Here is a 57,671-nt window from a genome sequence, read left to right on the forward strand (position 1 = left end):
AGTCCCGTCCGTTCCGCCACCCTAATTAGGGGCGTAGTTCAATTGGTAGAGCACCGGTCTCCAAAACCGGGTGTTGGGAGTTCGAGTCTCTCCGCCCCTGCCAGAAATCATCCTTAGCGAAAGCTAAGGATTTTTTTTATCTAAAATAACCCTCTCCGAAGTAAATCCTTCCACCGGCGTCCTTGCCAGCCATTCAGATTAATACACTTCATCTAGTACGTTAATTTTCAATAGATCTCGAATCAGCGCGTGTTTGTCGCTATTTTGCAGCCATATGGCATAGAGCGGCCGTGAAAGTGTTGTACTGTCGACAACAGTATGCAAACCGCCTTTTTTGCGCGCCCAACTTACCGGTAGCCAGGTGCAGCCATTAAGCATTTCAATCTGTTGTTGTGCCAGTTCAGCAGAACTGGTTGTCAGGATTGGAACTTCATCAGCACCGATCAAACCTGTCTCATGCTGTTGAAAATCCGGCCCCCATTCCAGACGCAGATAGTTAAGATCACCCTTTAACTTAGAGGGGGCGCTGGCATAGAGCGCTAAAGTGAAATGTCCCAACAACTGGCTACTAAATTCGTCCATTTTGGGCGCTTCAGTGGTAATAAGAAGATCAAGTTGACGTTCATGTAGCTGTTTTACCAGAGACTGTCGTTGGGCAATCCGCGCTTCAAATTGCAGGCCTGTGTGGGCATCCTGATTCTGATACAAGCGCCCCAGCCACTGATTAAGCATACACTCCCACAGCGAGGCGCTGGCACCGATAGAAAACTCATTATGTCGTGAGGTATGCGCCACCTCCTTGCGGGCGGCTTGCCAGGTGCTCATGAGCGTTTCTGCATAAGGCAGAAGCTTTTCTCCGGCAGCGGTTAAACGGATATTGTTTCTATGGCGGGTGAAAAGATTCACACCCAGTTGATTTTCCAGTTGTCTGATTCGAAAGCTCACGGCTGATTGGGTCAGATAGAGCGATTCAGCCGCTCGACCAAAGTGACGCGTTCGGCTAACTTCCAGGAAAGTTTTTAACAATTCCGTATCCACAGTGCTCTCCGCAAAATTATTTGTCGTTATGATTTAAATGTTTTGTTTTACACTCTGTCAAGCGTAACTAATACTCCGCGCCATAACTAGCTCGGTCAAAGAATTAGGAGCGTGCAGGATGGCGGAAAGCTTTACGACGACTAATCGATATTTCGACAATAAACATTATCCACGTGGATTCTCTCGTCATGGTGATTTCACCATCAAAGAGGCACAACTGCTTGAGCGTCATGGTTATGCCTTCAATGAGCTGGATCTCGGCAAGCGCGAGCCGGTTACCGAGGAAGAGAAACTCTTCGTAGCAGTATGCCGTGGCGAACGTGAGCCAGTGACAGAAGCAGAACGCGTGTGGTCCAAGTATATGACGCGTATTAAACGTCCAAAACGTTTTCATACCCTTTCCGGCGGTAAACCGCAGGTCGAAGGTGCTGAAGACTACACCGATTCCGACGATTAATAAAAAGGGCGAAATGCCCTTTTTTTATGTCAGCAGTTTTTGCAAATGGATGAGCAAGCGGTCAATCGCACGATAGCTAACCGCCTCCTGCAAATGCTGGCGTGTGATGATGTCAGACTGATCAATATCAGCAATGGTTCGTGCTACTTTCAGTAATCGCTGCCAGGCACGAATCGATAACCCCAGATGGATCAGCGTTTCTTCCAGCCACTGCGCATCTGCGCTCTCAAGCTTGCAGAATTGCCGTATTTCCGGGCTATCCAGCCAGGCATTCAGTTTATTCTGCCGCTTAAATTGGCGCTCTCTGGCGGCCATTACACGTTGTTTAACGGTGGCGCTGCTTTCTCCTGGCACTACCGCTTTACTCAAAATGCCGGGGGGCGGTAATGGGATCTCCAGTGAAAGGTCAAAGCGGTCAAGAAAGGGACCAGAGAGTCGGTTGAGATAACGTAATGTTTGTTCTGGTGTGCAGCGGTTATGGTTTCCCTGATAATGTCCGGTAGGGCTGGGGTTCATCGCAGCAACAAGCTGGAAACGGGCTGGATAGGTTATTTTTGCTCGCGTGCGTGAAAGATGGATCTGCCCGGATTCAATCGGCTCTCGCAAGGCATCCAGTGTACGCCGTTCAAATTCAGGTAGCTCATCAAGAAAAAGCACGCCGTTATGCGCCAGCGAAATTTCACCTGGACCTGGAATTGCACCACCGCCCACCATCGCAGTTAACGACGCACTGTGATGCGGTGAGCGGAACGGGCGCTGCCGCCATTGTTTTTGCACTGACTCGGCATTCACCAGGCTTAATATTGCGGCACTCTCCAGAGCTTCTTCATTACTTAAATCTGGCAATAAGCCATTAATACGGCTGGCGAGCATTGTTTTACCTGTTCCTGGTGGTCCAATCAGTAAAAGGTTGTGGCCCCCTGCGGCGGTAATTTCCAGCCCTCGCTTTCCTTGCTCCTGACCGACAACATCACTGAGATCATGTTGTAATATCCGGGATACAACATCAGTTGGTGACGGGCGTTCGAGAGCATGCTTACCTTCGAGAAACGCACAGACAGCCTGCAGATGATCGGCTATCAGGCATCCTTCACCGTTAATTAGCCCCACTTCATCTTCGTTATCTTTCGCGACGATAATTTTTCTGCCTGACTTAATGGCTTCAGTTGCACTGGAGATTGCGCCAGGAACGCCGCGCAGAGCGCCTGTAAGCGCCAGTTCCCCGACTAATTCATATTCATGCAACTTATTGGCTGTAAGCTGTTCAGAAGCTGCCAGCAAAGCAATAGCGATAGGTAAATCATATCGCCCTCCTTCTTTCGGCAGGTCGGCTGGTGCAAGGTTAATGGTGATTTTTTTCGCCGGATATTCATATCCGCTATTGATAATGGCGCTGCGCACGCGATCGCGTGCTTCTTTTACCGTTGTTTCTGGTAAGCCCACCATCGTTAATCCTGGTAGACCTTTACTGATATGAACCTCAACAGTGATCGGGGGTGCGTTTACTCCCAGAGCTGCACGAGTATGAACAATTGACAGTGACATAAGCCCTCCTTGAGCCACTATTATGAGCATAAGAGATCGCTGCTGTAGTCTGCCAGATTGCGTTAATTAGCGGCTGATTCCCGTTTATTTATGCAACGTGAACTGAGTTGTATGAGTGATGGAATAACTCTCGCAAAAATGAGAAGTAAAAAAATTAGCCTCTGGGCGAGGGTAAGAAACATACGGAAATTGAATTTTTTTTCACTCACCTTTTTTTATATAAAAAACAATGATTTTTATCGAAATGATTGGGAATACAACAAAACGTGATTAAAAAATATCTTGTGCCATTCGCAAAATCTATGGTAACTCTTTAGGTATTCCTTCGAACAAGATGCAAGAAAAGACAAAATGACAGCCCTTCTACGAGTGATTAGCCTGGTCGTGATTAGCGTGGTGGTGATTATTATCCCACCGTGCGGGGCTGCACTTGGACGAGGAAAGGCTTAGAGATCAAGCCTTAACGAACTAAGACCCCCGCACCGAAAGGTCCGGGGGTTTTTTTTGACCTTAAAAACATAACCGAGGAGCAGACAATGAATAACAGCACAAAATTCTGTTTCTCAAGATTCAGGACGGGGAACTAACTATGAATGGCGCACAGTGGGTGGTACATGCGTTGCGGGCACAGGGTGTGAACACCGTTTTCGGTTATCCGGGTGGCGCAATTATGCCGGTTTACGATGCATTGTATGACGGCGGCGTGGAGCACTTGCTGTGCCGACATGAGCAGGGAGCGGCAATGGCGGCTATCGGCTATGCCCGTGCTACTGGCAAAACTGGCGTATGTATCGCCACGTCTGGTCCGGGCGCAACCAACCTGATAACCGGGCTTGCGGACGCGCTGTTAGATTCCATCCCTGTTGTTGCCATCACCGGTCAGGTGTCTGCACCGTTCATCGGCACCGATGCATTTCAGGAAGTGGATGTACTGGGATTGTCATTAGCCTGTACCAAGCACAGCTTTCTGGTGCAGTCGCTGGAAGAGTTGCCGCGCATCATGGCTGAAGCATTCGACGTTGCCAGCTCAGGTCGTCCAGGTCCAGTTCTGGTCGATATCCCAAAAGATATCCAGTTAGCCAGCGGCGATCTGGAACCGTGGTTCACCACCGTTGAAAACGAAGTGTCTTTTCCCCATGCCGAAGTCGAGCAAGCGCGCCAGATGCTGGCAAAAGCGCAAAAACCGATGCTGTACGTTGGCGGTGGCGTGGGCATGGCGCAGGCTGTTCCCGCTTTGCGTGAATTTCTCTCTGCCACAAAAATGCCTGCCACCTGCACGTTGAAAGGACTGGGCGCAGTTGAAGCAGATTATCCGTACTATCTGGGAATGCTGGGAATGCACGGCACCAAAGCGGCGAACTTCGCGGTGCAGGAATGTGATTTACTGATCGCCGTGGGTGCACGTTTTGATGACCGGGTGACCGGCAAGCTGAACACTTTCGCGCCACACGCCAGCGTTATCCATATGGATATCGACCCGGCAGAAATGAACAAGCTGCGTCAGGCACATGTGGCATTACAGGGTGATTTAAATGCTCTGTTACCAGCATTACAGCACACGTTAAATATCAATGACTGGCAGCAATACTGCGCGCAGCTGCATGATGAACATGCCTGGCGTTACGACCATCCCGGTGATGCTATCTACGCGCCGTTGTTGTTAAAACAACTGTCGGATCGTAAACCTGCGGATTGCGTCGTGACCACAGATGTGGGGCAGCACCAGATGTGGGCTGCGCAGCACATCGCCCATACTCGCCCGGAAAATTTCATCACCTCCAGCGGATTAGGCACTATGGGATTCGGTTTACCGGCAGCGGTTGGCGCGCAAGTCGCACGACCGAACGATACCGTTGTCTGTATCTCCGGTGACGGCTCTTTCATGATGAATGTGCAAGAGCTGGGCACCGTAAAACGCAAGCAGTTACCGTTGAAAATCGTCTTACTCGATAACCAACGGTTAGGGATGGTTCGACAATGGCAGCAACTGTTTTTCCAGGAACGATACAGCGAAACCACCCTTACCGATAACCCCGATTTCCTCATGTTAGCCAGCGCCTTCGGCATCCCTGGCCAACACATCACCCGTAAAGACCAGGTTGAAGCGGCACTCGACACCATGCTGAACAGTGATGGGCCATACCTGCTTCATGTCTCAATCGACGAACTTGAGAACGTCTGGCCGCTGGTGCCGCCTGGTGCCAGTAATTCAGAAATGTTGGAGAAATTATCATGATGCAACATCAGGTCAATGTATCGGCTCGCTTCAATCCGGAAACCTTAGAACGTGTTTTACGCGTGGTGCGTCATCGTGGTTTCCACGTCTGCTCAATGAATATGGCCGCCGCCAGCGATGCACAAAATATAAATATCGAATTGACCGTTGCCAGCCCACGGTCGGTCGACTTACTGTTTAGTCAGTTAAATAAACTGGTGGACGTCGCACACGTTGCCATCTGCCAGAGCACAACCACATCACAACAAATCCGCGCCTGAGCGCAAAAGGAATATAAAAATGACCACGAAGAAAGCTGATTACATTTGGTTCAATGGGGAGATGGTTCGCTGGGAAGACGCGAAGGTGCATGTGATGTCGCACGCGCTGCACTATGGCACCTCGGTTTTTGAAGGCATCCGTTGCTACGACTCGCACAAAGGACCGGTTGTATTCCGCCATCGTGAGCATATGCAGCGTCTGCATGACTCCGCCAAAATCTATCGCTTCCCGGTTTCGCAGAGCATTGATGAGCTGATGGAAGCTTGTCGTGACGTGATCCGCAAAAACAATCTCACCAGCGCCTATATCCGTCCGCTGATCTTCGTCGGTGATGTTGGCATGGGCGTAAACCCGCCTGCGGGATACTCAACCGACGTGATTATCGCCGCTTTCCCGTGGGGAGCGTATCTGGGGGCAGAAGCGCTGGAGCAGGGGATCGATGCGATGGTTTCCTCCTGGAACCGCGCAGCACCAAACACCATCCCAACCGCGGCAAAAGCCGGCGGTAACTACCTCTCTTCCCTGCTGGTGGGTAGCGAAGCGCGCCGCCACGGTTATCAGGAAGGTATCGCGCTGGATGTGAACGGTTACATCTCTGAAGGCGCAGGCGAAAACCTGTTTGAAGTGAAAGACGGTGTGCTGTTCACCCCACCGTTTACCTCTTCCGCGCTGCCGGGTATCACCCGTGACGCCATCATCAAACTGGCGAAAGAGCTGGGAATTGAAGTGCGTGAGCAGGTGCTGTCGCGCGAATCACTGTACCTGGCGGATGAAGTGTTTATGTCCGGTACGGCGGCAGAAATCACGCCAGTGCGCAGCGTAGACGGGATTCAGGTTGGCGAAGGCCGTTGCGGCCCGGTTACCAAACGCATTCAGCAAGCCTTCTTCGGCCTCTTCACTGGCGAAACCGAAGATAAATGGGGCTGGTTGGATCAAGTTAATCAATAAATACAAAAAATGGGACGGCACGCACCGTCCCATTTACGAGACAGACACTGGGAGTAAATAAAGTATGCCTAAGTACCGTTCCGCCACCACCACTCATGGTCGTAATATGGCGGGTGCTCGTGCGCTGTGGCGCGCCACCGGAATGACCGATGCCGATTTCGGTAAGCCGATTATCGCGGTTGTGAACTCGTTCACCCAATTTGTACCGGGTCACGTCCATCTGCGCGATCTCGGTAAACTGGTCGCCGAACAAATTGAAGCGACTGGCGGTGTTGCCAAAGAGTTCAACACCATTGCGGTGGATGATGGGATTGCCATGGGCCACGGGGGGATGCTTTATTCACTGCCATCTCGCGAACTGATCGCTGATTCCGTTGAGTATATGGTCAACGCCCATTGCGCCGACGCCATGGTCTGCATATCTAACTGCGACAAAATCACCCCGGGGATGCTGATGGCTTCCCTGCGATTAAACATTCCGGTGATCTTCGTTTCCGGCGGCCCGATGGAGGCCGGGAAAACCAAACTTTCCGATCAGATAATCAAACTCGATCTTGTTGATGCGATGATCCAGGGTGCAGACCCGAAAGTATCTGACTCCCAGAGCGATCAGGTTGAACGTTCCGCTTGCCCAACCTGCGGTTCCTGCTCCGGGATGTTCACCGCTAACTCGATGAATTGCCTGACCGAAGCGCTGGGCCTGTCGCAGCCGGGTAATGGCTCGCTGCTGGCAACTCACGCCGACCGTAAGCAGCTGTTCCTCAATGCAGGTAAACGCATTGTTGAATTGACCAAACGTTACTACGAGCAAAACGACGAAAGTGCACTGCCGCGTAATATCGCCAGTAAGGCGGCGTTTGAAAACGCCATGACGCTGGATATCGCAATGGGCGGTTCTACCAACACGGTACTTCACCTGCTGGCGGCGGCGCAGGAAGCGGAAATCGACTTCACCATGAGTGATATCGATAAACTTTCCCGAAAGGTTCCGCAGCTGTGTAAAGTTGCGCCGAGCACCCAGAAATACCATATGGAAGATGTTCACCGGGCTGGTGGTGTTATCGGTATTCTCGGTGAACTGGATCGCGCGGGATTACTGAACCATGATGTAAAAAACGTACTTGGCCTGACGTTGCCGCAAACGCTGGAACAATACGACGTTATGCTGACCCAGGATGACGCGGTAAAAAATATGTTCCGCGCAGGCCCTGCTGGCATTCGTACTACACAGGCATTCTCGCAGGATTGCCGTTGGGATTCTCTCGATGACGATCGCGCAAACGGCTGTATCCGCTCGCTGGAACACGCCTACAGCAAAGACGGTGGTCTGGCGGTGCTCTACGGTAATTTCGCAGAAAACGGCTGCATCGTTAAAACTGCGGGCGTCGATGACAGCATCCTCAAATTCACCGGCCCGGCGAAAGTGTACGAAAGCCAGGACGATGCGGTAGAAGCTATCCTCGGCGGTAAAGTCGTCGCGGGTGATGTCGTGGTGATCCGCTACGAAGGTCCGAAAGGCGGCCCTGGCATGCAGGAAATGCTCTATCCGACCACCTTCCTGAAATCGATGGGCCTCGGCAAAGCCTGCGCGCTGATCACCGATGGCCGTTTCTCCGGCGGGACTTCCGGCCTCTCCATCGGCCACGTTTCACCGGAAGCGGCAAGCGGGGGCAATATCGCGATCATTGAAGATGGCGACCTGATCGAAATCGACATTCCGAATCGCGGCATTCAGTTGCAACTGAGCGACCAGGAAATTGCCGCGCGTCGTGAAGCGCAGGAAGCCCGTGGCGACCAGGCCTGGACACCGAAAAACCGTGAACGCCAGGTTTCCTTTGCCCTGCGCGCCTACGCCAGCCTGGCAACCAGCGCCGACAAAGGTGCGGTGCGCGATAAATCGAAACTGGGGGGTTAATGATGGCTGACTCACAACCTCTCTCCGGTGCTCCGGAAGGTGCCGAATATTTAAGAGCGGTGCTACGCGCACCGGTTTACGAAGCGGCGCAGGTCACGCCGCTACAAAAAATGGAAAAACTGTCGTCGCGTCTTGATAACGTGATTCTGGTGAAGCGCGAAGACCGCCAGCCAGTGCACAGCTTCAAGCTGCGCGGCGCATACGCCATGATGGCGGGCCTGACGGAAGAACAGAAAGCGCATGGCGTGATCACCGCCTCGGCGGGTAACCACGCGCAGGGCGTGGCGTTTTCTTCCGCACGGTTAGGCGTGAAGGCGCTGATCGTCATGCCAACCGCCACCGCTGACATCAAAGTTGATGCGGTGCGCGGCTTCGGTGGCGAAGTGCTGCTTCACGGCGCAAACTTCGATGAAGCGAAAGCCAAAGCAATTGAACTGTCGCAGCAGCAGGGCTTCACCTGGGTACCGCCGTTCGATCATCCGATGGTGATCGCCGGGCAAGGCACGCTGGCGCTGGAACTGCTCCAGCAGGATGCCCATCTTGATCGCGTATTTGTACCGGTCGGCGGCGGCGGCCTGGCGGCGGGTGTGGCAGTGCTGATCAAACAGCTGATGCCGCAAATCAAAGTGATCGCCGTAGAAGCGGAAGACTCCGCCTGCCTGAAAGCGGCGCTGGATGCAGGTCATCCCGTTGATTTGCCGCGCGTAGGGCTATTTGCTGAAGGCGTTGCGGTAAAACGCATCGGCGACGAAACCTTCCGTTTATGCCAGGAGTATCTCGACGACATCATCACCGTCGACAGCGATGCTATCTGTGCGGCGATGAAAGACCTGTTCGAAGATGTGCGCGCGGTGGCGGAGCCGTCTGGCGCGCTGGCGCTGGCGGGAATGAAAAAATACATCGCCCAGCACAACATTCGCGGAGAACGACTGGCGCATGTACTTTCGGGGGCAAACGTCAATTTCCACGGCCTACGCTACGTCTCGGAACGCTGCGAATTGGGCGAACAGCGTGAAGCGTTGCTGGCGGTGACTATCCCGGAAGAAAAAGGCAGTTTCCTCAAATTCTGCCAGCTGCTTGGCGGGCGCTCGGTCACCGAGTTCAACTACCGTTTTGCTGATGCCAAAAACGCCTGCATCTTTGTCGGCGTGCGCTTAAGCCGCGGCCTCGAAGAGCGCAAAGAAATTTTGCAGATGCTCAACGATGGCGGCTACAGCGTGGTTGATCTCTCCGACGACGAAATGGCGAAGCTTCACGTGCGCTATATGGTTGGCGGGCGTCCATCGCATCCGTTGCAGGAACGCCTCTACAGCTTCGAATTCCCGGAATCACCGGGCGCGCTGCTGCGTTTCCTCAACACGCTGGGTACGCACTGGAACATTTCGTTGTTCCATTATCGCAGTCATGGTACTGACTACGGACGCGTGCTGGCGGCGTTTGAGCTTGGCGACCATGAACCGGATTTTGAAACCCGGCTAAATGAGCTGGGCTACGATTGCCACGACGAAACCAATAACCCGGCGTTCAGGTTCTTTTTGGCGGGTTAGGGAAAAATGCCTGATGGCGCTTCGCTTATCAGGTCTACCCACGCGACAACGTTATTTGTGGTTTGGCAAAATCTTCCAGAACGCTTCAATCAGCGGCTCATGCAGCCGCTTTTTCTGCGCACACACACCCAGTTCAAACGGCGTTTTCTCATCGCTGCGCTCTAAAATCATTACGCGGTTACGCACCGGTTCCGGGCTGTTTTCCAGCACCACTTCCGGCAACAAGGCCACGCCGCAGCCGAGCGCCACCATCGATACCATCGCTTCATGTCCGCCAACCGTGGCGTAAATCATCGGGTTGCTGATTTTATTGCGTCGAAACCACAGTTCAATGCGGCGGCGTACCGGTCCCTGGTCGGCCATGATAAACGGCACTGTAGACCAGTCCGGCTTCTCTACCGAAACCTGATTACGCACCGGGCACGGTAGGGCAGGCGCGATCAGCACCACCGTCAGATTCTCCAGCATCGAAAACGCCACTGCGCCGGGCAAGGTTTCCGGTTTACCAGCAATTGCCAGATCCGCTTCGCCAGTGACCACCTTTTCCATCGCATCTGCCGCATCACCAGTAGTGAGTTTAATCTCCACTGACGGATGTTCCGCGCGGAAGCGGTCGAGAATCGGTGGAAGATGGCTGTAAGCGGCGGTCACCGAGCAGAAGATATGTAATTCTCCTGAGAGCGACGGCCCTTGCTGATCGATGGTGTGGCGCAGTTGCTGATACTGCAACAGCGTTTGCTGGGCGAAAACACGCAGCTCTTCCCCCGCTTCCGTCAGCGTTACCGTGCGGTTATCGCGCACAAACAGCGGCTGACCGAGATCTTCTTCCAGGCGCTGAATCTGCCGTGAGAGCGTGGATGGGCTTACGTGTATCGCCCGCGCGCTGCGGCCAAAATGGCGGCTTTCCGCCAGATGCAGGAAGGTTTTCAGATCGCGTAAATCCAATGGCGCAGCCCTCAATGTTGACGTTGCAAAAATTGCAATGTGACGTTGTGAATATATCAATTTCCGCAATAAATTTCCTGTCATATAGTGAATTCAATCTCGCAAACGCGAACCGAACAATAAGAAGCACAACATCACGAGGAATCTCCATGGCTAACTACTTCAATACACTGAATCTGCGCCAGCAGCTGGCACAGCTGGGCAAATGTCGCTTTATGGGGCGCGATGAATTCGCCGATGGCGCGAGCTACCTTCAGAGTAAAAAAGTAGTCATCGTCGGCTGTGGCGCACAGGGTCTGAACCAGGGCCTGAACATGCGTGATTCTGGTCTGGATATTTCTTACGCTCTGCGTAAAGAAGCGATTGCCGAGAAGCGCTCATCCTGGCGTAAAGCGACCGAAAATGGTTTTAAAGTTGGTACTTACGAAGAACTGATCCCGCAGGCGGATCTGGTGGTTAACCTGACGCCGGATAAGCAGCATTCCGACGTTGTGCGTTCCGTACAGCCGTTGATGAAAGATGGCGCGGCGCTGGGTTACTCGCACGGTTTCAACATCGTGGAAGTAGGCGAGCAGATCCGTAAAGACATCACCGTAGTAATGGTTGCGCCGAAATGCCCTGGCACCGAAGTGCGTGAAGAGTACAAACGTGGATTCGGCGTACCGACGCTGATTGCCGTTCATCCGGAAAACGATCCGAAAGGCGAAGGTATGGCGATTGCCAAAGCGTGGGCGGCAGCAACCGGTGGTCACCGTGCGGGCGTGCTGGAATCGTCCTTCGTTGCAGAAGTGAAATCTGACCTGATGGGCGAGCAAACTATTCTGTGCGGTATGTTGCAGGCTGGCTCTCTGCTGTGCTTCGACAAGCTGGTGGAAGAAGGCACCGATCCGGCATACGCAGAAAAACTGATTCAGTTCGGTTGGGAAACCATCACCGAAGCGCTGAAACAGGGCGGCATCACGCTGATGATGGACCGTCTCTCTAACCCGGCGAAACTGCGTGCTTACGCGCTGTCAGAACAACTGAAAGAGATCATGGCACCGCTGTTCCAGAAACATATGGACGACATCATCTCCGGCGAATTCTCCTCCGGCATGATGGCGGACTGGGCCAACGACGATAAGAAACTGCTGACCTGGCGTGAAGAAACCGGCAAAACCGCGTTCGAAACCGCGCCGCAGTATGAAGGCAAAATCGGCGAGCAGGAGTACTTCGATAAGGGCGTACTGATGATCGCGATGGTGAAAGCGGGTGTTGAACTGGCGTTCGAAACCATGGTCGATTCCGGCATCATTGAAGAGTCTGCTTACTATGAATCACTGCATGAACTGCCGCTGATTGCCAACACCATCGCCCGTAAGCGTCTGTACGAAATGAACGTGGTTATCTCTGATACCGCCGAGTACGGTAACTATCTGTTCTCTTACGCTTGTGTGCCGCTGCTGAAACCGTTTATGGCAGAGCTGCAACCGGGCGACCTGGGTAAAGCTATTCCGGAAGGTGCGGTAGATAACGCGCAGTTGCGTGATGTGAACGAAGCGATTCGCAGCCATGCGATTGAGCAGGTAGGTAAGAAACTGCGCGGCTATATGACGGATATGAAACGTATTGCTGTTGCAGGTTAAGTGCGATTCAGAGTTCAAGGCCTTCTCCCGGAGAAGGCCTTGCTGTTAGTTACGGTAAAGCACCTTAATGATGTGATACCCGAACTGGGTATGCAGCGGACCGGTTGGCTCCAGTACCGGACAAGAGAAAACCACTTTATCGAACGCCGGAACCATCTGGCCCTGGCGGAATTCACCTAAATCACCACCGCGTTTACCTGACGGGCAAATGGAGTGTTTCTTCGCCAGCTTGCCGAAATCGGCACCGTTCTTAATCTGCTCGAGAAGTTCCAGAGCCAGTTTCTCTTCTTTTACAAGGATATGCAGTGCTGCTGCTGTTTTTGCCATGATCGTGCCTTGAATTAAAAATTGTCAGTCAGGGAGGGGGGGACATATATGGCAAAAGCCCGGAAAATCCGGGCTTCGCAGGTCCCTCAAGGGGAGAAAACTTAGGGCCTCTATGGGCTACAGAGTCATTATCGGGGATGGTGATTTTATTGTCAATTTATGAGCGATATGGCATTGATTGACTTGATGACTGCCCTCTGTATGTCTGCAACCAACTCATGTGGCAAACATTGATTAAGATACCCCCGATAAGTCCTTGCTCTGTTTAATCGGTTTCGACTGACTTGTTGTACCAGGTCGGCTTTAGCCCAACGTATCTGCTGATCAAAGAATTGCAGGTCATTGATAACATTACTGGCTATTTCAACATGCATTCCACGATTTAACTTGTCATGGTCGCGAGTGGTTGATAATGGAACGACGATACATGCGTTGCCATTAATTTTTCCGTTGAGCACGACAACCAACCTATTTTTTATCATCTCAGGTGGAATGCGGCCATCGTAATACGTCGTGCTGAACTGTCCATTCTGGCTAACAGGATAGTTACCAAAGTTGCATTCCAGTATTTCACCAACCTTGGGGCTGAAATTAATCGCCACGAGTAAACCTCTCCTTAGTAAACTCTGAAAAAGTAATAACACAACGTTACGACCCGATATTTTCTAAGTCTAATGGATTCATGATGAACTCCGGTTTCGGCCTTCCCTCTCTGATTTAAACATCCGCAGCCATCCGGTTAGCGGTTTTCACTCGGTCACATTCAAATGCGATTCTGCTACAATCCTCCCCCCCGTTCGAAGATTGAGCAATATACCTATGCGTCTAAACCCCGGCCAACAACAAGCTGTCGAATTCGTTACCGGCCCCTGCCTGGTGCTGGCGGGTGCGGGTTCCGGTAAAACTCGTGTTATCACCAATAAAATCGCCCATCTGATCCGCGGTTGCGGTTATCAGGCGCGACATATCGCGGCGGTGACCTTTACCAATAAGGCGGCGCGCGAGATGAAAGAGCGTGTCGGGCAGACGCTGGGGCGTAAAGAGGCGCGCGGGCTGATGATCTCCACCTTCCACACGCTGGGGCTGGATATCATCAAACGCGAGTATGCAGCATTGGGGATGAAGGCAAACTTCTCGTTGTTTGACGATACCGATCAGCTTGCTTTGCTTAAAGAGTTGACCGAAGGGCTGATCGAAGATGACAAAGTTCTCTTGCAACAGCTAATTTCGACCATCTCCAATTGGAAAAACGATCTAAAAACACCGACGCAGGCGGCGGCAGAGGCAAAGGGCGAGCGGGATCGAATTTTTGCCCATTGTTATGGACTGTATGATGCGCACCTGAAAGCGTGCAATGTTCTCGACTTCGACGATCTGATTTTATTGCCGACGTTACTTCTGCAACGCAATGAAGAAGTACGCGAGCGCTGGCAGAACAAAATTCGCTACCTGCTGGTGGATGAGTATCAGGACACCAACACCAGCCAGTATGAACTGGTGAAACTGCTGGTGGGCAGCCGCGCGCGCTTTACCGTGGTGGGTGACGATGACCAGTCGATCTACTCCTGGCGCGGCGCACGTCCGCAAAACCTGGTGCTGCTGAGTCAGGATTTCCCGGCGTTGAAGGTGATTAAACTCGAGCAGAACTACCGCTCTTCCGGGCGTATTCTGAAAGCGGCGAATATTCTGATCGCCAATAACCCGCACGTCTTTGAAAAGCGTCTGTTCTCCGAACTGGGCTACGGCGCGGAACTAAAAGTTTTAAGCGCGAATAACGAGGAACATGAAGCAGAGCGCGTCACGGGGGAGTTGATTGCACATCACTTCGTCAATAAAACGCAGTACAAAGATTACGCTATTCTTTATCGCGGTAACCATCAGTCGCGGGTGTTTGAAAAATTCCTGATGCAAAACCGCATCCCGTACAAAATATCCGGTGGTACGTCGTTTTTCTCTCGTCCTGAAATCAAGGATTTGCTGGCTTATCTGCGCGTGCTGACTAACCCGGACGATGACAGCGCATTTCTGCGTATCGTTAACACGCCGAAGCGAGAGATTGGCCCGGCTACGCTGAAAAAACTGGGTGAGTGGGCGATGACGCGCAATAAAAGCATGTTTACCGCCAGCTTTGATATGGGCCTGAGTCAGACGCTTAGCGGACGTGGTTATGAAGCATTGACCCGCTTCACTCACTGGTTGGCAGAAATCCAGCGTCTGGCGGAGCGGGAGCCGATTGCCGCGGTGCGTGATCTGATCCACGGCATGGATTATGAATCCTGGCTGTATGAAACATCGCCCAGTCCGAAAGCTGCCGAAATGCGAATGAAGAACGTTAACCAGTTATTTAGCTGGATGACGGAGATGCTGGAAGGCAGCGAACTGGATGAGCCGATGACGTTAACCCAAGTGGTGACGCGCTTTACTCTGCGCGACATGATGGAGCGGGGGGAAAGCGAGGAAGAACTGGATCAGGTGCAACTGATGACTCTGCACGCGTCGAAAGGGCTGGAGTTTCCCTATGTCTACATGGTCGGTATGGAAGAAGGATTTTTGCCGCACCAGAGCAGCATCGATGAAGACAATATCGATGAGGAGCGGCGGCTGGCTTATGTCGGCATCACCCGCGCCCAGAAGGAATTAACCTTTACGCTGTGTAAAGAACGCCGTCAGTACGGCGAACTGGTGCGCCCGGAGCCAAGCCGCTTCCTGCTGGAGCTGCCGCAGGATGATCTGATTTGGGAACAAGAGCGTAAAGTGGTCAGCGCTGAAGAACGGATGCAGAAAGGGCAAAGCCATCTGGCAAATCTGAAAGCGATGATGGCGGCAAAACGAGGAAAATAATCAAGGCCGGATAAGAAGCGAGCATCGCATCCAGCACCTTGCACGTTAATGCACTTCCAGCGGCCAGTGGACATAGCTCTGCCACTGGCTTTCCTGATCGATAACCTCTGTACCCAGCGGATGCTGGGTCAGCCAACCTTGTGGCAGCGTTAAGGTCAACTGCTCATGATCGGCCTGTAATTTAATATCTGGTACTAAATCATCACGACGACGGCTGGCAAAAATGATGGCGAGGCGCAGTAAACGACAGAGTTGTTCTGCGACGCGCGGCGGTACGGCATTTTGCTGATGCAGCGATGAGAGATCGACCGGATTCGTCTGGTTGAGTAATAACGTCGCCAGCAGCTTTTTCTGCGCGGGGGTAAAACCGGGAAGATCCAGGTTACGCACCAGATAAGCGGCATGTTGCGGCGCTTGTTTGAAATCAACGCTAAGGCCAATTTCATGAAGCTGACAGGCGCTGACCAGTAAATCGCGGCTAATCGCTTCAAGATGCCAGATATTTTCGACCTGATCGAACAAGTTAGCGGCGAGTTTAGCCACACGCTGTGCTTGATCGGTATCAATCATAAAGCGACGTTGAATATTACGCAGTGTTCGGCTGCGAATATCCTGCTCGACCGCCAGATGTAACATGCCGTAAACCAGGCCTTCACGCAGTGCGCCGCCGGCCAGCGTCATACACTGGATATTCAGCTCGGTAAAAATGGCTATCAGGATCGCCAGACCACTTGGGAATACTAACGCGCGTTCCAGCGTCAGCCCTTCGATTTCCAACTCTTCCAGCCTGCCACAGTGAATAGCGCGCTGTTTCAGTTGCTGCAATTTCGCCAGGGTAATGCGTTCATCCATACCCTGCGCCATCATGATTTCCTGCAAAGCCTGCACGGTGCCGGAAGCACCAACGCACACCTTCCAGCCGTGATAGCGCAATTCATCGGCAACTGGACGTAGCACTTCGCGCGCGGCTTGTTCGGCTGCGACAAAGTTTTCTTGCCCCAGATTACGATCGGCAAAATAGCGCTCAAGCCAGGTAACGCAGCCCATAGACAGGCTGAACAAGGACGTCGTTTGTGCGCCGGTGCCGGTTACCAGTTCAGTACTGGCGCCGCCGATATCTACCACCAGGCGCTGATCGGCACCGCCAGTGGTGTGAGCAACGCCCTGATAAATCAGGCGTGCTTCCTCTTCACCGCTAATGACCTGTACCGGACAGCCAAGGATTTCCTGCGCTTTAGCGATGAAATCACCAGCATTGACGGCAAGACGTAACGTCGCCGTGGCGACAACGCGAATTTGCGAGGGAGGGATATCTTGCAAACGTTCAGCAAACAGACGCAGGCATTGCCAGCCGCGCTCCATTGCTTCATTAGACAGGGCATTTTCGCTGTTCAGGCCAGCAGCCAGACGCACTTTGCGTTTAATTCGCGTCAGCGTCTGGATACTGCCAGCCACCTCGCGCACAACCAGCATATGAAAACTATTCGAACCGAGATCAATAGCGGCATAAAGCGACGAGGTGGAACCCATACTCTTCATCCTTCAATCTGTCTCTGCGTTGGCTGCGTTCTTTCACCCAAATCACTTACTACAATAAGCTCGTCGGGATTCATTCTCTTGCCATCTTGATACAGTTTGAATGATTTTGAGTATGACATTTTTTATTTAACCTGAACGACGACGATTACGCGGAGCGCCAGTACGACGCGGACCATTGCCTGTACGCGGGCGCGTGAGGCGCAGCGGTTTTGGCAGATCGGTCATCAATGCGTCCGGATTGTATTTGCTTACCGGAATTGAGTGACCAATATAGGTCTCAATAGCAGGCAAATTCAATGCATACTCTTCACATGCCAGGCTGATGGAATGACCACTTGCGCCAGCGCGACCTGTACGACCAATACGGTGAACGTAATCTTCACAGTCATCGGGTAAATCGTAGTTAAAGACGTGCGTCACAGCCGGGATATGCAGGCCACGCGCGGCAACATCGGTGGCAACCAGAATATCCAAATCACCACGGGTAAATTCATCAAGAATACGCAGACGTTTTTTCTGCGCTACATCACCCGTTAACAGGCCAACACGATGACCATCTGCCGCCAGGTGACCCCAGATCTCTTCACAACGATGTTTGGTGTTGGCGAAAATAATCGCTCTGTCTGGCCACTCTTCTTCGATCAGCGTTTGTAATAAACGCATCTTTTCTTCGTTAGAAGGGTAGAAAAGTTCTTCTTTAATGCGGTGGCCCGTTTTCTGTTCCGGTTCCACTTCAATATATTCGGCATTGTTCATCTGCTCGAACGCCAGTTCACGTACCCGGTACGAAAGCGTGGCGGAGAACAGCATGTTGAGACGCTGGTTTGCAGGCGGCATACGGCGGAACAGCCAGCGGATATCTTTAATAAAGCCCAGATCGTACATACGATCGGCTTCGTCCAGCACCACTACCTGAATGGCGCCGAGGTTGATGTGGTTCTGTTTGGCGTAGTCGATCAAACGACCCGTAGTGCCAATCAAAATGTCAACGCCGCTTTCCAGCACTTTCAGCTGTTTGTCGTAGCCGTCGCCACCGTAAGCCAGACCCAATTTCAGGCCAGTAGCTTGCGCCAGTGGCTCCGCATCGGCGTGGATCTGCACGGCAAGTTCACGCGTCGGTGCCATAATTAAGGCACGCGGTTGATTCACCTTGCGATCGGCAATCGCAGGATGAGAGAGAAGATAATGAAACGTTGACGTAAGAAACGCCATCGTTTTTCCGGTACCGGTTTGCGCCTGCCCGGCTACGTCACGACCCACCAGCGTTAGCGGAAGGGCCAGTGCCTGAATGGGCGTACAGTTATGAAACCCTTTTTTTTCAAGGGCCTCTACAACTTTCGGATGCAGGGCGAAGTCGGAAAACTTCTGTTCTGTTAAATGTGTTTTGCTCATAGTGTGGTAGAATATCAGCTTACTATTGCTTTACGAAAGCGTATCCGGTGAAATAAAGTCAACCTTTAGTTGGTTAATGTTACACCAACAACGAAACCAACACGCCAGGCTTATTCCTGTGGAGTTATATATGAGCGATAAAATTATTCACCTGACTGACGACAGTTTTGACACGGATGTACTCAAAGCGGACGGGGCGATCCTCGTTGATTTCTGGGCAGAGTGGTGCGGTCCGTGCAAAATGATCGCCCCGATTCTGGATGAAATCGCTGACGAATATCAGGGCAAACTGACTGTTGCAAAACTGAACATCGATCAAAACCCTGGCACTGCGCCGAAATATGGCATCCGTGGTATCCCGACTCTGCTGCTGTTCAAAAACGGCGAATTGGCCGCAACCAAAGTGGGCGCACTGTCTAAAGGTCAGTTGAAAGAGTTCCTCGACGCTAACCTGGCGTAAGGGAATTTCATGTTCGGGTGCCCCGTCGCTAAAAACTGGACGCCCGGCGTGAGTCATGCTAACTTAATGTTGACTTCGTATTAAACATACCTTATTAAGTTTGAATCTTGTAATATCCAACGCTTCCTGTTTTTCTTAAATGCGAAGTGAACAGATTTCTGGCTCGTCACTCAATCCGTCTTGTCGTTTCAGTTCTGCGTACTCTCCTGTGACCAGACAGCGAAAAGACATGAGTTGATGACCGTAAACAGGCATGGATGATCCTGCCATACCATTCACAACATTAAGTTCGAGATTTACCCCAAGTTTAAGAACTCACACCACTATGAATCTTACCGAATTAAAGAATACGCCGGTTTCTGAGCTGATCACTCTCGGCGAAAATATGGGGCTGGAAAACCTGGCTCGTATGCGTAAGCAGGACATTATTTTTGCCATCCTGAAGCAGCACGCAAAGAGTGGCGAAGATATCTTTGGTGATGGCGTACTGGAGATATTGCAGGATGGATTTGGTTTCCTCCGTTCCGCAGACAGCTCCTACCTCGCCGGCCCTGATGACATCTACGTTTCTCCTAGCCAAATCCGCCGTTTCAACCTCCGCACTGGTGATACCATCTCTGGTAAGATTCGCCCGCCGAAAGAAGGTGAACGCTATTTTGCGCTGCTGAAGGTTAACGAAGTTAACTTCGACAAACCAGAAAACGCCCGTAACAAAATCCTCTTTGAGAACTTAACGCCGCTGCACGCAAACTCTCGTCTGCGTATGGAGCGTGGTAACGGTTCTACCGAAGATTTAACCGCACGCGTACTGGATCTGGCATCGCCTATCGGTCGTGGGCAACGTGGTCTGATTGTGGCACCGCCAAAAGCGGGTAAAACCATGCTGCTGCAGAACATTGCTCAGAGCATCGCTTACAATCATCCAGACTGCGTACTGATGGTTCTGCTGATTGACGAACGCCCGGAAGAAGTGACCGAGATGCAGCGTCTGGTTAAAGGTGAAGTTGTTGCTTCTACCTTCGACGAACCAGCATCTCGCCACGTTCAGGTTGCGGAAATGGTGATCGAGAAGGCAAAACGCCTGGTTGAGCATAAGAAAGACGTTATTATTCTGCTCGACTCCATCACTCGTCTGGCTCGTGCCTACAACACCGTCGTACCGGCATCCGGTAAAGTGTTGACCGGTGGTGTGGACGCCAACGCCCTGCATCGTCCGAAACGCTTCTTCGGTGCAGCACGTAATGTGGAAGAGGGCGGCAGCCTGACCATCATTGCAACGGCGCTAATCGATACCGGCTCCAAAATGGACGAAGTTATCTACGAAGAGTTTAAAGGTACAGGTAACATGGAACTACATCTCTCTCGTAAGATCGCTGAAAAACGCGTCTTCCCGGCAATCGACTACAACCGTTCTGGTACTCGTAAAGAAGAGTTGCTTACCACTCAGGAAGAGCTGCAGAAAATGTGGATCCTGCGCAAAATCATTCACCCGATGGGCGAAATCGACGCAATGGAATTCCTCATTAATAAGCTTGCGATGACCAAGACCAATGATGATTTCTTCGAGATGATGAAACGCTCATAAGTTAGTGTTACAGCAAAACGCCACGTGTTTACGTGGCGTTTTGCTTTTATATCTGTAATCTTAGCGGTATACCTGTGATGGTGTGAAAATTCCTGGTTTTTGCGGGTGTTTTATGCGATTTACATATCAATTGGTTGATTTTTGCTCATTTCTGAGAGATTCAGAAAGTAGTTTCCCTTCTGAATAAAGGTCTTCGTGGGTATACTTCAGCTAATAATTTTCTCTGAGAGCATGCATTGTGAATTTACTGACAGTGAGTACTGATCTCATCAGTATTTTTTTATTCACGACACTGTTTCTGTTTTTTGCCCGCAAGGTGGCAAAAAAAGTCGGTTTAGTGGATAAACCTAACTTCCGCAAACGTCACCAGGGATTGATACCGCTCGTTGGGGGGATTTCGGTTTACGCAGGGATTTGCTTCACGTTCGGAATCGTCGATTACTATATTCCACATGCAGCTCTCTATCTCGTTTGTGCCGGTGTGCTTGTGTTCATTGGCGCGCTGGATGATCGTTTTGATATCAGCGTAAAAATCCGTGCCACCATACAGGCAGCTGTTGGCATTGTTATGATGGTGTTCGGCAAACTTTATCTCAGTAGTTTGGGTTATATCTTTGGCTCCTGGGAGATGGTGCTCGGACCGTTTGGTTACTTCCTGACGCTGTTTGCTGTCTGGGCGGCGATTAATGCCTTCAACATGGTCGATGGTATTGATGGCTTGCTGGGCGGGTTGTCCTGTGTCTCGTTTGCGGCAATCGGTATGATTTTGTGGTTCGACGGGCAAACCAGCCTCGCTATCTGGTGCTTTGCCATGATCGCCGCCATCCTGCCTTATATCATGCTCAACCTTGGTATTCTGGGGCGTCGCTACAAAGTCTTTATGGGCGATGCGGGGAGTACGCTGATTGGTTTTACTGTTATCTGGATCCTGTTGGAAACTACCCAGGGTGCCACACATCCAATCAGCCCGGTTACCGCCTTATGGATCATTGCTATCCCGCTGATGGACATGGTGGCGATTATGTATCGTCGTCTGCGTAAAGGCATGAGTCCATTCTCACCTGACCGTCAGCATATTCACCATTTGATCATGCGTGCCGGGTTTACTTCCCGCCAGGCATTTGTGCTGATTACCCTTGCTGCAGCGCTACTCGCTTCTATTGGCGTACTGGCAGAATATTCTCATTTTGTCCCGGAATGGGTCATGCTGGTGCTCTTTTTGCTAGCATTCTTCCTCTATGGATATTGCATTAAGCGTGCCTGGAAAGTTGCTCGCTTTATTAAGCGCGTAAAACGCAGACTGCGTAGAAATCGTGGTGGCAGCCCCAATTTAACCAAATAAATGAGGATGTGATGACACAACCAATACCTGGGAAACCGGCCGAAGACGCTGAAAATGAACTGGATATTCGTGGGTTGTTTCGTACCTTGTGGGCTGGGAAGCTGTGGATTATTGGCATGGGGCTGGCGTTTGCCTTAATCGCGTTGGCGTATACTTTTTTTGCGCGTCAGGAGTGGAGTGCGACGGCGATTACCGATCGTCCAACCGTGAATATGCTGGGCGGGTACTACTCGCAGCAGCAATTTTTGCGTAACCTGGATGTTCGTTCAAATATGGCCCCTGCCGACCAACCATCGGTTATGGATGAAGCCTATAAAGAGTTTGTTATGCAACTGGCATCGTGGGATACCCGCCGCGATTTCTGGTTGCAGACTGACTATTACAAACAGCGGATGGTCGGTAACAGTAAAGCCGATGCGGCTCTGCTGGATGAAATGATCAGCAACATCCTGTTTATTCCTGGTGATTTCGCCCGCTCGGTCAATGACAGCGTTAAACTGGTTGCCGAAACCGCCCCCGATGCTAATAACCTGCTTCGTCAATATGTTGCTTTTGCCAGCCAGCGTGCAGCCAGTCATCTGAATGATGAGCTGAAAGGCGCATGGGCGGCGCGTACTATTCAGATGAAAGCTCAGGTGAAGCGTCAGGAAGAAGTGGCTAAGTCCATCTACGACCGCCGGATGAACAGTATTGAACAGGCACTTAAAATCGCCGAGCAACACAATATTTCTCGCAGTGCGACAGACGTGCCAGCCGAGGAATTACCTGATTCAGAAATGTTCCTGTTGGGGCGTCCGATGCTTCAGGCGCGACTGGAAAATTTACAGGCTGTCGGCCCAGCCTTTGATCTCGACTATGATCAGAATCGGGCCATGTTAAATACCCTTAATGTTGGTCCAACCCTGGATCCGCGTTTTCAGACCTATCGCTATTTGCGTACACCGGAAGAACCGGTAAAACGCGATAGCCCACGTCGTGCCTTCCTGATGATTATGTGGGGCATTGTCGGGGGGCTGATCGGGGCTGGTGTCGCATTAACCCGCCGTTGCTCGAAATAGCAACACAGCTGTGGTGAGCGCAAAGGCGCTCGCCGCTTATTCGAAGAGAATCGATGTGAAAGTACTGACTGTATTTGGTACGCGCCCGGAAGCCATCAAGATGGCGCCGTTGGTGCATGCGTTGGCAAAAGATCCTTTTTTTGAGGCTAAAGTTTGCGTCACTGCGCAGCATCGGGAGATGCTCGATCAGGTGCTGAAACTCTTTTCCATTGTACCTGACTACGATCTCAACATAATGCAGCCAGGACAGGGCCTGACAGAGATAACATGTCGGATTCTGGAAGGACTAAAACCTATTCTTGCCGAGTTCAAACCAGACGTTGTGCTGGTTCATGGTGATACTACCACCACACTGGCAACCAGCCTGGCAGCGTTTTATCAGCGAATTCCTGTTGGTCACGTTGAGGCCGGACTGCGCACGGGCGATCTCTATTCGCCGTGGCCGGAAGAGGCTAACCGTACATTGACCGGGCATCTGGCGATGTACCATTTCTCACCAACTGAAACTTCCCGGCAAAATTTGCTGCGTGAAAACGTCGCTGACAGCCGAATATTTATTACCGGTAATACAGTAATTGATGCGCTGCTGTGGGTGCGTGACCAGGTAATGAGCAGCGATACGCTGCGTTCAGAACTGGCGGCAAATTACCCGTTTATCGACCCCGATAAAAAGATGATTCTGGTGACCGGTCATAGGCGTGAGAGCTTTGGTCGTGGTTTTGAAGAAATCTGCCATGCGCTGGCTGAAATTGCTACCACTCATCAGGACATCCAGATTGTTTATCCGGTACACCTTAACCCGAATGTCAGAGAGCCGGTCAATCGCATTCTGGGGCATGTGAAAAATGTCATTTTGATTGATCCCCAGGAGTATTTACCGTTTGTCTGGTTGATGAACCATGCCTGGTTGATTTTGACTGACTCTGGCGGCATTCAGGAAGAAGCACCTTCTCTGGGTAAACCGGTGCTGGTGATGCGCGATACCACCGAACGCCCAGAAGCGGTGACCGCAGGTACGGTACGTCTGGTGGGGACGGATAAGCAACGGATCGTCGAGGAAGTGACGCGTCTTTTAGAAGACGAAGATGAATATCAAACTATGAGCCGAGCCCATAACCCGTATGGTGATGGTCAGGCATGCTCTCGCATTTTGGAAGCGTTAAAAAATAATCGGATATCACTATGAGTTTTGCGACCATTTCTGTTATCGGACTGGGTTATATCGGGCTGCCAACGGCGGCTGCGTTTGCCTCACGGCAAAAACAGGTGATTGGTGTTGATATCAACCAACAAGCGGTTGATACCATCAATCGTGGCGAAATCCATATCGTCGAACCTGATTTAGCGAGCGTGGTAAAAACTGCCGTAGAAGGTGGTTTTTTACGAGCGAGCACGACGCCGGTTGAGGCTGATGCCTGGCTGATTGCTGTCCCAACGCCATTTAAAGGCGATCATGAGCCGGATATGGCCTACGTCGAATCGGCTGCCCGCTCCATTGCGCCAGTGCTGAAAAAAGGCGCGTTGGTGATCCTTGAATCCACCTCGCCGGTGGGTTCAACCGAGAAGATGGCAGAATGGTTAGCAGAGATGCGTCCGGACCTGACTTTCCCGCAGCAGGTGGGTGAGCAGGCGGACGTCAATATTGCTTATTGCCCGGAACGCGTGTTGCCGGGCCAGGTGATGGTCGAGCTGATTAAAAACGATCGCGTCATTGGCGGCATGACGCCAGTTTGCTCGGCGCGCGCCAGCGAACTGTACAAAATTTTCCTCGAAGGTGAGTGTGTCGTCACTAACTCGCGGACGGCGGAAATGTGTAAGCTCACAGAAAACAGCTTCCGCGACGTGAATATCGCTTTTGCTAACGAACTGTCGCTGATTTGTGCCGAGCAAGGAATTAACGTCTGGGAACTGATTCGTTTGGCGAATCGCCATCCACGAGTCAATATTCTCCAGCCTGGTCCGGGTGTGGGCGGTCACTGCATTGCCGTCGACCCGTGGTTTATCGTGGCGCAGAACCCGCAGCAGGCGCGGCTTATCCGTACCGCGCGTGAAGTGAACGATCACAAACCTTTCTGGGTGATTGATCAGGTGAAAGCGGCGGTCGCTGATTGTCTGGCTGCCACTGATAAACGCGCCAGTGAACTGAAAATTGCCTGCTTTGGTCTGGCGTTTAAACCGAATATTGATGACCTGCGCGAAAGCCCGGCGATGGAAATCGCTGAACTGATCGCCCAGTGGCACAGCGGCGAAACGCTGGTTGTTGAACCTAATATTCACCAGTTGCCGAAAAAACTGACCGGGCTTTGCACGCTGGCGCAGCTTGACGAGGCACTGGCGACGGCAGATGTGCTGGTGATGTTGGTAGATCACAGCCAGTTTAAAGCCATTAGCGGCGATGATGTTCAGCAGCAGTATGTGGTGGATACCAAAGGAGTCTGGCGCTGATACTGATTACAGTAAACGACTGTGTTGAGGGAGATAGAGAATGCCCGTCCGCGCCAGTATTGAACCACTAACCTGGGAAAACGCCTTTTTTGGCGTTAACAGCGCCATCGTGCGCATTAGTCCTGACGCACCGCTCCTGACGCCAGGCGTTTTGGCGCCGTGGTCACGAGTACAGGCCAAAATTGCCGCATCCAATACCGAAGAACTAGATGTCCTGCAACAGCTGGGATTCTCGCTGGTCGAAGGAGAAGTGGATTTTGCGCTCCCCGTGATCAACGTCAGTGAAAGCCGTGCGGAAGTGGCTCAAGAAGCAGATATTCCAGTACTACGCCAGTTAGCCCGCGAAGCATTCGCCCAAAGCCGTTTTCGTATGCCGTGGTATGCACCCGATGCCAGTGGTCGCTTTTACGCGCAGTGGATTGAAAATGCCGTGCGCGGCACCTTTGATCATCAATGCCTGGTTTTACGCGCGGCGTCCGGCGAGATTCGCGGCTATGTTTCTCTACGAGAGTTGAATGCCACTGACGCGCGCATTGGTTTACTGGCAGGACGCGGCGCAGGTGCTGAACTGATGCAAACGGCGCTAAACTGGGCGTATGCTCGCGGTAAAACAACATTGCGGGTGGCGACCCAGATGGGCAACACCGCCGCGCTTAAACGATACATACAAAGTGGTGCGAATGTAGAAAGCACCGCGTACTGGTTATACAGGTGATCACATGATTCCATTTAACGCACCGCCGGTGGTGGGCACCGAACTCGACTATATGCAGTCGGCAATGGGTAGCGGCAAACTGTGCGGCGATGGCGGTTTTACCCGTCGCTGCCAGCAGTGGCTGGAGCAACGTTTTGGCAGCGCCAAAGTACTGCTGACGCCATCCTGCACCGCTTCTCTGGAGATGGCGGCGCTGCTTCTGGATATCCAACCGGGCGATGAAGTGATCATGCCGAGCTACACCTTTGTCTCCACCGCCAACGCCTTTGTGCTGCGTGGAGCAAAAATTGTTTTTGTTGATGTTCGCCCGGACACCATGAACATCGACGAAACGCTGATTGAAGCGGCGATCACCGACAAAACGCGCGTTATTGTGCCGGTGCATTACGCGGGCGTGGCCTGCGAAATGGACACCATTATGGCGTTGGCGAAAAAGCATAACCTGTTTGTGGTGGAAGATGCCGCTCAGGGTGTGATGTCCACTTACAAAGGGCGTGCGTTGGGAACCATTGGTCATATTGGCTGCTTTAGCTTCCATGAAACCAAAAACTACACGGCGGGCGGTGAAGGCGGGGCGACGCTGATTAATGATAAGGCGTTGATTGAACGTGCCGAGATCATCCGTGAAAAAGGGACTAACCGCAGCCAGTTCTTCCGTGGTCAGGTTGATAAATATACCTGGCGCGATATCGGCTCCAGCTATTTGATGTCCGATCTGCAAGCTGCGTATCTGTGGGCGCAACTGGAAGCCGCTGAACGTATCAACCAGCAACGTCTGGCGCTGTGGCAAAACTACTACGATGCGTTAGCACCTCTGGCGAAAGCCGGGCGTATCGAGTTGCCGTCGATTCCGGATGACTGCGTGCAGAACGCGCATATGTTCTACATCAAGCTGCGGGATATTGATGACCGGAGCGCGTTGATTAGCTTCCTGAAGGAAGCGGAAATCATGGCGGTGTTCCATTACATTCCGCTGCACGGTTGCCCTGCGGGTGAACGCTTTGGTGAGTTTCACGGTGAAGATCGCTACACCACCAAAGAGAGCGAGCGCCTGCTGCGCCTGCCGTTGTTCTACAACTTGTCGCCCGTCAATCAGCGCACGGTGATTGCGACCTTGTTGAACTACTTCTCCTGATATGTCGCTGGCAAAAGCATCCTTGTGGACGGCGGCCAGTACGCTGGTCAAGATTGGCGCTGGGTTACTGGTTGGTAAATTATTGGCGGTGTCATTTGGTCCGGCAGGACTAGGGTTGGCGGCAAATTTCCGCCAGTTGATAACCGTGCTCGGTGTGCTTGCCGGGGCGGGCATCTTTAATGGCGTAACCAAATACGTTGCCCAGTACCACGATAATCCGCAGCAGCTGCGCCGTGTGGTCGGCACTTCATCTGCGATGGTGCTTGGCTTCTCCACGCTGATGGCGCTGGTCTTTGTGCTGGCAGCTGCGCCAATCAGCCAGGGATTGTTTGGTAATAACGACTATCAAGGGCTGGTGCGTTTAGTGGCGCTAGTGCAAATGGGGATCGCTTGGGGCAACCTGTTGCTGGCGTTGATGAAAGGCTTTCGCGATGCCGCGGGTAATGCGTTATCGCTGATTGTCGGCAGCCTGATTGGCGTTATCGCTTATTATGTCAGTTACCGTTTTGGCGGTTATGAAGGCGCGTTGCTTGGTCTGGCGCTGATTCCCGCGCTGGTGGTAATGCCTGCCGCCGTCATGTTAATTAAGCGTGGCGCTATCCCGTTAAGCTATCTAAAACCCAGCTGGGATAACGGTCTGGCAGGGCAGTTGAGCAAATTTACACTCATGGCGTTGATTACGTCGGTGACCTTGCCCGTTGCGTACATCATGATGCGTAAACTGCTGGCGGCGCAGTATAGCTGGGATGAAGTGGGGATCTGGCAAGGGGTGAGTAGTATTTCCGACGCCTACCTGCAATTTATTACCGCATCGTTCAGTGTATATTTACTGCCCACGTTGTCGCGGCTAACGGAAAAACGCGATATCACTCGGGAAGTGGTGAAGTCGCTGAAATTTGTTTTACCGGCCGTGGCGGCAGCGAGTTTCACCGTCTGGCTACTGCGTGATTTTGCCATCTGGTTACTGTTGTCGAATAAATTTACCGCCATGCGGGATCTCTTTGCCTGGCAGTTGGTCGGCGATGTGTTGAAAGTGGGCGCCTATGTCTTTGGTTATCTGGTGATCGCCAAAGCGTCGCTGCGTTTTTATATTCTGGCGGAAGTCAGCCAGTTCACTTTATTGATGGTATTTGCCCACTGGTTGATCCCCGTGCATGGCGCCCTGGGCGCGGCGCAGGCCTACATGGCAACCTATATCGTCTATTTCTCTCTTTGTTGTGGCGTGTTTTTACTCTGGCGTAGGCGGGCATGACTGTACTGATTCACGTACTGGGATCGGATATCCCTCACCATAACCAAACCGTTCTGCGGTTTTTCAATGACGCGCTGGCCGCGACGAGCGAGCACGCGCGCGAGTTTATGGTTGCTGGCAAGGACGACGGCTTAAGTGATAGTTGTCCGGCGCTTTCTGTGCAATTTTTCCCTGGGAAAAAATCACTGGCAGAAGCCGTTATCGCTAAAGCGAAAGCTAACCGCCAGCAACGGTTTTTCTTCCACGGCCAGTTCAATCCCAAGCTGTGGCTGGCGCTGCTTAGTGGCGGAATCAAGCCCAGCCAGTTTTACTGGCATATCTGGGGGGCAGATCTCTATGAAGTTTCCAGTGGATTGAAATATAAACTCTTTTATCCTCTGCGCCGACTGGCACAAAAGCGAGTGGGCTGTGTGTTTGCCACTCGGGGAGACTTGAGCTTTTTTGCCAAAACGCATCCAAAGGTGCGGGGCGAACTGATTTACTTCCCAACCCGGATGGACCCTTCTCTCAATACAATGGCGAACGATCGGCAACGTGAAGGGAAAATGACCATTTTGGTAGGGAACTCCGGCGATCGCAGCAATGAGCATATCGCCGCCTTGCGCGCTGTTCATCAGCAGTTTGGCGATACGGTAAAAGTCGTGGTGCCGATGGGATATCCACCTAATAACGAAGCGTATATCGACGAAGTTCGTCAGGCGGGGCTCGAGTTATTCAGCGAAGAAAATCTGCAAGTTCTGAGCGAAAAACTGGAATTTGACGCCTATCTGGCGCTACTTCGCCAGTGCGATCTCGGCTACTTTATTTTTGCCCGCCAGCAGGGCATTGGTACGCTGTGCTTACTGATTCAGGCGGGCATTCCTTGTGTGCTTAACCGGGAAAATCCGTTCTGGCAGGATATGACAGAACAGCATTTGCCGGTGCTGTTTACCACTGACGATCTCAACGAAGATATTGTGCATGAAGCGCAGCGCCAGCTGGCGTCGGTGGATAAAAACACCATTGCCTTCTTTAGCCCGAACTATCTGCAAGGCTGGCAGCGGGCGTTGGCTATTGCCTCCGGGGAGGTCGCATGAGCCTGCTGCAATTCAGCGGCCTGTTTGTTGTCTGGCTGCTCTGCACGCTGTTTATCGCCACGCTGACATGGTTTGAGTTTCGCCGCGTGCGCTTTAACTTCAATGTCTTCTTTTCATTGCTGTTTTTGCTGACCTTTTTCTTCGGCTTCCCGCTGACCAGCTTGTTGGTGTTTCGCTTTGATGTTGCCGTGGTGCCACCAGAGATCTTGTTGCAGGCGTTACTTTCTGCGGGGGGATTTTACGCAGTTTACTACGTCACTTACAAAACACGTTTACGCAAACGCGTTGCCGATGCACCGCGCCGTCCAGTCTTTACCATGAACCGCGTGGAAACCAATCTCACGTGGGTGATTCTGATGGCTATCGCGCTGGTGAGCGTTGGCATCTTTTTCATGCATAACGGTTTTTTGCTGTTCCGGCTTAACTCTTACAGCCAGATCTTCTCCAGCGAAGTCTCTGGCGTGGCGTTAAAGCGTTTCTTTTACTTTTTCATCCCGGCAATGTTAGTGGTCTACTTTCTGCGCCAGGACAGTAAAGCATGGTTGTTTTTCCTCGTCAGCACGGTTGCCTTCGGTTTGCTGACTTACATGATTGTCGGCGGCACTCGCGCCAATATCATCATCGCGTTCGCTATCTTCCTGTTTATCGGCATTATTCGCGGCTGGATTTCGTTGTGGATGCTGGCGGCGGCGGGCGTGCTGGGGATTGTTGGCATGTTCTGGCTGGCGCTAAAACGCTATGGAATGAGCGTCAGCGGCGATGAGGCGTTCTATACGTTTCTCTATCTCACCCGCGATACCTTCTCGCCGTGGGAGAATCTGGCGCTGCTGTTGCAGAACTACGACAACATCGACTTCCAGGGCCTGGCTCCAATTGTCCGTGATTTCTATGTCTTTATCCCTTCCTGGCTGTGGCCGGGTCGCCCGAGTATGGTGCTGAACTCCGCCAACTACTTTACCTGGGAAGTGCTGAATAACCACTCCGGGCTGGCGATCTCGCCTACGCTTATAGGCTCACTGGTTGTTATGGGCGGCGCGTTGTTCATCCCGCTCGGGGCGATTGTGGTTGGTCTGATCATCAAGTGGTTCGACTGGTTGTATGAGCTGGGCAACCGCGAAACTAATCGCTATAAGGCTGCGATTCTCCACAGTTTCTGCTTCGGGGCGATCTTCAATATGATCGTGCTGGCGCGCGAAGGGTTGGATTCGTTTGTCTCGCGTGTCGTCTTTTTTATCGTGGTCTTCGGCGCAAGCCTGATGATTGCAAAACTGCTGTACTGGCTTTTTGATAACGCCGGACTCGTTCATAAACGAATAAAATCATCGCTCCGGACGCAGGTTGAAGGATAACAATGAATAACACCACCACGGCACCGACCTATACGCTGCGTGGCTTACAGTTGATCGGTTGGCGTGATATGCAGCATGCCCTCGATTATCTGTTCGCTGATGGGCAGCTTAAGCAGGGAACGCTGGTTGCCATTAATGCCGAAAAAATGCTGACCATTGAAGATAACGTCGAGGTCAGGGAGTTAATTAACGCTGCCGAATTTAAATATGCCGATGGCATTAGCGTTGTGCGGTCGGTGCGTAAAAAGTACCCGCAGGCACAGGTTTCCCGCGTTGCCGGTGCCGATCTCTGGGAAGAAGTAATGGCGCGCGCAGGCAAGGAAGGGACGCCGGTATTTCTTGTGGGCGGTAAACCTGATGTGCTGGCGCAGACCGAAGATAAACTGCGCGACCAGTGGAATGTGAATATCGTTGGCAGCCAGGATGGTTATTTTAAACCCGAGCAGCGTCAGGCGCTGTTTGAGCGTATTCACGCCAGTGGTGCGCAAATTGTCACTGTCGCAATGGGGTCACCAAAGCAGGAGATCTTCATGCGCGACTGCCGCCTGGTGCATCCAGATGCGCTGTATATGGGCGTTGGCGGGACTTATGATGTTTTCACCGGTCACGTAAAACGCGCGCCGAAAATCTGGCAAAAACTGGGACTGGAGTGGCTTTATAGACTGCTTTCGCAGCCGAGTCGCATTAAGCGCCAGCTTCGTTTGCTGCGTTATTTACGCTGGCATTACACCGGCGATCTCTGATTTTCCTCTCTCTGTAAAGCGACGGAGTGGTCACTTCGTCGCCTGCCTGTCTTTTTATTACACAAAGCATTCAAATTTTTAATGCTTTATTTGCCATTTCTCCTGAATTACGAAAACATTCGCAACACTCGATGTACCCATAACGATAACCGGTAACACCGGAAAGCATGCAAACACAACACGAGGATTTATGGCAGATAACAAACCAGAGCTACAGCGTGGGCTGGAAGCTCGACATATCGAACTCATCGCCCTGGGGGGCACCATTGGCGTCGGCCTGTTTATGGGGGCCGCCAGTACCCTGAAATGGGCCGGGCCATCCGTATTGTTGGCCTATATCATCGCCGGGCTGTTCGTCTTTTTCATCATGCGTTCAATGGGCGAAATGTTGTTCCTCGAACCGGTTACCGGTTCGTTTGCCGTCTACGCGCATCGTTATATGAGCCCGTTCTTTGGCTATCTCACCGCCTGGTCTTACTGGTTTATGTGGATGGCGGTGGGGATCTCAGAAATCACCGCCATTGGCGTTTATGTCCAGTTCTGGTTCCCGGAGATGGCGCAGTGGATACCCGCATTGATCGCGGTGGCGCTGGTGGCACTGGCGAATCTGGCAGCGGTGCGGTTGTACGGTGAAATCGAGTTCTGGTTCGCGATGATCAAAGTCACCACGATTATCGTGATGATTGTCATTGGCCTGGGCGTGATTTTCTTTGGCTTTGGCAATGGCGGGCAGTCGATTGGTTTTAGCAATCTCACAGAGCATGGCGGTTTCTTTGCGGGTGGCTGGAAAGGTTTCCTGACCGCATTGTGTATTGTGGTGGCGTCCTACCAGGGCGTGGAGCTGATTGGCATTACTGCCGGTGAAGCGAAGAATCCGCAGGTGACGCTGCGCAGTGCCGTAGGCAAGGTGTTGTGGCGAATCCTGATTTTCTACGTAGGCGCGATTTTCGTTATCGTCACCATCTTCCCGTGGAATGAAATAGGCAGCAACGGCAGCCCGTTTGTACTGACTTTCGCCAAAATCGGCATTACCGCAGCGGCGGGAATTATCAACTTTGTGGTGCTGACGGCTGCGCTCTCTGGCTGTAACAGTGGCATGTACAGTTGCGGACGTATGCTCTATGCGCTGGCGAAAAACCGTCAGTTACCGGCGGCGATGGCGAAAGTTTCCCGTCACGGTGTGCCGGTTGCAGGAGTGGCGGTATCCATTGTTATCCTGCTAATTGGCTCATGCCTGAACTACATCATCCCTAACCCACAGCGCGTGTTTGTCTACGTCTACAGCGCCAGCGTGCTTCCGGGCATGGTGCCGTGGTTTGTGATTTTGATAAGCCAGCTGCGTTTTCGTCGTGCACACAAAGCGGCGATTGCCAGCCATCCGTTCCGCTCAATTCTGTTCCCGTGGGCCAACTACGTAACAATGGCATTCCTGATTTGCGTTTTGATCGGTATGTACTTTAATGAAGATACCCGTATGTCGCTGTTTGTCGGCATCATCTTCATGCTGGCGGTGACGGCGATTTATAAACTTTTTGGCCTTAATCGCCACGGTAAAGCGCACAAACTGGAGAAATAATCAGCAAAGCGCGCAAACCGTAACCAAACGCGCATTTTATTTAAAAAGGGACTAGACAGAGGGGTGGGAAGTCCGTATTATCCACCCCCGCAACGGCGCTAAGCGCCCGTAGCTCAGCTGGATAGAGCGCTGCCCTCCGGAGGCAGAGGTCTCAGGTTCGAATCCTGTCGGGCGCGCCATTTAGTCCCGGCGCTTGAGCTGCGGTGGTAGTAATACCGCGTAACAAGATTTGTAGTGGTGGCTATAGCTCAGTTGGTAGAGCCCTGGATTGTGATTCCAGTTGTCGTGGGTTCGAATCCCATTAGCCACCCCATTATTAGAAGTTGTGACAATGCGAAGGTGGCGGAATTGGTAGACGCGCTAGCTTCAGGTGTTAGTGTTCTTACGGACGTGGGGGTTCAAGTCCCCCCCCTCGCACCACGACTTTAAAGAATTGAACTAAAAATTCAAAAAGCAGTATTTCGGCGAGTAGCGCAGCTTGGTAGCGCAACTGGTTTGGGACCAGTGGGTCGGAGGTTCGAATCCTCTCTCGCCGACCAATTTTGAACCCCGCTTCGGCGGGGTTTTTTGTTTTCTGTGCATTTCATCACTCTCCCTTCGCAATAAACGCCCGTAGTAACTCATTGCCACACGGTATGATTTCGCCCTTAACTTATTGAAGGATGACTTCAGGCAAGGAGCGACCATGCTGCAACAGATTCCAACGCGTGCGTTTCACGTGATGGCGAAACCGAGCGGTTCCGATTGTAATCTGAACTGTGACTACTGTTTTTATCTCGAAAAACAATCCCTTTACCGTGAAAAGCCAGTCACGCATATGGACGAAGACACGCTGGAAGCGTATGTCCGTCACTATATCGCCGCCAGCGAACCACAAAACGAAGTCGCTTTTACCTGGCAGGGCGGTGAGCCAACGCTGATGGGGCTGGAGTTTTACCGCCGTGCCGTAAAGTTACAGGCGAAATACGGTACTGGCAGGAAGGTAAGTAACAGCTTCCAGACTAACGGTGTGCTGCTCGATGACGAATGGTGTGCATTTCTGGCAGAAAATCATTTTCTTATTGGGTTATCTCTGGATGGTCCGGCTGAGATCCACAATCAATATCGCGTGACCAAAGGTGGCAGACCAACGCATAAGCTGGTGATGCGTGCCCTGATGCTGCTGCAAAAGCATCATGTCGACTATAACGTGCTGGTCTGCGTCAACCGCACCAGCGCGCAGCAACCGTTGCAGGTTTATGATTTTTTGTGCGATGCGGGAGTCGAATTCATCCAGTTTATTCCGGTGGTCGAGCGCCTGGCTGATGAAACAGCTGCCCGCGATGGACTGAAACTACATGCGCCCGGCGATATTCAGGGCGACCTGACGGAATGGTCGGTACGCCCCGATGAGTTCGGTGAGTTTCTGGTGGCGATATTCGACCACTGGATCAAACGCGACGTCGGCAAGATTTTCGTGATGAATATCGAATGGGCGTTTGCCAATTTTGTCGGTGCGTCGGGTGCGGTTTGCCATCATCAGCCAACCTGTGGGCGCTCGATGATTGTTGAGCACAACGGCGACGTTTACGCCTGCGATCACTATGTTTATCCGCAATATCGACGGGGAAATATGCTTCAGCAGACCATCGCAGAAATGGTAGATTCTCCGCAGCAGCAGACTTTTGGTGAAGATAAATTTAAGCAGTTACCGGCGCAGTGTCGCAGTTGTAACGTGTTAAAAGCGTGCTGGGGAGGCTGCCCGAAACACCGCTTCATGCTCGATACCAGCGGAAAACCGGGGCTGAATTATTTGTGTGCCGGGTATCAGCGTTATTTCCGCCATCTACCGCCGTATCTTAAAGCAATGGCTGATTTGCTGGCGCACGGTCGTCCGGCCAGCGACATTATGCAGGCGCATTTGATGGTGGTGAATAAGTAAAAAAGCGGCCATTTTGTGGCCGCCTGCGGTTGATTGCCGGATGCGGCGTAAACGCCTTATCCGGCCTACATGATCGTGCAAATTCAATAAATTGCAGTGTTCTGTAGGCTGGATAAGATGCGTCAACATCGCATCCGGCAAAGGCAGATCACTGCGATAGCGCCGGATTAGTCAGATTTAATCTGCGCGCGTGGAGGATATTTCTTCAGGATCTCCATATACGCGTGCATTTCGGTTTGCAGTGGTACTCCCATCGGGATATGGCGCACGCCGATAGAATCGCTTTCCTGTGGATCGGTGTAGAGGTTAAACACCGACGATCCGGCTGTTTGCATTACCGTGCCGGTGAACCCACCCTGATACCCGCTCTGGGTATAAGCGTAAGGCTGCTGAATCAGGACGTGATACTTGAACTCATCCATACGTACAGCAGAGAGTTTGCCGTTGAGGAAGTAGTGCTCGGCCTTACGGTTAGACTGGCCGTTTGTTCCCAGGAAGAAAGATGTCTGGTCTACACCATCGATAAAGGTGGTTTTCGGCACTAAATTCGCAACTTTCGCCCCAGGATGCCCCGCCAGATCCAGTGCTGTTGGGAAGAGGTCTGCCAGATCAACAATACCGTCAGATTTACGCGGTTGGATCATGCCTTTCCAGTACACGAAAGTCGGAACGCGAACGCCGCCTTCCCAGGTAGATCCTTTCGCTCCACGGAACGGTGTGCGACCGTGCGGAGGCACTTCGGCTTCCGGACCGTTATCGGAGGTGAAGACAATAAGCGTGTTATCCAGCTGACCGTTTTTCTCCAGCGTTTTGTAGAGATTAGCGAACACATCGTTCATCTCTACCATGCAGTCACCATACGAGGTGCGTGCCGGAGAGCTACCCGCATATTTGGCGTTCGGGTAGTTATCGAAGTGGCAGCCGCGAGTGCCATAATAGAGGAAGAAAGGTTTATCACTCTTCGCCATCTTGTCGAGGAACTTAACGCCATATTCCATCCAGCGTTGATCCAGGTCTTCCATATATTTCGGCGTAATGTCAGCAATGGCCTCCTGTTCGCCGCCGCGTACAGCATGAACATCATCTTTGCTAAATGGTAATTGCTTGATGTATTCAGAACGGTCCGGACTCAGGGCGACTTCCGGGTTGACGTGAACATCGCGCCATTCGGTATACATATCGGACACTGAGTTGAAGCCACGGAAATCATCAAAGCCGACGTTCTGCGGCTGCGACTCTTTGTTTTCCCCCATATGCCATTTCCCGATAGCCTGGGTGACGTAACCCTGGTCGTGCAGCAATTGCGGCAGGGTGGTTAACCCTTGCAGACCGCCCGGTTGCCCGTACATCGGCGGCATCAGAATGCCGTGGTGGATGGAGTATTGTCCGGTGAGAATGGTGGCGCGGGTAGGGGAAGAACTTGGTTGAGAATATGCAGAGGTTAAAATCAATCCCTGGCTGGCAACGGCGTCAATATCTGGCGTTGGGTTACCTACCGCCACGCCACCGCCATTAAAGCCGACATCCATCCAGCCCACGTCATCCAGTAAGAAAACAACCACGTTCGGTTTCTTACCGGTCTTTTTCTCTAATTCCGCCAGCTTCTGCTGGGTTTCTTTATCCTGTGCCGGATGCTGCATCACAGGCATCATATTATCGGCAATGGTGGTCGCCGGTTTAACCAGGTACTGGTTAGGGTGATCATACCCGGCATAACCTTCGCGCGCGGTAGCGGTTGACGGGGTATCTGCAGCACTGGCCAGCAAAGGAATAGCGGCGGCGATTGCGATCACCAGTAGTTTGGGTGAAAACGAAATTTCCATGCAAAATGCTCCGGTTTCATGTCATTAAATGGATGACGTAATTAAGCATTGATAATTGAGATCCCTCTCCCTGATAAAATGGGTATATAAATAATTATGATGAAAATATATTATTTATTTGCCATGAGAATGAATCGAAAGATCAGGAGAGCGTTTTCAATCCTACCCCTGGTGCGGGGGATATGTAAGGCAGGTTTATTGTATAGTGTTGATTATTGATGCTGTTTTTGATTAGGAGTGTAATTAATATATATATTGGTTATTAAATATTTTTAACAATTCACAGTATTTATAATTAAAGAGAGTAAGGTGCTGGATAATATTTGCTCAGGTAATTATTGCGAATGAAAGAAACCTGGATTGCAGAATTTTCTCATAACAAGTATTAAAGGATGTTATTTCCCGGGCCTGTATGGCATAATAATTGGGTAGATGCTCATTCCATCTCTTATGTTCGCCTTAGTGCCTCATAAACTTAGGAATGACGCAGAGCCGTTTACGGTGCTTATCGTCCACTGACAGATGTCGCTTATGCCTCATCAGACACCATGGACACAACGTTGAGTGAAGCACCCACTTGTTGTCATACAGACCTGTTTTAACGCCTGCTCCGTAATAAGAGCAGGCGTTTTTTTATGTATCAGAAAGGCCCCGGAGGTGCTTGCCTCCGGGTTAGAAAGAACTATTGCGGCGGGTTGTTCTGCAACGTCAACATCAAGCCGTCGCGGCGCATCGATGCGGCTTCTTCTGGTTTGTGCAGTCTGTCCAGCGCGTCGGCAAGCCATGCGTAATCGTAGGCGTCCGGGCGTTGTTTCAGTGCCGCGCGGAAGGCGAGCGATGCTTCCTGCCATTCACCGTGTTTCATCAGCGACTGACCCAGCGTGCTCCACAACAGCGGGCGATCGCCGACGTTTTTGATTTGCTGGCGTAGCACTTTTTCAAGCTGTTCCGGATTGTTGGTTTTCAGTCGTGGGATCGGCAGCAGTAGGCGATCATCATACTGGCGTTTCAGGCCGTCGATGATAATTTGCTGGGCAGTATCATGATCGTCACATTCAATAAGATGTTCCGCCATTGCCACCTGCAAAGCCACCTGATGACGCGTTTTCCGGCTTTGGTTTTTCCACCAGTTACGTAAACCTTCGCTGCCGTCATCGGCCCGTGCCTGATTCATCAGACCAATCCATGCCTGTTGTTCCAGCATTGCGCGATGTTCTTCATCACCAACGTGGGCTTTCGCCATTGACGGGATTATGTCCAGCAGTGAACTCCACGCGCCGGTACGGATATACGCTTGTTCCGCCAGACGCAGCACTTCCGGATGGCGTGGTGTGACTTCGAGTAACTTATCCACGCCGTGGCGTGCCGCATGATTTTCATTACGCGCCAGTTGCAGGCGAACGCGGGCGATTTCCACCGGAATGGTGTCGTTACCCGCCAGTTCTGCTGCACGTTCCAGATGCTGATTGGCGCGCGCTTCATCCCCGCGTTGCTGTGCGGCTTCGGCAGCCAGCAGGTAGTTCACCACCGGCTGTTCAGCGTGATCGGCATTTTTTGACATCAGCTTTTCAACTTGCTGATAATCGCCTTCCGCTAGTTTTAGCAGCGCTTGTTCAGTCTGCTTACGTGCGCGGCGACGCTTACGTCCGACAAACCAACCCCGGGTGTGCGCGCCGGTGCGGAAGATCCGCCGCAGTAGCCACTCAATGGCAAACAGCACGACCATCGCCAGAATCAAAATGATCGCCAGGCCAGTCACGCTGGTTTCGATATTGTAGTTGTCGGTCTGGATCAGTACGTAACCCTGATGACCGGCAATCATCGGGCCGACCACGATCCCCGCAATCAGCAACACAAAGAGCAATAACACTTTTAGCATGGTTATTCTCCTTGCGGCGCGGCTGCCGGGGCATCAGCTTGCGGTGCAGATGCAGGTGCAGGTGCAGGTGCAGGTGCAGGTGCAGGTGCAGGTGCAGGTGCAGGTGCAGGTTTAGCTTCCGTTGCCCCTGCTGCCGGTTGTGCCAGCAGGTTACGCACGCGAGTCTGCATCAGTTTTTCCAGCATCGCCTGGCTTTGCAGTGTTTCCGGGAGATCCATCGAGATATTTTGCTGACTTAACTGGTCCACCTCGTCGAGGAATGCTTTGGTCGTTGCATCTTCAGTATCGTAATAAGCACGAACCCAGGTGGAGACGTTCTCCAGCGCCTGGCGGTACGTCTCTTCCTGATGACGCGGCACTGCTTGTGCGGCGACCAGCAGACGGGAACGAATATTTTCGCGCAGATAGATATCCTGATTCGGCGCTAACAGCGGTACGGCAGTATCATCACGACGGCGAATCGTAATGAAGTTGTCCATAAAACTCTGCCAGCTTTTTTGCAGATTGACGCGCCATTCGCTGATGGAGCTGGAAAGCTCTTCACCATCGGAATCCATTGGCGAACCGTCGCTATCATTGTCGGCCAGACGCAGGTTATCCACTTGATTAGAGAGCTGATTCAACTTGAGGATAATACCGTCATAATCCACCTGTGATACCGCTGAAAGGCTGGCGATATCATCGGTAATTGCCCGACGAACAGCAATAAGGCTGGGGTCATTCATATCTGCCAGGCTGGCATCAGCGCTTTTCAGTAACGCTGCTGCGGTGGTGACGTCCTGATCGCTCCAGAGTTTACGTCCGGCAAGTTTTACCAGAAAGTCCGCCTGTGCCAGAAGCCAGGTTTTGGCATCGCTACCAGAGATGGTAGCGACCTTTTGTTGGACTTCATCCAGCTGTTTTGCCAGCGTTTCTTGCTGTCGATTCGCCTGCTCTAACTGTACAGCCTGTTGCTTAATAATGCCTTCCAGCTCCGCTTTTTGGCTTTCCTGGGCTTTTTGCAGTGCCGTGAGTTGGCTCGCCAGGGCATCGCTGGTGGCAGTCTGACTGACGGCCTGTTGTTTACCCCAGCCATACAAACCGACGCCTGCTGCCAGAGCAATGGCGATAGCCACCGCACTGAGAATCAGAGCGGTACTATTCTTACTCTTCTTTTCTGCAACGACAGGTTGTGGCGTGGTGTCCACGGCCTCCCTGGTATCTTCAACCACGGCGGAGGTTTTTTCTTGTTCCGTCATTATGGCTTCCTGTTATGAGAGTTATTGTAATGCCCGTAAAAGCGCATCGTTGTCAGCGTTATCAGCGACCTTAATGTCATTCCAGCCCAGTTCCCGGGCGAGTTTCGCCAAACGCTCACTGACGACCAAAAGCCGACAGCGTAGTAACCAGTGCTCACGATACCATTGTGGGATCAATGACCAGAGTTGATGCAACATTTCACCGCTGGTAACAACGACGGTCGTCACCTCGCGGGATTGCCAACGCATCGCCTCTTCTGCACCGTCATAATGAATGGCGCACCGTTGATAACATTCACAAAAAGTGACTTCAGCACCGCGTGCCGTCAGAGTTTCTCCAATCAGCTCACGACCGCCGTTGCCACGTAATATCAGCGCACGTTTGCCCGCAATACTTTGTAATTCCGGTAATTGTAGCAAGACTTCACTGATTTCCCGATCCTGCGGATAACGAACCTGGTGCCCGCTCACGGTATGCAGCGCCAGCGCAGTGGTGCGGCCGATGGCGAAATAACCAGCAAGTAATGGCCATTTAAGAGCTTGTTGATGCAGTTGTGATTGGGCAAAAGCAACGGCGTGTTGCGAAAGGGCAAACAACAGATCGCCTTTACCAAGTGCTGATAGCTGGTCGGCAAGTTGTGGTAATTGCCGACCCGGGGAAAACTCTATCAGCGGAAAATGCCAGGCCACCTGCCCCAGTGTGCGCAGACGGCTCACTAACTCTTCTCCAGCTGGAGATGGGCGGGTGACCAGGATACTCATGCTGGCGCGTCTCCGTTGTAGACTTCAGCGAGAATCTCCCGTGCGCCGTTATTCAGTAGCTCTTCCGCCAGTGAAATCCCCATTTGCTCGGCATCCTGCGGCGCACCGCGGCGTTCACCACGAATAATCTGCGAACCGTCCGGCGCACCGACCAGCGCACGCAACCAGATTTTGCCGTCAACAAGTTCGGCATAGCTGCCAATCGGCACCTGACAACCCCCTTCCAGACGGGTATTCATCGCACGTTCAGCGGTGACGCGTAGCGCGGTTTCATGGTGATTAAGTGCGGCAAGAAGCTCGCGGGTACGCGTATCATCAAGGCGGCATTCAATACCTACGGCACCTTGTCCGACTGCCGGAAGAGAAATTTCTGGGGGCAGTGCAGCGCGAATGCGGGACTCCAGCCCTAAACGTTTTAATCCAGCCACGGCAAGAATAATGGCATCGTATTCGCCGTTATCCAGCTTGCTAAGGCGTGTTCCAACGTTCCCACGCAGAGAGCGGATAATCAGGTCCGGGCGGCGTTCCGCCAGTTGGCACTGGCGACGTAAGCTGGAAGTCCCGACGATACTGCCAGCCGGTAACGCATCCAGATTGTCATAATTATTGGACACAAAGGCATCACGCGGATCCTCGCGTTCGCAAATGGTGACCAGCCCCAGACCTTGCGGGAATTCAACCGGCACATCTTTCATCGAATGTACGGCGATATCGGCGCGGTTTTCCAGAAGCGCGACTTCCAGCTCTTTAACAAATAAGCCTTTTCCGCCTACTTTCGCCAGCGGCGTATCAAGAATTACATCGCCGCGCGTCACCATCGGTACTAGTTCAACGACTAATCCCGGATGGCTCGCCATCAACTTGTCTTTGACATAGTGCGCCTGCCAGAGTGCAAGTGGGCTTTGGCGTGTGGCAATTCTTAAAACATTGTCTAACATGCTTGTTACCGTCATTATCATCCGTGGTCCATCCTAACATCCTTGCTGGAGCGATGTCAGTGTTGTGGTGAAACGTTGACGTTAATGCAAAACGTAAATGGAATCCTGACAGGCGTTTCAAGCCGTCGTAATAAGGAATTTACAGAGAATAAACGGTGCTACACTTGTATGTAGCGCATCTTTCTTTACGGTCAATCAGCAAGGTGTTAAATTGATCACGTTTTAGACCATTTTTTCGTCGTGAAACTAAAAAAACCAGGCGCGGAAAGTGGTAACAGTTACCTTTGACATACGAAATATCCCGAATGCCGCGTGTTTCCGTTGATGTTGCCGGAATCACAGACATGACGGGTAGCAAATCAGGCGATACGTCTTGTACCTCTATATTGAGACTCTGAAACAGAGACTGGATGCCATAAATCAATTGCGCGTGGATCGCGCGCTTGCTGCCATGGGGCCTGCATTCCAACAGGTTTACAGTCTGCTGCCGACATTGTTGCACTATCACCATCCGCTAATGCCGGGTTACCTTGATGGTAACGTTCCCAAAGGCATTTGCCTTTACACGCCTGATGAAACCCAACGCCACTACCTGAACGAACTTGAACTGTATCGTGGAATGTCAGTACAGGACCCGCCGAAAGGCGAGCTTCCGATTACTGGTGTATACACCATGGGCAGTACTTCGTCCGTAGGGCAAAGTTGTTCCTCTGACCTGGATATCTGGGTCTGTCATCAATCCTGGCTCGATAGCGAAGAGCGCCAGTTACTACAACGTAAATGCAGCCTGCTGGAAAGCTGGGCTGCCTCGCTGGGTGTGGAAGTTAGCTTCTTCCTGATTGATGAAAACCGTTTCCGTCACAACGAGAGTGGCAGTCTGGGGGGCGAAGATTGCGGTTCCACCCAGCATATACTGCTTCTTGATGAATTTTACCGTACCGCCGTGCGTCTCGCCGGTAAGCGTATTCTGTGGAATATGGTGCCTTGCGACGAAGAAGAGCATTACGATGACTACGTGATGACGCTCTACGCGCAGGGCGTGCTGACGCCAAATGAATGGCTGGATCTCGGCGGCTTAAGCTCGCTTTCTGCTGAAGAGTACTTTGGTGCCAGCCTTTGGCAACTCTACAAAAGTATCGATTCCCCGTACAAAGCGGTGCTGAAGACACTGCTGCTGGAAGCCTATTCCTGGGAATACCCGAACCCACGCCTGCTGGCGAAAGATATCAAACAGCGTTTGCACGACGGCGAGATTGTGTCGTTTGGCCTCGATCCGTACTGCATGATGCTGGAGCGTGTTACTGAATACCTGACGGCGATTGAAGATTTCACCCGTCTGGATTTAGTACGCCGCTGCTTCTATTTAAAAGTGTGCGAAAAACTCAGCCGTGAACGCGCCTGCGTAGGCTGGCGTCGTGAAGTGTTAAGCCAGTTGGTGAAAGAGTGGGAATGGGACGATGCTCGTCTGGCAATGCTCGATAACCGTGCTAACTGGAAGATAGATCAGGTGCGTGAGGCGCACAACGAGCTGCTCGACGCAATGATGCAGAGCTACCGTAATCTGATCCGCTTTGCGCGCCGCAATAACCTTAGCGTCTCCGCCAGCCCGCAGGATATCGGCGTGCTGACGCGTAAACTGTACGCCGCGTTTGAAGCATTACCGGGTAAAGTGACGCTGGTAAACCCGCAGATTTCACCTGATCTCTCGGAACCGAATCTGACCTTTATTTATGTACCGCCGGGCCGTGCTAACCGTTCAGGTTGGTATCTGTATAACCGTGCGCCAACGATTGAATCGATCATCAGCCATCAGCCGCTGGAATATAACCGTTACCTGAATAAGCTAGTGGCCTGGGCGTGGTTTAACGGCCTGTTGACTTCACGTACACGCTTGTACATTAAGGGCAATGGCATTGTTGATCTGCCGAAGTTGCAAGAGATGGTGGCCGATGTGTCGCACCACTTCCCATTGCGTCTGCCCGCACCGACGCCAAAAGCGCTCTACAGTCCATGTGAAATTCGCCATCTGGCAATAATTGTTAATCTGGAATATGACCCGACGACGGCATTCCGTAACCAGGTAGTACATTTCGATTTTCGTAAGCTGGATGTTTTCAGCTTTGGTGAAGAGCAAAAATGCCTGGTGGGTAGTGTTGACTTGCTGTACCGCAACTCGTGGAACGAAGTGCGTACGCTGCACTTCAACGGTGAGCAGTCGATGATTGAAGCCCTGAAAACCATTCTCGGCAAAATGCATCAGGACGCCGCACCGCCCGATAGCGTGGAAGTCTTCTGCTACAGCCAGCATCTGCGCGGTTTAATTCGCACCCGCGTGCAGCAACTGGTTTCTGAGTGTATTGAACTGCGTCTTTCCAGCACCCGCCAGGAAACTGGGCGCTTCAAGGCACTGCGCGTTTCTGGTCAAACCTGGGGTTTGTTCTTCGAACGCCTGAATGTATCGGTACAGAAACTGGAGAACGCCATCGAGTTTTATGGCGCTATTTCGCATAACAAACTGCACGGCCTGTCAGTGCAGGTTGAAACCAATCACGTCAAATTACCGGCGGTGGTGGACGGCTTTGCCAGCGAAGGGATCATCCAGTTTTTCTTCGAAGAAACGCAGGATGAAAATGGCTTTAATATCTACATTCTCGACGAAAGCAACCGGGTTGAGGTGTATCACCACTGCGAAGGTAGCAAAGAGGAGCTGGTGCGTGACGTCAGCCGCTTCTACTCGTCATCGCACGACCGTTTTACCTACGGCTCTAGCTTCATTAACTTCAACCTGCCGCAGTTCTATCAGATTGTGAAGGTCGATGGTCGCGAACAGGTGATTCCGTTCCGAACCAAATCTATTGGCAACATGCCGCCTGCCAATCAGGACAACGATACGCCGCTATTACAGCAGTATTTTTCGTGATGAGCGAGCCGGAAAGCGAGGCTTATCCGGCATGCAATTTTAGCGGAAACTGACTGTTTCACCCGCCTGCTGCGTTGCCGCCTGTTCCAGCAAATCCCAGAAGGTTTCACCGCTACGGTCGCAAATCCACTCGTCGCCTTTCAGGTCAAAATGGTAGCCGCCCTGTTTGGTTGCCAGCCATACCTGGTGCAGCGGCTCCTGGCGGTTGATAATGATTTTGCTGCCGTTTTCAAAGGTAATGGTCAGTACGCCGCCGTTGATTTCGCAGTCGATATCGCTGTCGCCATCCCAGTCGTCCAGACGCTCTTCGATGGTTAGCCACAGTTGGTCAGCCAGGCGATGAAATTCACTGTCGTTCATTGTTGTATCCTGTTTTTAAGTGATGGCGGCAGTATAGCGGCATGGGGTCAGGGCTTCAAAGTTTGCACCTCTGCAGCTGCGTTCCGGCACGATTCATCCGTCACTGGAATAATAATGTCTCTGTATAGCGAAAGATTTGTCTCTTCATTAGGGCGCAGGTACACCACGCCTTTCCCTGTTTCTGGTAAACATTATGATCAGGTTCACCGAGCGAGCATCCCCACGCTGACGGAACTAAAAAAGACAACAAACAAACCACATTGCGATAGTGCATAAAGCCATCCTGGCGCGAGGTGCCGATCACGAAACCACCAGCAAAACATAAATCCCCACGTGTAAGCGTTATACTCACAGCAAATCCTCACTTTTCAGACTTCATAAAGAGTCGCTAAATGCTTGCTTTTACGCCTTCTCCTGCGATGATAGAAAGCAGAAAGCGATGAACTTTACAGGCAATCCATAATGAAAAACGTGTTTAAGGCACTCACTGTATTACTTACTCTCTTCAGCCTGACGGGCTGCGGTCTGAAAGGTCCGCTCTATTTCCCGCCTGCAGATAAAAACGCACCGCCGCCGACCAAACCGGTAGAGACGCAAACGCAATCCACGTTGCCGGATAAAAACGACCGCGCCACAGGCGATGGCCCATCCCAGGTGAATTACTAAAAGTCAGTTTCTGTACCCGCGTGATTGGAGTAAATGATGCAGTTCTCGAAAATGCATGGCCTTGGCAACGATTTTATGGTCGTCGACGCGGTAACGCAGAATGTCTTTTTTTCACCGGAGCTGATTCGTCGCCTGGCGGATCGGCACCTGGGGGTAGGGTTTGACCAGTTGCTGGTGGTTGAGCCGCCTTACGATCCTGAACTGGATTTTCACTATCGCATTTTTAATGCTGATGGCAGTGAAGTGGCGCAGTGCGGCAACGGCGCGCGCTGCTTTGCCCGTTTTGTGCGTCTGAAAGGGCTGACCAATAAGCGCGATATCCGCGTCAGCACTGCCAACGGGCGGATGGTTCTGACCGTCACCGATGATGATCTGGTCCGCGTAAATATGGGCGAGCCCAACTTCGAACCTTCCGCTGTGCCGTTTCGCGCTAACAAAGCGGAAAAGACCTATATTATGCGCGCCGCCGAGCAGACAATCTTATGCGGTGTGGTGTCGATGGGAAATCCGCACTGCGTGATTCAGGTCGATGATGTCGATACCGCGGCGGTAGAAACGCTTGGCCCTGTTCTGGAAAGCCACGAACGTTTCCCGGAGCGCGCCAATATCGGTTTTATGCAAGTGGTTAAGCGCGAGCATATTCGTTTACGCGTTTATGAGCGTGGGGCAGGAGAAACCCAGGCCTGCGGCAGCGGCGCGTGTGCGGCGGTTGCGGTAGGGATTCAGCAAGGTTTGCTGGCCGAAGAAGTACGTGTGGAACTCCCTGGTGGTCGTCTTGATATCGCCTGGAAAGGTCCGGGTCATCCGTTATATATGACGGGTCCGGCAGTACATGTTTACGACGGATTTATTCATCTATGAAGCAACCAGGGGAAGAACTACAGGAAACACTCACGGAGCTTGATGACCGGGCGGTTGTCGATTATCTGATTAAAAATCCTGAGTTTTTTATCCGCAATGCGCACGCAGTAGAAGCGATACGTGTGCCGCATCCGGTACGTGGTACTGTTTCGCTGGTCGAGTGGCATCTGGCTCGCGCACGTAACCATATTCATGTTCTGGAAGAGAACATGTCGCTGTTGATGGAACAGGCTATCGCCAACGAAGGCCTGTTTTATCGCTTACTCTACTTGCAGCGTAGTCTCACCGCCGCCAGCAGTCTCGACGATATGCTGATGCGTTTTCACCGCTGGGCGCGTGATTTAGGGCTGGCGGGCGCGAGTGTGCGCCTGTTTCCGGATCGTTGGCGCTTAGGTGCGCCGTCGAACCATACTCATCTGGCATTAAGCCGTCAGGCTTTTGAACCACTGCGTATTCAGCGGCTGGGGCAGGAGCAGCATTATCTGGGGCCGCTTAACGGGCCGGAGTTGCTGGTGGTGCTACCGGAAGCGAAAGCGGTGGGATCGGTGGCGATGTCGATGCTGGGAAGCGATGCTGATTTAGGCGTAGTGCTGTTCACCAGCCGCGATGCCAATCACTATCAACAAGGACAGGGAACGCAGTTACTTGATGAAATTGCGCTGATGTTGCCGGAGCTTCTGGAGCGTTGGATTGAACGCGTATGACCAATTTACATACCGATGTAGAACGCTATCTACGTTATCTGAGCGTGGAGCGTCAGCTTAGCCCGATAACCCTGCTTAACTACCAGCGCCAGCTTGAGGCGATCATCAATTTTGCCAGCGAAAATGGCCTGCAAAGTTGGCAGCAATGCGATGTGACGATGGTGCGCAATTTTGCTGTACGCAGTCGCCGTAAAGGGCTGGGCGCGGCAAGCCTCGCATTACGCCTCTCTGCGCTACGTAGCTTTTTTGACTGGCTGGTCAGCCAGAACGAACTCAAAGCCAACCCGGCAAAAGGTGTTTCGGCACCGAAAGCGCCGCGTCATCTGCCAAAAAATATCGACGTCGATGATATGAATCGGCTGCTGGATATTGATATCAACGATCCCCTCGCCGTGCGCGATCGGGCAATGCTGGAAGTGATGTACGGCGCGGGTCTGCGTCTTTCCGAACTGGTGGGGCTGGATATCAAACACCTCGACCTGGAGTCCGGCGAAGTGTGGGTGATGGGGAAAGGCAGTAAAGAGCGCCGCCTGCCAATTGGTCGCAACGCTGTGGCGTGGATTGAGCACTGGCTTGATTTGCGCGATCTGTTTGGCAGCGAAGACGACGCGCTTTTCCTGTCGAAACTGGGCAAGCGTATCTCCGCGCGTAATGTACAGAAACGCTTTGCCGAATGGGGCATAAAACAAGGGCTGAATAATCACGTTCACCCGCATAAATTACGTCACTCGTTCGCTACGCATATGCTGGAGTCGAGCGGTGATCTTCGTGGTGTGCAGGAGCTGCTGGGTCATGCCAACCTCTCCACCACGCAAATCTATACTCATCTTGATTTTCAACACCTTGCCTCGGTGTACGATGCGGCGCATCCACGCGCCAAACGGGGGAAATAATGCGTTTTTACCGGCCTTTGGGGCGCATCTCGGCGCTCACCTTTGACCTGGATGATACCCTTTATGATAACCGTCCGGTGATCCAACGTACCGAGCAAGAAGCTCTTATCTTTGTGCAAAATTATCATCCGGCGCTGCGCAGCTTCCAGAATGAAGATCTGCAACGTCTGCGTCAGACGGTACGGGAAGCGGAACCCGAGATTTATCACGACGTAACGCGCTGGCGTTTTCGTTCGATTGAACAAGCGATGCTCGACGCTGGGCTGAGTGCGGAAGAAGCCAGTGCCGGCGCACACGCGGCAATGATCAACTTTGCCAAATGGCGTAGCCGGATCGATGTTCCGCAGCAAACCCACGACACCTTAAAACAGCTGGCGAAGAAATGGCCGCTGGTGGCGATCACCAACGGTAACGCCCAGCCGGAGCTGTTTGGCCTGGGCGACTACTTTGAGTTTGTGCTGCGTGCTGGCCCACACGGGCGCTCAAAACCGTTCAGCGATATGTACTTCCTGGCGGCGGAAAAACTCAACGTGCCGATCGGCGAGATCTTACATGTCGGGGACGATCTCACCACTGACGTGGGCGGGGCAATTCGCAGCGGAATGCAGGCCTGTTGGATCAGACCGGAAAATGGCGATCTGATGCAAACCTGGGACAGCCGTTTACTCCCGCATCTGGAAATTTCCCGGTTGGCATCTCTGACCTCGCTGATATAATCAGCAAATCTGTATATATACCCAGCTTTTTGGCGGAGGGCGTTGCGCTTCTCCGCCCAACCTATTTTTACGCGGCGGTGCCAATGGACGTTTCTTACCTGCTCGATAGCCTTAATGACAAACAGCGCGAAGCGGTGGCCGCGCCACGCAGCAACCTTCTGGTGCTGGCGGGCGCGGGCAGTGGTAAGACGCGCGTACTGGTGCATCGTATCGCCTGGCTGATGAGCGTGGAAAACTGCTCGCCATACTCGATTATGGCGGTGACGTTTACCAACAAAGCGGCGGCGGAGATGCGTCATCGTATCGGGCAACTGATGGGCACCAGCCAGGGCGGCATGTGGGTCGGCACCTTCCACGGGCTGGCGCACCGTTTGCTGCGTGCGCACCATATGGACGCCAATCTGCCGCAGGATTTCCAGATCCTCGACAGCGAAGACCAGCTACGCCTGCTTAAGCGTTTGATCAAAGCCATGAACCTCGACGAGAAGCAGTGGCCGCCGCGCCAGGCAATGTGGTACATCAACAGCCAGAAAGATGAAGGCCTGCGTCCGCATCATATTCAAAGCTACGGTAATCCGGTGGAGCAGACCTGGCAGAAGGTGTATCAGGCGTATCAGGAAGCGTGTGACCGCGCGGGCCTGGTGGACTTCGCCGAGCTGCTGCTGCGCGCCCACGAACTGTGGCTTAACAAGCCGCATATCCTGCAACACTACCGCGAACGTTTTACCAACATCCTGGTGGACGAATTCCAGGATACCAACAACATTCAGTACGCGTGGATCCGCCTGCTGGCGGGCGACACTGGCAAGGTGATGATCGTCGGTGATGACGACCAGTCAATCTACGGCTGGCGCGGGGCGCAAGTCGAGAACATTCAGCGTTTCCTCAATGATTTCCCCGGTGCTGAAACTATCCGTCTGGAGCAGAACTACCGCTCTACCAGCAATATTCTGAGCGCCGCTAACGCCCTGATTGAAAACAACAACGGGCGTCTGGGTAAAAAACTGTGGACCGATGGCGCGGACGGTGAGCCTATTTCCCTCTATTGTGCCTTTAACGAACTCGATGAAGCGCGTTTTGTGGTTAACCGCATCAAAACCTGGCAGGACAACGGCGGGGCGCTTGCCGAGTGCGCCATTCTCTACCGCAGCAACGCCCAGTCGCGTGTGCTGGAAGAAGCACTGTTGCAGGCGAGTATGCCGTACCGTATTTACGGCGGGATGCGCTTCTTCGAACGCCAGGAAATCAAAGATGCGCTCTCGTATCTGCGCCTGATTGCCAACCGCAACGACGACGCGGCCTTTGAGCGTGTGGTGAATACGCCAACGCGGGGTATTGGTGACCGGACGCTGGACGTGGTACGTCAGACATCGCGCGATCGCCAGTTAACACTCTGGCAGGCGTGCCGTGAACTGTTGCAGGAAAAAGCCCTCGCCGGACGTGCAGCCAGCGCCTTGCAACGGTTTATGGAATTAATCGACGCCTTAGCGCAGGAAACTGCCGATATGCCTCTACATGTACAGACTGACCGGGTAATTAAAGACTCCGGCCTGCGCACCATGTACGAGCAGGAGAAGGGCGAAAAAGGCCAGACGCGTATCGAAAACTTAGAGGAACTGGTGACGGCAACGCGCCAGTTCAGCTACAACGAAGAAGACGAAGATTTAATGCCGCTGCAGGCGTTCCTCTCCCATGCGGCACTGGAAGCAGGTGAAGGGCAGGCGGATACCTGGCAGGATGCGGTGCAGTTGATGACGCTACACTCGGCGAAAGGTCTGGAGTTTCCGCAGGTGTTTATCGTTGGTATGGAAGAGGGCATGTTCCCAAGCCAAATGTCGCTGGATGAAGGCGGGCGTCTGGAAGAAGAACGCCGTCTGGCCTACGTTGGCGTAACCCGCGCGATGCAGAAACTGACGCTGACCTACGCGGAAACTCGCCGTCTGTATGGCAAAGAGGTTTACCATCGCCCGTCGCGCTTTATTGGCGAGCTGCCGGAAGAGTGTGTGGAAGAGGTGCGCCTGCGCGCCACGGTAAGCCGCCCGGTCAGCCATCAGCGGATGGGTACGCCAATGGTCGAGAATGACAGCGGCTACAAACTCGGCCAGCGCGTGCGCCACGCCAAGTTTGGTGAAGGCACTATCGTCAATATGGAAGGCAGCGGCGAGCATAGCCGTTTGCAGGTGGCATTCCAGGGCCAGGGAATCAAATGGCTGGTGGCGGCTTATGCCCGACTGGAGACGGTGTAATTCACGATTACGTTGCCGGATGCGGTGCTGCGCACCTTATTCGGCCTACAGAAATGGCACCCGGTAGGCCGGATAAGGCGTTTACGCCGCATCCGGCATCAGCACCTTACTTAGCGCACTTCTTCACATCAATATTCCAGTCAGCACCAGACGCAACCTGATGTTTCTGCGCGAAATTATCCATATTCAGCGCCACGGAAACATTCAACAAGCTGTTCAGATACACCATCGGCTGGCCTTCCGGCACATCGCCGAAGCTGGCGACATACGGCATTTTCCCTGCGTATTTTTGCTGGGAACCTTCGGAAATGGTCACACATAACGTATCGTTGAGTTTGATCCCCGCCTGATTCAACAACTCGTCGCTGATATTGCTCCAGACGTTACCGTACTGAATATCAAGAATCGGGATATTGCCCTTCACTTCACCTTTTGTCGCTTTCGCTTTCTGATAAGGCAGTTCGACAACTTTTGCCGGAAGCTCCGGCCCCACCTGCTCGAACGTGATCGCTCCGGAAGCCAGACGCGCACCGGTGTAGGCATATACATCGCGACCATGGAAGGTATATGACTTTTCGGAACCTTTCAGGCGGTTGGTTTTTTCATCGATTTGCCGGACGCTCTCAATACCCAGCGATTCCGCCACCAAAGTGAGCGTACCGTTATCTGGTGAAACGAAGTACTGACCGTTTTTGGTTTTCAGCACCACCGATTTACGGTCAGTGCCTACGCCCGGATCGACCACACTGACAAACACCGAACCTTGCGGCCAGTAACTGGCAGTCTGATACAGGCGATAAGCACCTTCCCAGATGTTATACGGTGGAATTTCGTGTGTTAAATCAAAGATTTTAAGATTATGGTCAACGCCGAAAGCGACGCCTTTCATCGCCGAGACGGCCCCATCTTTCAGGCTAAAATCCGTTTGTAAAATCAAAGCGTTATCCGCATAAGCGGACGATGATCCCAGACACGTTAATAAAAATAACGTTGCGAGCGTTTTTTTCATTTTTGTTTCCCTTCATTTATCTGATGATTTTCCAGCTGTGTAGCCAGCCCCAGTTTGTCTGGCCTCCTCGAGTGTACAATGCTTAACTTTTCCGCTCGACGGAAATCATGGTAACAAAAGGATAGCGTTGCCACGGGATTGCCCCGCCTTTCACATACATATGTGAAATCGTGCCATCAAGATAAAGCAGCTGCTCGACGTCCAGTTTCGCTTTGGCATAACAGGCAAAATCATAAAAATTTGTCGCCTGCTGGCTCAACAAAAACACAGCGTTCCCTTGTTTATTAATCCCCACACCGTTACGGATTTTGCGTGAGGCGACGTTGGGATGAATACGCGGATTAATTACGCCATTTTCCATCAGCATTGGCCCTGATTGCACCGCAAACTGAATCTCTTTACTGGCTTTAAAGGCATCCAAACGAACGATGCCGACTTTATTTCCCGCAACATAAAAAACGCCGCCAGGACGGATAAAGAAATTACCTTCCCCCGAGGCGAGATTTAACGCCACTTTCTGCTGACCGTTTTCGATGTACAAACCGAGCGGCGCATAGCTTTCATCATAGATGCCGCCGTTCATCACCATCTGAACCTGATCCTGATTATTAACATCAGCCAGCAGCGCATGTAACGTTCCCCACGCTTCGCCATTGGCTTTTTGCCAGTACATTTTCACCCGTTCGGTTTGAGGATTAACGGTATACGCCTGCACAGTCAGCGTTGGGTCAGAGAGCGCGCAGTCATCAGCAGCAACAGCAAACAAGGGGAGCAAGGTGAGAGCGAGAAAAATCCGTTTGAGATTCAAGGTGATCATTCCTTTACCAATGAGTAGCCGATGCGCCATTATAGGTCCTGGATGTGGGATTTTTTTATCCTGTTAATGACCTTGACGAGTACCAAAAAGCGCGAAGTTCAACTATTGTTCTGTGGTGTTCTGTTGCGTGTTGACGGCAAAATTTTGCTGGCGTAACATGCGCGCACGATCACTCTAAGAGGACATTCGCCTTGGACACACCCAGTAGATACTGGCTCATTATCCTGTCATCCAGGATCAACTCCTAAGGCTATCCCCTTTTGCTGATAGCCTTAGCGGTTGTCAGCGACCTCAATTTTCCCGTCGCGCTGAGTCAGGCTGTTTAATGGTCTGAAACCCAATTTGTTTCTGTGTGCCCACCGAACTGTCCGATATTTTAAGCATTGGGAGTCCCGGTCATGCTGAGCGCATTTCAACTGGAAAATAACCGACTGACCCGGCTGGAAGTCGAAGAGTCACAACCCCTTGTAAATGCAGTATGGATTGATCTTGTCGAACCGGATGACGACGAGCGACTGCGCGTACAATCTGAACTTGGCCAGAGCCTGGCAACTCGCCCGGAACTGGAAGACATCGAAGCATCGGCGCGTTTCTTTGAAGACGATGACGGCCTGCATATTCACTCCTTCTTCTTCTTTGAAGATGCGGAAGATCACGCCGGTAACTCTACTGTAGCATTTACCATCCGCGATGGTCGTCTGTTTACACTGCGTGAACGCGAGCTGCCTGCATTCCGTCTGTATCGTATGCGCGCCCGCAGCCAGTCGATGGTAGACGGTAACGCTTACGAGCTGCTGCTGGATCTGTTCGAAACCAAAATCGAACAGTTAGCGGATGAAATTGAAAACATCTACAGCGATCTGGAGCAACTGAGCCGGGTGATTATGGAAGGGCGTCAGGGCGATGAGTACGACGAGGCACTCTCCACATTGGCAGAACTGGAAGATATCGGCTGGAAAGTTCGCCTGTGTCTGATGGATACCCAGCGCGCGCTCAACTTCCTGGTACGTAAAGCACGCTTACCGGGTGGGCAACTGGAGCAGGCGCGTGAAATTCTGCGAGATATCGAGTCCCTGCTGCCGCATAACGAATCCTTGTTCCAGAAGGTGAACTTCTTGATGCAGGCAGCGATGGGCTTTATCAACATCGAGCAGAACCGCATCATCAAAATCTTCTCGGTGGTGTCCGTCGTGTTCCTGCCGCCAACGCTGGTCGCTTCCAGCTACGGGATGAACTTTGAGTTTATGCCAGAGTTGAAGTGGAGCTTCGGCTACCCGGCAGCGATTATCTTTATGATCCTCGCGGGCCTGGCACCGTATCTGTACTTTAAGCGCAAGAACTGGCTGTAACTTTACGATGTCGCTGTGAGTAAGTTAGTGTGCTGACAGCGACATTTTAGCCGAGGGAATCACAGATAACATAATTGTTGTGAATAATATCCATGCCACGTTGAGTTGGACGCTTAATGAATCACATCTCATCCCTTCAATTGCTGCAGAGATGATAGAAAAAAGTGTCAAACCCAATGAAGTCAATACAAAGTAGATTGCCTTACATCCAGTATCTCTTATTCTTTTAGCTCCGATGTTGATATTCACATATGTATTAGTGTTGATCAGAATAAAACTCAAAGCCAGGTTGATATCATTCAAAGTTATTAATATTGACCATGATGTTAATGTATAGATTATGAACTGCAAGCGTGATAAGCGCTCAAGCCTGGATGGGTAGAATATATTTCTGATGGATGATTTAAACATTTTTACATTGTTATATATATATATGATGGATTGAAGTTTATATATTATTTAGCTCATATAAGTTGCTATATCTATGCAATATAGCAGTCTTTGTATTGATAACTATACAGTAGTAATTTAGAGTGTGTAAGTTTTTATTGATGGGGTATATTTTAATTAAATATAATTGAAATGTATTTTTATTCTATAAATAATATCTGGGGTGAATGGATTCTATATGGGAAATGGTAACTTTTGGCAGTTATTCTTGGGTAAAGAACCTTACAGCAAAAAATCTGATTTTGTTAAGGCGTGGTTATTGTGGTGGGCTATTACCATCCTTGTTCTATTTATTTTAAGCCTGACTACGACATTAAATTTAAGAAGTATAGGTATAGGGTTAAGTTTTGGGTTTTGTCAAATCCTTGGTAGATATACAATGTCTCTAGGATGGAGTAAGTACTGGGGAGTTTTGGGTATATTTCCTGTAACAAATATCGTACTTTTTCTTATCTTAATTTTTTTCAAAAAAAGATAGATAAGTCAGTGGGTAGGCTTTTTAAATGGCCTACCCATGTTAATGCTTAACTTTTTCTACGCTGCGTATAAATCGCATCCATCACAAAAATTGCCAGCGCTACCCAAATAAAGGCGAAAGTCACCATCTTATCGGCACCCGGTTTTTCACCATAAAACGTCACAGCCAGCAGGAACATCAGCGTCGGGCCAATGTACTGGAAAAAGCCTAACGTTGAGAGACGCAGGCGCGTGGCTGCGGCGGTAAAACACAACAGCGGTACGGTCGTGACAATACCGGCGGCGATCAGCAGTAAATTCAGCGACATAGGGTTTTGTCCCATATGGCTGGTTGAGCTGTCGGCAATAGCAAACAGGTAAATCGCCGCCACGGGCAGCAACCACATGGTTTCGATTAACATGCCGGTTTGCGCTTCAACGGCAATTTTCTTGCGTACCAGGCCGTAGAAGGCAAAACTAAACGCCAGCCCCAGCGCGATAATAGGTAGCGAACCAAAAGTCCACAGCTGGACCAACACGCCACATATCGCCAGAATCACCGCCAGCCATTGCATCCGGCGGAATCGCTCGCCGAGGAAAATCATCCCCAGCACAATGTTCACCAGCGGGTTAATAAAGTAACCAAGGCTCGCTTCCAGCATATGGTGATTGTTCACCGCCCAGATAAACAGTAACCAGTTGCCGCCAATCAGCACGGCAGAGACTGCCAGCATAAAAATTTTCTGTGGCGTCTGAATCAGCGTTTTTAAATAGGACCACTGGCGGCAGATGCTCATCAGCACCACCATAAAGAAAAACGACCAGATCACGCGATGCGTCAGGATCTCATCGGCGGGCACGTAGTAAATCAGCTTGAAGTACGCTGGGGCGATACCCCAAATAAAATAAGCGGCAAGAGCGAGTAATACGCCCTGCCGCGTTTGTTTTGCATCCATTGGAAAACTCATTTTTTGTTGTTGATAGCAGTTGACCTGCTCAGTTTGCTGACAAAGTGTGCTTTGTTCATGCTGGATGCGGCGTTAACGCATTATTCAGCCTACAAAACCATGCAAATTCAATATATTGCATTTCTCTGGTAGGCCTGATAAGCGTAGCGCATCAGGCAATTTTGCGTTTGTCATAAGTCTCAGCAGTTTACCTGCTTTTATGTATTCAACCTACCATATAGGTGGCGGTAGCACTGGCAATATAAAGCTGTTCTTCATTGTGCAGTTCAACGCGGGCGACGGCGACTTTATTACCCGCACGCAGCAGGCTACTGGTAGCTGTAAAACGCTCGCCTCTGCCTGGACGTAGATAATCGACGCGAAGATCAATTGTCCCCATCCGCGATAGCCGCTGGCGCAGTTCATCCTCACTGATGGTTTCGTGGCGGGTTAAGGTGCTACCTACACACACCAGACCCGCGGCGACGTCCAGCGCCGACGCAATGACCCCACCGTGCAAAATGCTTTGCGCCCAGTTACCAACCATCATCGGCTGATTTTTAAAGGCCAGCTGTGCAAATTCTTTTTCGTAACGCTCCAGCTCCATCCCCAGTGCGCGGTTAAATGGCATGTGATAAACAAACATTTCACCCACTAATTTCAGGGCTTGTTCGGCGGTCAGTACGGCAGACATATCATCCTTACACTTCATTGGTTAATGAAATGTTGATTTTATGCTTCTTTGTTGTTGGTTTCTACTTTAGGAAGGGATAACTAACGGCAATTGAGTTAAGTATGTAAAATAGCCCGCAGAAAAAATATTCATCTAATCAATAATTCGTTACGGAGAACACGATCGATGCGGACTCTACTGGGCTGCTTGTTGCCGATGTGTATGCTGCCGATAGTGGCAAATGCGCAAGAGGCAACGGTGAAAGATGTGCATGACGCGCCAGCAGTACGTGGCAGCATTATCGCCAATATGTTGCAGGAGCATGACAATCCTTTCACCCTTTATCCTTACGACACCAACTACATCATCTACACCCAAACCAGCGATCTCAATAAAGAAGCTATTGCCAGTTACGACTGGGCAGAAAACGCGCGTAAGGATGAAGTAAAGTTCCAGTTGAGCCTGGCGTTTCCGCTGTGGCGGGGGATTTTGGGGCCAAACTCTGTACTGGGCGCTTCCTACACACAGAAATCCTGGTGGCAGCTTTCTAATAGCGATGAGTCATCACCGTTTCGTGAAACCAACTATGAACCGCAATTGTTCCTCGGGTTCGCCACCGATTACAGCTTTGCAGGCTGGACGCTGCGCGATGTAGAGATGGGTTATAATCACGACTCTAACGGACGTTCTG

General features: G+C 51.8%; 53 protein-coding genes, 5 tRNA genes and 1 pseudogene (1 of these 59 running past the window's edge). 41 read left to right on the forward strand and 18 right to left on the reverse strand.

Annotated features, from left to right (window positions below):
• The first annotated feature begins 27 nt into the window (after positions 1-27).
• Positions 28-103 (forward strand) — tRNA-Trp (locus FEK43_RS14625).
• A 95-nt stretch (positions 104-198) separates the two neighbouring features.
• Here the strand turns inward: FEK43_RS14625 and hdfR are convergent.
• Positions 199-1,038 (reverse strand): HTH-type transcriptional regulator HdfR, encoded by an 840-nt coding sequence (gene hdfR / locus FEK43_RS14630; RefSeq protein WP_130209370.1) that lies wholly within the window; start codon positions 1,036-1,038, stop codon positions 199-201.
• A 118-nt stretch (positions 1,039-1,156) separates the two neighbouring features.
• Here hdfR and maoP point away from each other — a divergent pair, with 118 nt between their 5' ends.
• On the forward strand, positions 1,157-1,495 hold the full coding sequence (gene maoP / locus FEK43_RS14635) for a macrodomain Ori organization protein MaoP (protein ID WP_000841001.1): 339 nt from the start codon (positions 1,157-1,159) through the stop codon (positions 1,493-1,495).
• Between the two features lie 24 nt (positions 1,496-1,519).
• On the opposite strand, the gene FEK43_RS14640 is transcribed toward maoP, so the two are convergent.
• A complete protein-coding gene (locus FEK43_RS14640; RefSeq protein ID WP_130209372.1) occupies positions 1,520-3,040 on the reverse strand; it encodes a YifB family Mg chelatase-like AAA ATPase in 1,521 nt (506 codons plus the stop codon).
• A gap of 351 nt (positions 3,041-3,391) precedes the next feature.
• Here FEK43_RS14640 and ilvL point away from each other — a divergent pair, with 351 nt between their 5' ends.
• From ilvL to ilvA, 7 genes are all read left to right on the forward strand, one after another.
• The gene (gene ilvL, locus FEK43_RS14645) at positions 3,392-3,490 is read left to right on the forward strand and encodes an ilv operon leader peptide (protein ID WP_001311244.1); all 99 of its coding nucleotides are present in this window, start codon (positions 3,392-3,394) and stop codon (positions 3,488-3,490) included.
• A gap of 86 nt (positions 3,491-3,576) precedes the next feature.
• Complete coding sequence (gene ilvX / locus FEK43_RS14650) at positions 3,577-3,627, forward strand: peptide IlvX (protein ID WP_001387183.1); 51 nt, start codon at positions 3,577-3,579, stop codon at positions 3,625-3,627.
• A gap of 2 nt (positions 3,628-3,629) precedes the next feature.
• Positions 3,630-5,276 carry an acetolactate synthase 2 catalytic subunit gene (gene ilvG, locus FEK43_RS14655; protein ID WP_135408328.1) on the forward strand — a complete coding sequence of 549 codons (1,647 nt, stop codon included), beginning with the start codon at positions 3,630-3,632 and terminating at the stop codon, positions 5,274-5,276.
• Entirely contained in the window at positions 5,273-5,536 is a 264-nt protein-coding gene (gene ilvM / locus FEK43_RS14660; RefSeq protein ID WP_000983255.1) for an acetolactate synthase 2 small subunit, read from the forward strand. Before ilvG ends, ilvM begins: the two co-directional genes overlap by 4 nt.
• Positions 5,537-5,555: 19 nt before the next feature.
• Positions 5,556-6,485 carry a branched-chain-amino-acid transaminase gene (gene ilvE / locus FEK43_RS14665; RefSeq protein WP_000208520.1) on the forward strand — a complete coding sequence of 310 codons (930 nt, stop codon included), beginning with the start codon at positions 5,556-5,558 and terminating at the stop codon, positions 6,483-6,485.
• Positions 6,486-6,549: 64 nt separating this feature from the next.
• Positions 6,550-8,400 (forward strand): dihydroxy-acid dehydratase, encoded by a 1,851-nt coding sequence (gene ilvD, locus FEK43_RS14670; protein WP_135408330.1) that lies wholly within the window; start codon positions 6,550-6,552, stop codon positions 8,398-8,400.
• A gap of 2 nt (positions 8,401-8,402) precedes the next feature.
• Positions 8,403-9,947 carry a threonine ammonia-lyase, biosynthetic gene (gene ilvA / locus FEK43_RS14675; protein WP_044867235.1) on the forward strand — a complete coding sequence of 515 codons (1,545 nt, stop codon included), beginning with the start codon at positions 8,403-8,405 and terminating at the stop codon, positions 9,945-9,947.
• Positions 9,948-9,998: 51 nt separating this feature from the next.
• On the opposite strand, the gene ilvY is transcribed toward ilvA, so the two are convergent.
• Positions 9,999-10,892 (reverse strand): HTH-type transcriptional activator IlvY, encoded by an 894-nt coding sequence (gene ilvY / locus FEK43_RS14680; protein ID WP_135408333.1) that lies wholly within the window; start codon positions 10,890-10,892, stop codon positions 9,999-10,001.
• 149 nt (positions 10,893-11,041) lie between these two features.
• Between ilvY and ilvC the strand changes: the two genes are divergently transcribed.
• Positions 11,042-12,517: a ketol-acid reductoisomerase gene (ilvC, locus tag FEK43_RS14685; protein ID WP_135408335.1), complete on the forward strand. Its 1,476-nt coding sequence runs from the start codon at positions 11,042-11,044 to the stop codon at positions 12,515-12,517.
• 45 nt (positions 12,518-12,562) lie between these two features.
• Here the strand turns inward: ilvC and ppiC are convergent, their stop codons facing one another.
• Together ppiC and FEK43_RS14695 are read right to left on the reverse strand one after the other, a co-directional pair.
• Positions 12,563-12,844: a peptidylprolyl isomerase PpiC gene (ppiC, locus tag FEK43_RS14690; RefSeq protein ID WP_001140258.1), complete on the reverse strand. Its 282-nt coding sequence runs from the start codon at positions 12,842-12,844 to the stop codon at positions 12,563-12,565.
• Positions 12,845-12,996: 152 nt separating this feature from the next.
• Entirely contained in the window at positions 12,997-13,446 is a 450-nt protein-coding gene (locus tag FEK43_RS14695; RefSeq protein ID WP_000996698.1) for a type II toxin-antitoxin system PemK/MazF family toxin, read from the reverse strand.
• A 217-nt stretch (positions 13,447-13,663) separates the two neighbouring features.
• Here FEK43_RS14695 and rep point away from each other — a divergent pair, with 217 nt between their 5' ends.
• Positions 13,664-15,685, forward strand: a complete 2,022-nt coding sequence (rep, locus tag FEK43_RS14700; protein ID WP_130209382.1) for a DNA helicase Rep — start codon at positions 13,664-13,666, stop codon at positions 15,683-15,685.
• Between the two features lie 45 nt (positions 15,686-15,730).
• Here rep and gppA read toward each other — a convergent pair whose 3' ends face one another.
• Both gppA and rhlB read right to left on the reverse strand, forming a co-directional pair.
• Positions 15,731-17,215, reverse strand: a complete 1,485-nt coding sequence (gene gppA, locus FEK43_RS14705) for a guanosine-5'-triphosphate,3'-diphosphate diphosphatase (RefSeq protein ID WP_131162286.1) — start codon at positions 17,213-17,215, stop codon at positions 15,731-15,733.
• Positions 17,216-17,350: 135 nt separating this feature from the next.
• On the reverse strand, positions 17,351-18,616 hold the full coding sequence (gene rhlB / locus FEK43_RS14710; protein ID WP_130209386.1) for an ATP-dependent RNA helicase RhlB: 1,266 nt from the start codon (positions 18,614-18,616) through the stop codon (positions 17,351-17,353).
• A gap of 130 nt (positions 18,617-18,746) precedes the next feature.
• On the opposite strand from rhlB, the gene trxA reads away from it, so the two are divergent.
• The 19 genes from trxA (at position 18,747) to FEK43_RS14805 (ending at position 35,273) form a co-directional block, all read left to right on the forward strand.
• Entirely contained in the window at positions 18,747-19,076 is a 330-nt protein-coding gene (gene trxA / locus FEK43_RS14715) for a thioredoxin TrxA (protein WP_064530526.1), read from the forward strand.
• A 139-nt stretch (positions 19,077-19,215) separates the two neighbouring features.
• Positions 19,216-19,314, forward strand: coding sequence for a rho operon leader peptide RhoL (gene rhoL / locus FEK43_RS14720; RefSeq protein WP_032145636.1), 99 nt, complete (start codon positions 19,216-19,218; stop codon positions 19,312-19,314).
• An 87-nt stretch (positions 19,315-19,401) separates the two neighbouring features.
• Positions 19,402-20,661: a transcription termination factor Rho gene (rho, locus tag FEK43_RS14725; protein WP_001054527.1), complete on the forward strand. Its 1,260-nt coding sequence runs from the start codon at positions 19,402-19,404 to the stop codon at positions 20,659-20,661.
• 238 nt (positions 20,662-20,899) lie between these two features.
• Positions 20,900-22,003, forward strand: coding sequence for a UDP-N-acetylglucosamine--undecaprenyl-phosphate N-acetylglucosaminephosphotransferase (gene wecA, locus FEK43_RS14730; RefSeq protein WP_130209388.1), 1,104 nt, complete (start codon positions 20,900-20,902; stop codon positions 22,001-22,003).
• A gap of 11 nt (positions 22,004-22,014) precedes the next feature.
• The gene (gene wzzE, locus FEK43_RS14735) at positions 22,015-23,061 is read left to right on the forward strand and encodes an ECA polysaccharide chain length modulation protein (RefSeq protein ID WP_135408338.1); all 1,047 of its coding nucleotides are present in this window, start codon (positions 22,015-22,017) and stop codon (positions 23,059-23,061) included.
• A 55-nt stretch (positions 23,062-23,116) separates the two neighbouring features.
• Positions 23,117-24,247: a UDP-N-acetylglucosamine 2-epimerase (non-hydrolyzing) gene (gene wecB, locus FEK43_RS14740; RefSeq protein ID WP_064530529.1), complete on the forward strand. Its 1,131-nt coding sequence runs from the start codon at positions 23,117-23,119 to the stop codon at positions 24,245-24,247.
• On the forward strand, positions 24,244-25,506 hold the full coding sequence (gene wecC / locus FEK43_RS14745; RefSeq protein WP_130209394.1) for a UDP-N-acetyl-D-mannosamine dehydrogenase: 1,263 nt from the start codon (positions 24,244-24,246) through the stop codon (positions 25,504-25,506). Before wecB ends, wecC begins: the two co-directional genes overlap by 4 nt.
• Positions 25,507-25,546: 40 nt before the next feature.
• Positions 25,547-26,221, forward strand: coding sequence for a dTDP-4-amino-4,6-dideoxy-D-galactose acyltransferase (gene rffC / locus FEK43_RS14750; protein WP_131162284.1), 675 nt, complete (start codon positions 25,547-25,549; stop codon positions 26,219-26,221).
• Between the two features lie 4 nt (positions 26,222-26,225).
• Positions 26,226-27,356 (forward strand): dTDP-4-amino-4,6-dideoxygalactose transaminase, encoded by a 1,131-nt coding sequence (gene rffA / locus FEK43_RS14755; protein ID WP_130209398.1) that lies wholly within the window; start codon positions 26,226-26,228, stop codon positions 27,354-27,356.
• A 1-nt stretch (position 27,357) separates the two neighbouring features.
• Positions 27,358-28,608: a lipid III flippase WzxE gene (wzxE, locus tag FEK43_RS14760; RefSeq protein ID WP_131162283.1), complete on the forward strand. Its 1,251-nt coding sequence runs from the start codon at positions 27,358-27,360 to the stop codon at positions 28,606-28,608.
• Positions 28,605-29,684 (forward strand): TDP-N-acetylfucosamine:lipid II N-acetylfucosaminyltransferase, encoded by a 1,080-nt coding sequence (gene rffT / locus FEK43_RS14765; protein WP_135408340.1) that lies wholly within the window; start codon positions 28,605-28,607, stop codon positions 29,682-29,684. The genes wzxE and rffT overlap by 4 nt, the downstream gene beginning before the upstream one ends.
• The gene (wzyE, locus tag FEK43_RS14770) at positions 29,681-31,033 is read left to right on the forward strand and encodes an ECA oligosaccharide polymerase (RefSeq protein ID WP_135408342.1); all 1,353 of its coding nucleotides are present in this window, start codon (positions 29,681-29,683) and stop codon (positions 31,031-31,033) included. The genes rffT and wzyE overlap by 4 nt, the downstream gene beginning before the upstream one ends.
• A gap of 2 nt (positions 31,034-31,035) precedes the next feature.
• Positions 31,036-31,776, forward strand: a complete 741-nt coding sequence (gene wecG / locus FEK43_RS14775) for a lipopolysaccharide N-acetylmannosaminouronosyltransferase (RefSeq protein ID WP_135408344.1) — start codon at positions 31,036-31,038, stop codon at positions 31,774-31,776.
• Between the two features lie 190 nt (positions 31,777-31,966).
• Positions 31,967-33,352 carry an amino acid permease gene (locus tag FEK43_RS14780; protein WP_135408346.1) on the forward strand — a complete coding sequence of 462 codons (1,386 nt, stop codon included), beginning with the start codon at positions 31,967-31,969 and terminating at the stop codon, positions 33,350-33,352.
• A gap of 102 nt (positions 33,353-33,454) precedes the next feature.
• Positions 33,455-33,531, forward strand: a tRNA-Arg gene (locus FEK43_RS14785).
• Between the two features lie 58 nt (positions 33,532-33,589).
• Positions 33,590-33,665: transfer RNA gene (locus FEK43_RS14790), tRNA-His, on the forward strand.
• A 20-nt stretch (positions 33,666-33,685) separates the two neighbouring features.
• A tRNA-Leu gene (locus tag FEK43_RS14795) sits at positions 33,686-33,772 on the forward strand.
• Positions 33,773-33,814: 42 nt separating this feature from the next.
• Positions 33,815-33,891 (forward strand) — tRNA-Pro (locus tag FEK43_RS14800).
• 146 nt (positions 33,892-34,037) lie between these two features.
• The gene (locus FEK43_RS14805; RefSeq protein WP_135408348.1) at positions 34,038-35,273 is read left to right on the forward strand and encodes an anaerobic sulfatase maturase; all 1,236 of its coding nucleotides are present in this window, start codon (positions 34,038-34,040) and stop codon (positions 35,271-35,273) included.
• A gap of 167 nt (positions 35,274-35,440) precedes the next feature.
• On the opposite strand, the gene aslA is transcribed toward FEK43_RS14805, so the two are convergent.
• The 5 genes from aslA to hemC form a co-directional block, all read right to left on the reverse strand.
• Positions 35,441-37,096, reverse strand: coding sequence for an arylsulfatase AslA (gene aslA, locus FEK43_RS14810; protein WP_130209412.1), 1,656 nt, complete (start codon positions 37,094-37,096; stop codon positions 35,441-35,443).
• Positions 37,097-37,778: 682 nt separating this feature from the next.
• Positions 37,779-38,975, reverse strand: a complete 1,197-nt coding sequence (hemY, locus tag FEK43_RS14815; RefSeq protein WP_130261205.1) for a protoheme IX biogenesis protein HemY — start codon at positions 38,973-38,975, stop codon at positions 37,779-37,781.
• A gap of 2 nt (positions 38,976-38,977) precedes the next feature.
• Positions 38,978-40,213 (reverse strand): uroporphyrinogen-III C-methyltransferase, encoded by a 1,236-nt coding sequence (hemX, locus tag FEK43_RS14820; protein WP_135408351.1) that lies wholly within the window; start codon positions 40,211-40,213, stop codon positions 38,978-38,980.
• A gap of 21 nt (positions 40,214-40,234) precedes the next feature.
• Positions 40,235-40,975, reverse strand: a complete 741-nt coding sequence (gene hemD, locus FEK43_RS14825; RefSeq protein WP_130261206.1) for a uroporphyrinogen-III synthase — start codon at positions 40,973-40,975, stop codon at positions 40,235-40,237.
• On the reverse strand, positions 40,972-41,913 hold the full coding sequence (hemC, locus tag FEK43_RS14830; protein ID WP_130209422.1) for a hydroxymethylbilane synthase: 942 nt from the start codon (positions 41,911-41,913) through the stop codon (positions 40,972-40,974). The genes hemD and hemC overlap by 4 nt, the downstream gene beginning before the upstream one ends.
• Positions 41,914-42,286: 373 nt before the next feature.
• On the opposite strand from hemC, the gene cyaA reads away from it, so the two are divergent.
• On the forward strand, positions 42,287-44,833 hold the full coding sequence (cyaA, locus tag FEK43_RS14835) for a class I adenylate cyclase (protein WP_130209424.1): 2,547 nt from the start codon (positions 42,287-42,289) through the stop codon (positions 44,831-44,833).
• Positions 44,834-44,872: 39 nt separating this feature from the next.
• On the opposite strand, the gene cyaY is transcribed toward cyaA, so the two are convergent.
• Together cyaY and FEK43_RS14845 are read right to left on the reverse strand one after the other, a co-directional pair.
• Positions 44,873-45,193: an iron donor protein CyaY gene (gene cyaY / locus FEK43_RS14840; RefSeq protein ID WP_000999947.1), complete on the reverse strand. Its 321-nt coding sequence runs from the start codon at positions 45,191-45,193 to the stop codon at positions 44,873-44,875.
• 125 nt (positions 45,194-45,318) lie between these two features.
• Positions 45,319-45,497, reverse strand: a pseudogene (locus FEK43_RS14845) (DKNYY family protein); the annotation flags it as partial.
• A 158-nt stretch (positions 45,498-45,655) separates the two neighbouring features.
• Here FEK43_RS14845 and FEK43_RS14850 point away from each other — a divergent pair.
• From FEK43_RS14850 to uvrD, 6 genes are all read left to right on the forward strand, one after another.
• Positions 45,656-45,859 carry a lipoprotein gene (locus FEK43_RS14850; protein ID WP_021581201.1) on the forward strand — a complete coding sequence of 68 codons (204 nt, stop codon included), beginning with the start codon at positions 45,656-45,658 and terminating at the stop codon, positions 45,857-45,859.
• A gap of 36 nt (positions 45,860-45,895) precedes the next feature.
• On the forward strand, positions 45,896-46,720 hold the full coding sequence (dapF, locus tag FEK43_RS14855; RefSeq protein ID WP_001160654.1) for a diaminopimelate epimerase: 825 nt from the start codon (positions 45,896-45,898) through the stop codon (positions 46,718-46,720).
• A complete protein-coding gene (locus FEK43_RS14860) occupies positions 46,717-47,424 on the forward strand; it encodes a DUF484 domain-containing protein (RefSeq protein WP_131162272.1) in 708 nt (235 codons plus the stop codon). The genes dapF and FEK43_RS14860 overlap by 4 nt, the downstream gene beginning before the upstream one ends.
• Positions 47,421-48,317 carry a tyrosine recombinase XerC gene (gene xerC / locus FEK43_RS14865; protein ID WP_130209428.1) on the forward strand — a complete coding sequence of 299 codons (897 nt, stop codon included), beginning with the start codon at positions 47,421-47,423 and terminating at the stop codon, positions 48,315-48,317. Before FEK43_RS14860 ends, xerC begins: the two co-directional genes overlap by 4 nt.
• Positions 48,317-49,033 carry a 5-amino-6-(5-phospho-D-ribitylamino)uracil phosphatase YigB gene (gene yigB / locus FEK43_RS14870; RefSeq protein WP_130209430.1) on the forward strand — a complete coding sequence of 239 codons (717 nt, stop codon included), beginning with the start codon at positions 48,317-48,319 and terminating at the stop codon, positions 49,031-49,033. Before xerC ends, yigB begins: the two co-directional genes overlap by 1 nt.
• Before the next feature lie 83 nt (positions 49,034-49,116).
• Entirely contained in the window at positions 49,117-51,279 is a 2,163-nt protein-coding gene (gene uvrD, locus FEK43_RS14875) for a DNA helicase II (protein ID WP_000383407.1), read from the forward strand.
• 106 nt (positions 51,280-51,385) lie between these two features.
• On the opposite strand, the gene FEK43_RS14880 is transcribed toward uvrD, so the two are convergent.
• Both FEK43_RS14880 and FEK43_RS14885 read right to left on the reverse strand, forming a co-directional pair.
• Entirely contained in the window at positions 51,386-52,288 is a 903-nt protein-coding gene (locus FEK43_RS14880) for an S-adenosyl-l-methionine hydroxide adenosyltransferase family protein (RefSeq protein WP_131162271.1), read from the reverse strand.
• An 82-nt stretch (positions 52,289-52,370) separates the two neighbouring features.
• Entirely contained in the window at positions 52,371-53,135 is a 765-nt protein-coding gene (locus FEK43_RS14885; protein WP_130209434.1) for a phosphodiester glycosidase family protein, read from the reverse strand.
• A 161-nt stretch (positions 53,136-53,296) separates the two neighbouring features.
• Here FEK43_RS14885 and ysgD point away from each other — a divergent pair, with 161 nt between their 5' ends.
• The 3 genes from ysgD (at position 53,297) to FEK43_RS14900 (ending at position 55,382) form a co-directional block, all read left to right on the forward strand.
• The gene (ysgD, locus tag FEK43_RS23120; protein WP_212723238.1) at positions 53,297-53,353 is read left to right on the forward strand and encodes a YsgD/CorL family protein; all 57 of its coding nucleotides are present in this window, start codon (positions 53,297-53,299) and stop codon (positions 53,351-53,353) included.
• A 150-nt stretch (positions 53,354-53,503) separates the two neighbouring features.
• Positions 53,504-54,454, forward strand: a complete 951-nt coding sequence (gene corA / locus FEK43_RS14890; RefSeq protein ID WP_130209436.1) for a magnesium/cobalt transporter CorA — start codon at positions 53,504-53,506, stop codon at positions 54,452-54,454.
• A gap of 628 nt (positions 54,455-55,082) precedes the next feature.
• Complete coding sequence (locus tag FEK43_RS14900) at positions 55,083-55,382, forward strand: hypothetical protein (protein WP_135490600.1); 300 nt, start codon at positions 55,083-55,085, stop codon at positions 55,380-55,382.
• A gap of 46 nt (positions 55,383-55,428) precedes the next feature.
• On the opposite strand, the gene rarD is transcribed toward FEK43_RS14900, so the two are convergent.
• Both rarD and yigI read right to left on the reverse strand, forming a co-directional pair.
• The gene (gene rarD, locus FEK43_RS14905; RefSeq protein WP_000339103.1) at positions 55,429-56,316 is read right to left on the reverse strand and encodes an EamA family transporter RarD; all 888 of its coding nucleotides are present in this window, start codon (positions 56,314-56,316) and stop codon (positions 55,429-55,431) included.
• A 217-nt stretch (positions 56,317-56,533) separates the two neighbouring features.
• Positions 56,534-57,001 carry an acyl-CoA thioesterase YigI gene (gene yigI, locus FEK43_RS14910; RefSeq protein WP_001277142.1) on the reverse strand — a complete coding sequence of 156 codons (468 nt, stop codon included), beginning with the start codon at positions 56,999-57,001 and terminating at the stop codon, positions 56,534-56,536.
• Between the two features lie 165 nt (positions 57,002-57,166).
• Here yigI and pldA point away from each other — a divergent pair, with 165 nt between their 5' ends.
• On the forward strand, positions 57,167-57,671 hold the 5' portion of the coding sequence (gene pldA, locus FEK43_RS14915) for a phospholipase A (RefSeq protein WP_130223375.1). Its footprint extends 365 nt past the window's final position; only the first 505 of its 870 coding nucleotides appear in the window; it begins with the start codon at positions 57,167-57,169; the stop codon falls past the right edge of the window.

The sequence above is a fragment of the Escherichia sp. E2562 genome (assembly GCF_005781075.1).
Taxonomy (GTDB): Bacteria; Pseudomonadota; Gammaproteobacteria; order Enterobacterales; family Enterobacteriaceae; genus Escherichia.

Coding starts and splice junctions, on each gene's coding strand:
- cyaY (WP_000999947.1), bottom strand. CDS start 45,193: ATGAACGACAGTGAATTTCATCGCCTGGCTGACCAACTGTGGCTAACC.
- ilvA (WP_044867235.1), top strand. CDS start 8,403: ATGGCTGACTCACAACCTCTCTCCGGTGCTCCGGAAGGTGCCGAATAT.
- uvrD (WP_000383407.1), top strand. CDS start 49,117: ATGGACGTTTCTTACCTGCTCGATAGCCTTAATGACAAACAGCGCGAA.
- ilvM (WP_000983255.1), top strand. CDS start 5,273: ATGATGCAACATCAGGTCAATGTATCGGCTCGCTTCAATCCGGAAACC.
- FEK43_RS14900 (WP_135490600.1), top strand. CDS start 55,083: ATGGGAAATGGTAACTTTTGGCAGTTATTCTTGGGTAAAGAACCTTAC.
- wzyE (WP_135408342.1), top strand. CDS start 29,681: ATGAGCCTGCTGCAATTCAGCGGCCTGTTTGTTGTCTGGCTGCTCTGC.
- aslA (WP_130209412.1), bottom strand. CDS start 37,096: ATGGAAATTTCGTTTTCACCCAAACTACTGGTGATCGCAATCGCCGCC.
- rarD (WP_000339103.1), bottom strand. CDS start 56,316: ATGGATGCAAAACAAACGCGGCAGGGCGTATTACTCGCTCTTGCCGCT.
- corA (WP_130209436.1), top strand. CDS start 53,504: ATGCTGAGCGCATTTCAACTGGAAAATAACCGACTGACCCGGCTGGAA.
- FEK43_RS14850 (WP_021581201.1), top strand. CDS start 45,656: ATGAAAAACGTGTTTAAGGCACTCACTGTATTACTTACTCTCTTCAGC.
- rhlB (WP_130209386.1), bottom strand. CDS start 18,616: ATGAGCAAAACACATTTAACAGAACAGAAGTTTTCCGACTTCGCCCTG.
- rffC (WP_131162284.1), top strand. CDS start 25,547: ATGCCCGTCCGCGCCAGTATTGAACCACTAACCTGGGAAAACGCCTTT.
- hemC (WP_130209422.1), bottom strand. CDS start 41,913: ATGTTAGACAATGTTTTAAGAATTGCCACACGCCAAAGCCCACTTGCA.
- wecC (WP_130209394.1), top strand. CDS start 24,244: ATGAGTTTTGCGACCATTTCTGTTATCGGACTGGGTTATATCGGGCTG.
- hemY (WP_130261205.1), bottom strand. CDS start 38,975: ATGCTAAAAGTGTTATTGCTCTTTGTGTTGCTGATTGCGGGGATCGTG.
- rffA (WP_130209398.1), top strand. CDS start 26,226: ATGATTCCATTTAACGCACCGCCGGTGGTGGGCACCGAACTCGACTAT.
- dapF (WP_001160654.1), top strand. CDS start 45,896: ATGCAGTTCTCGAAAATGCATGGCCTTGGCAACGATTTTATGGTCGTC.
- rep (WP_130209382.1), top strand. CDS start 13,664: ATGCGTCTAAACCCCGGCCAACAACAAGCTGTCGAATTCGTTACCGGC.
- FEK43_RS14780 (WP_135408346.1), top strand. CDS start 31,967: ATGGCAGATAACAAACCAGAGCTACAGCGTGGGCTGGAAGCTCGACAT.
- ilvE (WP_000208520.1), top strand. CDS start 5,556: ATGACCACGAAGAAAGCTGATTACATTTGGTTCAATGGGGAGATGGTT.
- FEK43_RS14860 (WP_131162272.1), top strand. CDS start 46,717: ATGAAGCAACCAGGGGAAGAACTACAGGAAACACTCACGGAGCTTGAT.
- ilvL (WP_001311244.1), top strand. CDS start 3,392: ATGACAGCCCTTCTACGAGTGATTAGCCTGGTCGTGATTAGCGTGGTG.
- rhoL (WP_032145636.1), top strand. CDS start 19,216: ATGCGAAGTGAACAGATTTCTGGCTCGTCACTCAATCCGTCTTGTCGT.
- yigI (WP_001277142.1), bottom strand. CDS start 57,001: ATGTCTGCCGTACTGACCGCCGAACAAGCCCTGAAATTAGTGGGTGAA.
- FEK43_RS14805 (WP_135408348.1), top strand. CDS start 34,038: ATGCTGCAACAGATTCCAACGCGTGCGTTTCACGTGATGGCGAAACCG.
- maoP (WP_000841001.1), top strand. CDS start 1,157: ATGGCGGAAAGCTTTACGACGACTAATCGATATTTCGACAATAAACAT.
- rho (WP_001054527.1), top strand. CDS start 19,402: ATGAATCTTACCGAATTAAAGAATACGCCGGTTTCTGAGCTGATCACT.
- rffT (WP_135408340.1), top strand. CDS start 28,605: ATGACTGTACTGATTCACGTACTGGGATCGGATATCCCTCACCATAAC.
- trxA (WP_064530526.1), top strand. CDS start 18,747: ATGAGCGATAAAATTATTCACCTGACTGACGACAGTTTTGACACGGAT.
- wecG (WP_135408344.1), top strand. CDS start 31,036: ATGAATAACACCACCACGGCACCGACCTATACGCTGCGTGGCTTACAG.
- FEK43_RS14880 (WP_131162271.1), bottom strand. CDS start 52,288: ATGAAAAAAACGCTCGCAACGTTATTTTTATTAACGTGTCTGGGATCA.
- gppA (WP_131162286.1), bottom strand. CDS start 17,215: ATGGGTTCCACCTCGTCGCTTTATGCCGCTATTGATCTCGGTTCGAAT.
- yigB (WP_130209430.1), top strand. CDS start 48,317: ATGCGTTTTTACCGGCCTTTGGGGCGCATCTCGGCGCTCACCTTTGAC.
- wzxE (WP_131162283.1), top strand. CDS start 27,358: ATGTCGCTGGCAAAAGCATCCTTGTGGACGGCGGCCAGTACGCTGGTC.
- wzzE (WP_135408338.1), top strand. CDS start 22,015: ATGACACAACCAATACCTGGGAAACCGGCCGAAGACGCTGAAAATGAA.
- hemX (WP_135408351.1), bottom strand. CDS start 40,213: ATGACGGAACAAGAAAAAACCTCCGCCGTGGTTGAAGATACCAGGGAG.
- xerC (WP_130209428.1), top strand. CDS start 47,421: ATGACCAATTTACATACCGATGTAGAACGCTATCTACGTTATCTGAGC.
- ppiC (WP_001140258.1), bottom strand. CDS start 12,844: ATGGCAAAAACAGCAGCAGCACTGCATATCCTTGTAAAAGAAGAGAAA.
- ilvG (WP_135408328.1), top strand. CDS start 3,630: ATGAATGGCGCACAGTGGGTGGTACATGCGTTGCGGGCACAGGGTGTG.
- FEK43_RS14640 (WP_130209372.1), bottom strand. CDS start 3,040: ATGTCACTGTCAATTGTTCATACTCGTGCAGCTCTGGGAGTAAACGCA.
- ilvC (WP_135408335.1), top strand. CDS start 11,042: ATGGCTAACTACTTCAATACACTGAATCTGCGCCAGCAGCTGGCACAG.
- hemD (WP_130261206.1), bottom strand. CDS start 40,975: ATGAGTATCCTGGTCACCCGCCCATCTCCAGCTGGAGAAGAGTTAGTG.
- FEK43_RS14885 (WP_130209434.1), bottom strand. CDS start 53,135: ATGGCGCATCGGCTACTCATTGGTAAAGGAATGATCACCTTGAATCTC.
- ilvD (WP_135408330.1), top strand. CDS start 6,550: ATGCCTAAGTACCGTTCCGCCACCACCACTCATGGTCGTAATATGGCG.